We start from the raw sequence: 44,410 nt of genomic DNA, 5'->3' as shown, positions 1-44,410 counted from the left end.
ACCACCGACTGAACCGGCAGGAGTTTCATAAGGGCCGCCACGACCACCACCCAGCCGATCGTTGATCAGCAATCCGGAGCGGGCGTAGCCGTTGAAGCTGAACCCATCAGTGAGGTGTCCGCTGCTGCCCTGCTTTTCCATGCTTTGCTGACGGGCTTCGAGTTTTGCCAGCCGGGTGTCCAAAGCAGGCGCCGAAATGGCTGCAGCAGTAGACGCTGCAGGCTGCAAGGCGGGAGTGGCAAGTTTGATCTGTTGCAATTCTCTGGCAAGTGCCTGGGTTTGCTGTTCGGCTGCGGCGGCGCGTTTTTCCGCTGCGCTGGCACGGGCTTCAAACGCAGCCATGCGTTGTTCCAGAGTCGCGGCCTGAGAGGTTGCCGCCGAGGTGCCAAGCACACCTGCGAGTAGCCAGCTTGATGCTTTCTGCATGTGGATTTCCTGTTTTGTTTTTATTGTTTTTGTTCCCGCGACGGACCCTTTTTTCGTGAATGATGAATTGTCAAAATCGACGAAAAAAAGGATGCCTCATCGCAAATACGCTGCTACATTTGGCGATGTTAACGTTAACTTTTCTAAAAACAAAAATAAAGAGGGCTTTATGAAACAGCTCAAATCTCTCCTTCCAGCAGCACTGCTCACCCTCTGTGCCGGGCTTCCATCCCTCTCGAGCGCAGCCGATCTGACGATCTCGTGTGGTGCGGTGGGTGCGGAGTTACAACTCTGCAAGGAGGCTGTCGAGGCGTGGTCAAAACAGACCGGTAACAACGTCGAGGTGGTTTCCACGCCTAATTCGGCGACCGAGAGGTTGTCGTTCTACCAACAGATCCTCAGCGCGCAGTCCGCCGACATCGACATCATTCAAATCGATATGGTGTGGCCAGGGATGCTGGCCAAACATCTGATGGATCTGCGCGAGGTGCTTCCAGCCAACGCAACCCATGGCTACTTCCAGGCACAGGTGGATAACGCCACGGTGAACGGACGGCTGGTGACGATGCCGTGGTTTACCGACTCGGGTCTGCTGTATTACCGCAAAGACTTGCTCGAGAAGTACAACCAGCAGGTTCCCCAGACCTGGGAGGAAATGACCGCTACCGCGAGGGATATTCAACAGGCCGAACGCACTGCCGGGAACCCCAATGCGTGGGGTTACATCTTTCAAGGGCGCGCCTACGAGGGCCTGACGTGCAATGCGCTGGAGTGGATCAGCAGCCAACCGGAAGGCGGACTGGTCAATCCACGAGGCGACATCGTGGTCAACAGTCAGGCCTCAAGAACGGCTTTGACCCTGGCGAAAAGCTGGGTGGGAGACATCTCCCCACGGGGCGTACTCAATTACACCGAGGAAGAAGGCCGTGGCGTATTCCAGTCGGGAAATGCGCTGTTCATGCGTAACTGGCCGTATGTCTGGGCCCTGGTGCAAAGCCAGGACAGTGCCGTAAAAGACAAGGTCGGGGTCGCTCCCCTGCCCCGCGGCGGCGAGACCGGCACCCATGCATCCACTCTCGGTGGCTGGGGTCTGGCGGTATCGCGTTACAGCGCCCATCCAAAACTTGCGGCAGAACTGGTGAACTACCTGACCAGTGCCCAAGAGCAAAAACGTCGTTCTTTGATAGGCGCCTATAACCCGGTTATCGAGTCGCTGTATCAAGATCCCGAACTGCTCGCGGCAATGCCTTATTACGCTCAGCTGCACAGCATTCTCAACGCTGGGGTGATGCGCCCCGCCTCAATCACTGCCGATCGCTATCCACGGGTCTCCAATGCGTTCTTCGATCGAGTGCATGGCGTGCTGGCGGGCGAGTTGCCTGTCGATCAGGCGCTGGCCGAACTGGAAAGCGAACTCACGCGCATCAAGCGCCGGAACTGGTAAGCCAAAGGAAGGAAATCACCATGTCTGTCTCTGCTACCCATGCCCCCTGTGACGAGCTCCTGCTCACCAGGGAAACGCCCGTACAACGTCGCCGCGTGCGCGCTGCCTGGCTGTTTCTGACGCCGATGCTGCTGTGTTTGGCCCTGGTGGCGGCCTGGCCGCTACTGCGGACATTCTGGTTCAGCCTGACCGACGCCAACCTGGCGGACACCGGTGGCGGAACCTTCATTGGCTTGAGCAATTATCTGTTCCACAACGGCACCAGTTGGTCGGGCATCCTGGTCGATCCGCAATGGTGGAACGCGGTGCGCAACACCTTGCATTTCACCGTGGTGTCGGTGGGACTTGAAGTCGTACTGGGACTGCTGGTGGCGTTGCTGCTGAACATCAGGTTCACCGGCCGTTCCTTGGTGCGTGCGTTGATTCTGGTTCCCTGGGCGATTCCGACCATTGTCTCGGCAAAGATCTGGTCATGGATGCTTAACGACCAGTTCGGCATCATCAATCACCTGATGCTGAGCCTCGGCCTGATTGATTCGCCCCTGGCCTGGACGGCCGATGCGGATCTGTCGATGTGGGCGGTGATCATCGTCGATGTCTGGAAGACCGTCCCGTTTGTCACGCTGCTGATGCTGGCGGCCTTGCAGATGTTACCTAGCGATTGCTACGAGGCCGCCCGGGTCGATGGCATTCACCCGTTGAAGGTGTTCTGGCGTGTCACGCTTCCCCTGCTGATGCCCGCATTGCTGGTGGCGGCGATCTTCCGCATCCTCGACTCGCTGCGGGTATTCGACGTTATCTATGTGCTGACCTCGAACTCATCGAGCACCATGAGTATGTCGGTGTATGCCCGCCAGCATCTGGTGGAGTTTCAGGACGTTGGCTACGGCAGCGCGGCCTCGACCCTGCTGTTTCTGGTGGTTGCGGTCATCGCCATGCTTTATCTCTACCTCGGACGCCGTCAATTGGAGGTCCGGTCATGAGTCCGCGTCTACTGAAAAAAGCGCTGTTGCGCCTCGGGTTCTGGTGTCTGATCGGGGTGTTGCTGCTGTATGCGGTCTTCCCTTTCTACTACGCCATCGTGACTTCGCTGAAGCCGTCCAGCGCCTTGTTCGAGGTGAGCTACTGGATCGATAACCCCGACTTCTCCAATTATGCGGCGGTACTCCATCAAGCCTCATTCCTGCGGGCAATCGGTAATTCGCTGGTGGTTGCTCTGTGCGTGGTGACGCTGGCGCTGTTCCTCAGCCTGACCGCCGCCTATGCCTTGGGCCGGGTGAAGTTTCGTGGGCGTGGCACGGTGTTGATGATGGTCCTTGGTGTGTCGATGTTTCCCCAGGTTGCGGTGCTATCGGGGCTGTTCGAGGTGATCCGCGCGCTGGGCCTGTACAACACGTCCTGGGCGTTGATCCTGAGCTACACGATTTTCACTCTGCCCTTCACCGTCTGGGTGCTGACCACGTTCATGGGGCAACTGCCGCATGAACTGGAAGAAGCGGCAATCATGGATGGCGCGTCGCCTTGGGTCACGCTGACCCGCGTGCTGTTGCCGCTGCTCTGGCCCGCACTGGTCACCACTGGCTTGTTGGCCTTCATCGCCGCGTGGAACGAGTTCCTGTTTGCCCTGACCTTCACCCTCACCGACACGCAACGCACGGTGCCGGTCGCCATCGCCTTGATTTCCGGCGGGAGTCCTCATGAGCTGCCTTGGGGGCTGTTGATGGCCGCATCGGTGGTGGTCACCGTCCCACTGGTGATTCTGGTGCTGATCTTCCAGCGCCGAATCGTTTCCGGCCTCACTGCCGGCGCGTTAAAGGGTTGATGCCCGACAACTACAAGGAACAGCATCGTGATCAAGTTGAAGCTAGACAACGTGAACAAACAATTGGGCGGCGCGCGGATTCTTCGTGACGTCAACCTGGAAATCGCGGCGGGTGAGTTTGTGGTGTTCGTCGGCCCTTCGGGCTGCGGAAAGTCGACCCTGCTACGCCTGATCGCCGGGCTGGATTCGATCTGCGGCGGCGACCTGCTGATCGACGGGCGTCGGGTCAACGACCTGGAGCCGCGCGAGCGTGGCGTCGGCATGGTGTTTCAGTCTTATGCGCTGTACCCGCACATGAGCGTCTACGACAACATCAGTTTTGGTCTCAAACTGGCCAAGACTGAAAAGAGCAGTCTGCGCGAGCGTGTGCTGAAAACTGCGCAAATCCTGCAGTTGGACAAACTGCTGCAACGCAAGCCAAAAGAATTGTCTGGAGGGCAGCGTCAGCGTGTGGCCATGGGCAGAGCCATGGCGCGGGAACCGGACATTTTGTTGTTCGATGAGCCGCTTTCCAACCTGGATGCGTCCTTGCGCGTGCAGATGCGCAACGAAATTGCCCGGCTGCATGCCCGACTGGGCTCGACCATGATCTACGTCACCCACGATCAGGTTGAAGCAATGACCCTGGCCGACAAAATTGTCGTGCTCAACGGTGGTCGCGTAGAACAGTTCGGTTCACCACGCGAACTCTATGAACGTCCGGCCAGTCGCTTTGTCGCCGGATTTCTCGGTTCGCCCAGGATGAATTTTCTGCCGGCTCGCCTGCAGGCCCCAGGCGAAACCAGCCTGGTCGATACCCTCGTATGGGGTATCACATCCCTGCCCTACGACAGCTCGAAGCTGGCGGCAGATACGCAGCTGACCCTGGGGATTCGCCCGGAGCACGTGTCGCTCAAGGCGGCGGATGGAACCGCCGGCGTGGTCGTGACCGCCGTCGAATACCTGGGCAGCGAAACCTATGTGCACCTCGAGACAGGTCAGGACGAGTCACTGATCTGTCGTTGCGAGGTCAGCGCCGGATGGCAGGTAGGCGATCGGGTCGAGCTGCAACTGGAGATCGGCAATCTGCACCTGTTCGACGCCGACGGCACGGCCTTGAGGCGCCACCCACAAACTATTGAAGCCCCATCAGACGGCGTCCCTTTGCGCTCGGCACGAGCAGGCGCCCTATGACTGTGTCTTTGAATTCCATGAGCGTTCCAATGTCTTGCGCCCTTGACCTTGCGCAGCATGCGCTGAGTGACGGCCTGTCTCGCGTGATCCACGATTATCGACCCGGTTATCATATTGCCCCTCCAGCGGGCTGGATGAACGACCCTAACGGGGTGGTGTACTTTCGTGGCGAATATCACGTGTTCTATCAACATTACCCCTTCGAAGCAAAATGGGGCCCGATGTATTGGGGGCACGCCAAGAGTGCCGATCTGGTCCATTGGCAACATCTGCCCATTGCATTGGCGCCCGGCGACGATTTCGACCGCGACGGTTGTTTTTCCGGTAGCGCGGTGGTGTGTGGCGATACCCTGGCGCTGATCTACACCGGGCACACCTGGCTGGGGGACGTGGGTGACGAGCGCTCGATCCGTCAAGTCCAGTGCCTGGCCACCAGCACCGACGGCATCCGGTTCGTCAAGCATGGCGCCGTTATCGAAGCCGCGCCACAAGACACGATCATGCACTTTCGTGACCCCAAGGTATGGCAGGAGGACGACTGCTGGTACCTGATTGCCGGCGCACGTCTGGGCGATGTGCCGTTGCTCCCGCTGTACCGTTCCACGGATCTGCACACCTGGGAATTCCTCGACTATGTGTCCAGCGGCAGCGAGGGCGATGGCTATATGTGGGAGTGCCCGGATCTGTTCCGACTGAACGGGCGCGATGTGCTGCTCTACTCCCCTCAGGGCATGCAACCCGAGGGTTACGAACGGCTGAACAAGTACCAGACCGGTTATCGAGTGGGCCGACTCGACAGCGAATGGCACTTCACGGGCGGGCCTTTTATCGAGCTGGATAACGGTCATGATTTCTATGCCGCGCAAACGCTAGTGGCCGCTGACGGTCGGCGCCTTGTGTGGGCGTGGCTCGACATGTGGGAAAGCCCGATGCCGAGCCAGGCCCATCACTGGTGCGGCATGCTCGGTTTACCGCGCGAACTTGAACTGCACGCTGATCGCCTTTGCGTGTATCCGGCACGGGAACTCACCGCTCTGCGCAAAGCACCATTGCCAGGCACGCCCTGGTGGGATGAATCCGGAACCCGGTGGGTACCGGAAGTGAATGGCGACATGCTCGAAATCCATGTGCATCTGGATCTGCTCGGCTGCAACGGGCACTTGGGAATCGCCTTGCGCTGCAGTGACGATGACCATGAGGAAACTCTGCTCTACTACGATGCGTCGCTGCATCGACTGGTGCTTGACCGCAGCCGCTCGGGTGCGCAAGTCACCGGTCAGCGCAGCGTGGCGATAGACCCTACACAAGAGCGACTGGAACTGCGTGTTTTCCTCGATCGCTCGTCCATCGAGGTGTTCGACGAAAACGGGCACTTCACCCTCAGCAGTCGCCTTTATCCGCGGCCCGACAGTCTGGGCGTGAAGCTCCTTGCCAGCGGGAGTGGCGGGCGTGTCTCCATTCCCAAGGCATGGCCTCTCGACTCTGGATGGCTATGAGCGGCGGATGGCTATGAGTAGCGTCATTCGAGTCGCGAGAAGCGCGGGCCATGTGTCATGATTCTGCGTCAACCTGACAGGTTTCGCCTCGCATGACTTCAGTGAAAGACGTTGCACAGCTGGCCGGCGTGTCCCTGATGACCGTTTCTCGAGCGCTCAACAATCCGGAAAAATTGAGTCCCGAAACCCTTCAGCGGGTGCGCCGCGCCATTGATGAACTGCAATTCGTACCGAGCCTGTCGGCGCGCAGAATGCGCGGCGACAATCTCCAGTCCCGAACCATCGGGGTGTTCGCGTTGGACACCGCGACCACACCGTTCGCGGTCGAGCTGCTGCTGTCCATCGAACAGACCGCACAGCAAGCCGGCTGGAATGTCTTTATCCTCAACCTGTTGAGCAACCCGCCCACCGACCAGAACATCGACCTGATGTTGTCGCACCGTCCCGACGGGTTGATCTTCAGCGCCATGGGGTTTCGCCAGGTGTGCATTCCCGAGCGTTTGAAGAGCAAACCCCTGGTACTCGCCAATTGCCTGGCAGATGACAGTCACCTGGTGAGTTATGTGCCAGACGACGAAACAGGGCAGTATCGAGCCGTACATCACGCTTTGAGCCAAGGCTATCGGCGCCCTCTGTGTATCAATCTGCCAAAACAGAGTCTGGCCTGGGGTCTGCGACAAAAAGGCCTGCAGCGTGCCTGTCAGGCATTCGGTCTGGCGCCTGATGCACTCCTGCAATACGACCTTTCCGTTCATGACGCCTATGGTGAAACCGCAGCCATCCTCGACCGGCACATCATCGAAGGTCGCCCCCAATTCGACATTCTGATCTGTGGCAACGACCGCATTGCCTTTTGTGCCTATCAGCTGTTGTTCGGCCGTGGCCTGAAAATTCCCGACGATGTCGCCGTGCTAGGCTACGACAACATGATCGGTATCGCCGAGCTGTTCATCCCACCGCTGACCACGGTGCAACTGCCATACTATGAGATCGGTCGCAAGGCTGCCCGGCACCTGATCGAGACCCTTGAGGTATCGGGAACCCAGCCAGTTGATTGTCCATTGGTGGTCAGGTCATCACTCTAAGAATGAGTTAATTCGGTGATAGCACACCCGCTTGCTTTTGATTTGCCAGCTTGTCGCGCACTAGGGGTGTTGCGCCGTCACCAGGACGCGGGCAGCTTCGATGGCTAGGTTTGATTGGAGTTACTTAGGCAGTCAGTAGCAGCACATGCTTCACAGCACGGTTCCGTCCAGCTGCCTTGGCGTTATACAGCGCCTGATCTGCCGCCTCGACTAACTCTTGCAACTGATCCAATTCCGAACCAGCAGCAGCGGCAATCCCGATACTCACACTCACTCGTCTCAATGGGCTGGTTTTGTGGGGGATATTCTCTTCTTTCAACCGGTCGAGTATAAGTTGCGCCACTACCGCCGCACCATCACCGTCGGTATTGGGCATGATGATCCCCATCTCTTCTCCGCCATAACGCGCTACCAGATCCGACGGCCGCCGTACGCACTCATCCAGGACTTTACCAACCGTCTGCAGACAAGCGTCGCCGGCAACATGCCCAACGGAATCGTTGAACAACTTGAAATAGTCGATATCAATCATCAGCAATGCCAACGACGTCCCATCTCGTTGAGCTCGCCGTGCCTCTATAGTCAGGGCCTCATCGAAGCAGCGTCGATTCGCCAAACCGGTCAGCGCGTCCTTCATCGCCAACAACTCCAGTTGCCGATTCGATGAGAGCAATTGCTGCTGAGTGCCTCTCAGTTCCACCTCCACCGTAGTCCGCCGGCGGATATCCAGGATCAAAAACCAACCAATGAGGCCGGTGAGTCCCAGCAGACCAGTCACCACCACTGCTGATAGCAGTGCTTCCATTCGCCACGCAGCGAGCGCTTCGCGTTTGCCAAGCGCGACGGTAGTTATCAGCGGCAGCGTTTCACTCTTGCGGAAGGCGTAAAGCCGCTCCATCCCATCTAGGCTGGAGGTAAACGAAGCGGTGCCGACCGATTGTTCCACAAGATATTTTGCATAGATCGGCGACTTCAAAAAATTGCGTCCCATGTCCTGCTCGCGGAAGGGATAACGCACCAGCAATGTACCATCGGTATGGGACAACCCAATGGCCCCCTCCTGCCCCAAGTCGAGCTTTCCAAACAGCCGCAGGAAGTTTTCTATCCCCAGAGTTACCGCCACCACCCCGGCAAACTCTCCCCGATCATCATTGAAACGGCGGCTGACGGTGATCACCCATTCCTGGTTAGACCGGCTACGAATGGGCGGCCCGATGAAGGGCTCCGGGGAAGGGTCGTCGCGATGATGAATAAAATAGGCACGGTCACTAGCGCTGGCTGCGGCCGGAATCTGCCGGTTGGAGGACATCAGCCAGCGTCCCTGATTATCGTAGATGGTGATACCACTCAGTTGGGGCATCAGCGGCCGCTGTCGGTTGACCAGCGCACTTAGCCGCTGGATCTGCACGGGGCCACTGCCCTCGGTTTCCAGACGCTCGACGAGCCCGAGCAAGAGCAGCGAACTTTGCCGGACAATGCCTTCGGAATAGGTCGCGAGCGCCTGGGTAAGGTTCAACCCGTGGACATCTACCTCCTCCAGCGCTCGATCTCGAGAACCCATCACCTTCCAAATGGTCAGTGATGCCAGGGAACAGCCGATAATCAACAGCAAGAGCACAACGAGGTGGGTATCACGCTTCACATCAGTACCTTTTGGAAAGTCCGGTTTCCCGTTCTGGCTGTTATTGAACTGGGGCAATAACAGCAGGCGCATGTCCTGTGCATGCATAAGGATACAAGTAGTCCAGCAGGGGCGCAGCAACAGAATGTAGCGTATTGGGCCACCTGCTCTCAGGCCGCTCAGAACTCTGGAAGGCTCAGTGCAGTTAGCGACTGGCAGGCCAGCAGCCATGTATGCAGTGGCCGGTTTAACGAATCGAGCATCGGAAGGCATTACTGCTCTCCTCAACAAAAAAGGCACCTGACGAGAATATCGCAGGTGCCTTTTTGGGGATTAGAACGGACATAAGAAACAACGCGGAGGCTGATAGCTCAACAATAGGTTTCATAAACTGTAACTTTCTGTTGACTCAACAGCCGCCTTTTTTCGCCCCACGGTCAAAGCCCAAACACTTCGGATGAAGACGCAGGGCCCTTCTACACTCATCTCTCACACGTCTAAAACACTCACCAAAAGAACCCACATGACCACCCTCAAAGACCGCTTGAACCAAGGCAAGGATGCTCGCAAGAACTGCTCCCGCAGTTCGCAGGCGGCCATGGGAAAAATAAATCGCGACCCGTTGCCGCTGATCAAAATGTCCAGTGAAGGCCGCATCAAGTCACTGGTCGAGTTGCGCTACGGCCGCATGCTGGTCTCGCCGTTCACCTTCTATCGCGGCAACGCCCTGCTGCAAGCCCACGACTTGGCCGCAACATCCAGCATGGGTCTGGTATCGCCCATCTGCGGTGACAGTCACCTGATGAACTTCGGTGGTTTTGCAACGCCGGAACGCAATCTGCTGTTCAGCGTCAACGATTTCGACGAAGCCCACCCCGGCCCTTGGGAATGGGACTTGAAACGGCTGGTGGCCAGTTTCGTGGTGGCAGCGCGCGACCTGCGTCATGGCGACACGGTCGAAGAAACGGTCTGCCGCCAAGTGGTCGGCGCCTACCAGCAGACCATGCTCGAATGCGCCGAACAAAGCGCCATGGAAACCTGGTACGAGTCCATCAGTTACCGCGATCTGCGGCAGCAGGCGAGCAAAGCGACTCTGGAACATGTAGAACGTGCCATCGAAAAAGCCGAACGGCGTACCCATGCTGAACTGCTGCCGAAAATCAGTGAACGTGACGCAAATGGCCGACTGATCATTCGCGATGACCTGCCGGAAATTTTCCATTTACACGAAAACACCACGCTGCTGGATGCCGACGACGACTGGCTGCGTCTGTCGAACTGGCGTGCGCTTTACGACGCGTTCATGCGCGACTATCCCGGCACGCTGCAAGCCGACCGTCGTGAGCTGTTGTCGCGTTTTCATGCCCACGACATGGCGTTCAAAGTGGTCGGTGTGGGCAGCGTCGGGACTCGTTGCCTGGTGGCCCTGCTGACTGACGATCAGGAGTTCCCGCTGTTCCTGCAGTTCAAGGAGGCGCGTCGTTCGGTGCTTGCCGATTATGTGAAGACTAAATCGCGAGTTAGGCACAACGGTCAGCGCGTGGTCGATGGGCAACGGTTGATGCAATCGGCCAGTGACCTGTTCCTCGGCTGGACCACCGGCCCCAGCGGTCGACACTTCTATGTGCGCCAGTTGCGCGACATGAAAGTCTCGGCTGAACTCGAGACGTTCGACGCGGACACCTTCGCCGCCTACGGACGCATTTGTGGTCGCGCGTTGGCCCGGGCCCACGCCAAATCATCCGGGAACGCCGCACACATCAGCGGCTACATCGGCAAAAGCGATGCGCTGGCCGACGCGCTGTTCAAGTATGCGCAAAGCTACACCGCGCAGAATGAGCGCGACTTCGAACAATTCCAGCAGGCCTGCCGCAAGGGCCGTTTGCGGGCGCGCTCGGAAGCGGACTTTGCGGCGGATCATTTGCCGTAGGCGTGTCTCAGGGTGTGAAGCGGCGGGCACTCATCGACATGAATTTTTCTTCACCCCACGACCTTCCACCAACGGGTACATTGCGCTCGCTCATTCAAGAAACTACGGTTTGCCCGCCCTCCCGCGGGCTTTTTTTTGCCTGCTGTCTTGTTGTGTTTCCCCGCTGGCCACGCAATGCTTGCGCGACGATCCCCGTGAACCGGAGCGCCCTATGCCGCTGCTATCCCTACCCTGCAAGCGCTTGACGCTGGCGGTGCTCGACCCTGAACAGGCGGCGCTGGAAAGCGACTTCTACCGGCGCAACCTGAGGCATCTCGCCCGGTGGTCGCCGATTCGCCCCGTCGATTATCACAGCCCTGAACGCATCCGCCCGCGCCTTGAGGTGCAAGCCAGCGCTTTCCAGGCCGGTCTGGCGGTGCATTTCGCGCTGCTGGATCCGGACAACGGCCAGATGATCGGCGCCTGTAACTTCAGCGGCATCACTCGCGGGGCGTTTCAGGCCTGCTATCTCGGTTACCACATCGACGAATCTCATCAGGGCCAGGGCTTGATGCAGGAAGCACTCGAAGCGGGAATCGGCTACATGTTCGATGAGCAGAAACTGCACCGGATCATGGCCAATTACATCCCTGGCAATGAACGCAGTGCGCGGCTGCTGGAGCGCCTGGGATTTGAACGTGAAGGCTACGCCAAGGCCTACCTGAGTATCGCCGGGCGCTGGCAGGATCATGTGTTGACGGCGTTGATCAATGATCGCTTTGAAGCACCGGAGCAGCGCTGGTCCCGACGCCTCTCGTAATACTTCGCCTGCTTGGCCCCGCCCTTGAAAGGGCTGAAGGTTATGCGGGGCGGCCGTCAGGCTTACTGTTTTGTAAATCAATGAGCGGCTCACCGATGGGGTGCGCAGCCTGTTGGAGCACCGGTTGCTCCAGCCGCGCTCGTCCATAGAACGCCAACGCTGTCAGCAAACACGCCAGCCATACGAAGATCCCGGCCCAGAAGGTGTGGGACATGTAGTGCCAGCCTTGCAGAACCCGCGTCGTACCGTAGACGAAACCGAGCAGCAGCGAGCCGTACATCACCGCTTTGGAATAGCGCCAGCGGTAACGACGCGCCACGAAGTACAACGCCAGCATGGTGAAACCGCCCGAGGCATGGCCGCCCGGCCAGCAGCGACCGGGCCCAGCGACTTTCAGCAGATCAAAATTCTGGTACCACTCCTTGTGCTCGATCTTCCCCGCGTACTGGGTCGTTTCGACCGGGCAGTACACGCTGGTATGGCCTTTGAGGTAGTGGATCACCCCGGTGCTGATGGAGAACGCGAACACCACGTAGAGGAAGTCCCGGCGGTGCTTGCTGGCGAACCGAAGCACCGGCGCGACTTTGATTTTTTCCAGGAATGCGATGATTTTCGAATGTTTCTCGGCCTTCAGACGCGGCCACAGAAACGACAGCAAGGCGCCGACGATCGCTAACTCTCCGGTCCAGTTCGGGATGATCCGTGCCCATTTATGGGTGATCTTTTCGAACAGATGGACATGATCCAGCGGAAACGTCTGCGTGACCGGGTCATAAAAAAGATCATTGAACGCGATGTCGATTTTGGTCAGGTCGAACAGCAGGAAAACCACGACCGCACAGGCCAGCGGAATGCCGAAGTTCACCCAGTAAAAGCGGTAGCGGGAAGAAGTCAACATCGTGTGTCCTGATCCAGAAAGTGAAGTCATTCGGCGGTCACCGAGTGCCAGTCCGAGGCTTCGATGACACCGAGCATCCGTGGTGCCTGAGGTATTTCGGCCGAGATAAACAAAGAAGCGCCGTAGCCGAGGGTAGCGGTCGGCAATTTGAGGTCTTTCTCAAGTTGTGACATGCATTCGCTGTGGGTCACCAGAATCAGGTTTCGCCCGGCCACCTTGTGCGCCAGAGCGTCGCGCAGCATGGTGCCCTTGCAATTGATCAACCATTCTTCACCGACCCCGACCTTGTTGAACATGTAGCCAGCGGTCTGCGCTGTACGGAGGACGGGGCTGTTGTAGATGTCGGCCTTGTTCAGCCCCAGTTGTTCGAACTGCGCACCGACCTCCACCGCGACGCTGCGAGAGCGTTCGGTAATGCCATCGTTACCGATCAGACAGGGGGCGCTGGAATGATCGCAGCGTTCAACGTGACGCACCAGCACGATCACGTTGCCCTTGGCCCAATCGGCCTTCAACGCCCGGGCGCCGACCACATTGCCGTGGGCCAGGTCCGGTACAGCGGCAGGATGCAACAGCCAGACCGTCAGCGCAATCACCAACAGCGCCGAGGTGAGCACGACAGCCGCATTGCGATAGCGGGCAAAACGGCTCAGATCAATCGAGCGTTTTATCCCGAACAGTCTCAGTCTCAATTCCACATCAAACCGCCTCGCCGGCACGCATCACTGTCATTCGATGCGGCGAGAGTAAAGAGGCTGGCGTCGGCAGCCGGTGAAACTCATGTGAAAAAAAGCTTAAGACCTGCACAAAAGCCTTGTTACACATCGGTCCCGCAAAAACCATTCAGCTCTCGTAATTGCTGCCGATACAGTCCTGCTACACACCTTGCTGGCTACCAAAAACAACAATCTTCCAGCCAACCGACGATCTAGAAGTACAACGTTCCTGGAGGACTTTTGATGAATAGCTGGTTCGGCAATATCAGCGTGAACATGAAGCTGGGCCTGGGGTTTGGCCTGGTCCTGGCCCTGACCTGCGTCCTCGCCCTGACCGGCTGGACGAGCCTGGGCGGGTTGATTGACCGCAGCAACTGGATGAGCGACATCACCCAGCTCAATGCCGGCCTGACCAAGCTGCGAGTGGTTCGCCTGCAATACATGCTGACCAATGGCGACGAAACTGCCGCACAGAACGTTCAGACCACGCTCGAGGCGTTCTCCGCTCAGCAACAAGCGCTGCTGGTGAAATTCAAGAGCCCGGAAAACCTCAAGCTGCTCAAAGAGCAAGGCGCCGTCATCGACGCCTACAAGACGTCCCTGAACAAAATGCGCAGCGCGTACCGCACCGGTAACAGCGCGCGCGACACCATGGGCGCCAATGCCGAGACCGCGAACACGCTGATCAACGCCATCAACACCCGCGTGCAGCAAATGCCTCTGAGCGACCAGCGCTTCGAACAATTCCAGGCCATCACGGCGGCCAAGGAAGCCTTCTTGCTGGCCCGCTACGAAGTGCGCGGCTACACCGCAACCACCAACGCCGAGACCGAGCAAAAAGCCGTCGGCCAACTGGACGTGGCGATCGCCAGCCTGAAACCCCTCAATGTGCATTTCGCCGACACTCAGCAAGACGCCCTGCGTCAGCTGGAAACCGCACTGACCAACTACCGCAGCGCCTTGCAGGCTTATAAAGCGGCGAACAGCGATGCGGTGCAGGCACGCAAGGAAATGACCGACCAGGGCGCCGCCATCGTGACCCTGAGTGATCAGCTGTATCAGATCCAGCTCGACCGCCGTGACATCGAAAGCGCCCAGGCTCGCACGCTGCAGCTGATCAGCACCTTGCTGGCGTTGCTGGTGGGCATCATTGCTGCCGTGATCATCACCCGTCAGATTACCGGCCCGCTGCGCGACACCTTGGCCGTGGTTGAGCGCATCGCCAGCGGCGACCTGTCCCAGGACGTCAAAGTGACTCGCCGCGACGAACTCGGTGTGTTGCAACAAGGCATCGCTCGCATGGGCGTGACCCTGCGCGACTTGATCAGCGGCATCCGCGACGGCGTCACCCAGATCGCCAGCGCTGCTGAAGAACTGTCCGCCGTGACCGAGCAAACCAGCGCCGGCGTGAACAGCCAGAAGATCGAAACCGATCAAGTGGCCACCGCCATGCACGAGATGACGGCCACCGTGCAGGAAGTCGCGCGCAACGCCGAAGAAGCCTCCCAGGCAGCGGCCGCTGCTGACGGCGAAGCCCGTGAAGGCGACAAAGTTGTCAACGAAGCCATCGCCCAGATCGAACGCTTGGCCACTGAAGTGGCGCGTTCCACCGAAGCCATGAGCGTGCTGCAACAGGAAAGCGACAAGATCGGCAGCGTCATGGACGTCATCAAGGCCGTGGCCGAACAGACCAACCTGCTGGCGCTCAACGCCGCTATCGAAGCCGCCCGAGCCGGTGAAGCCGGTCGAGGCTTTGCCGTGGTTGCCGACGAAGTCCGTGGCCTGGCTCAGCGCACTCAGAAGTCCACCGAAGAAATCGAAGGCCTGGTGGCCGGTCTGCAGAATGGTACTCAACAAGTGTCGGCGGTGATGAACAACAGCCGCGCCCTGACCGACAGCAGCGTCGCGCTGACTCGCAAGGCTGGCGTGTCACTGGAAAACATCACCCGCACGGTGTCCAACATCCAGTCGATGAACCAGCAGATCGCCGCCGCTGCCGAGCAGCAAAGCGCCGTGGCCGAAGAGATCAGCCGCAGCATCATCAACGTGCGCGACGTGTCCGAACAGACCGCCGCCGCCAGCGACGAAACCGCTGCGTCCAGTGTTGAACTGGCGCGGTTGGGCAATCAGTTGCAGATGATGGTCAGCCACTTCCGGGTGTAATCACACCTGATCGTTCCCACGCTCCCGCGTGGGAACGATCATCAAGCGCTCAGGCCTGCCATGGATTGATCACCTCTACGCCTGGAAACTCAAAATCCCGGACATTACGGGTCGCAATAGGAGCTCCGTGGCTTCGGCAGATTGCGGCAATCTGCGCATCGGCCATCGACGCCGTCCGACCATTAGCTTCACAGCCAGCAACCAGCGTCGCGTACTCCACGGCGGCGTGAGCATCAAAAGGCAAAATCCTTCCGGCAAAGTCCTCTTCGAACATCGCCATCGCATGAGCTTCAAGTTTCTGTTTGCGCTTACCAAACGGGAGTCGGGCAATGCCATGGAGAATCTCTGCCACGGTGATAGCACTAATTGCCAATTCCATCGCCGGTTGCGCATCAACCCAGGCAAGTACTTGAGTGTCAGGCTCGACCCGCATGAACTCTGAAAGAACATTGGTATCGAGCACTATCATTCGGAGAAATCCACCGCTGTCGCTTTCTCGTGACGCGAAGGAAGATCGAGCTCAACCCCACCACTGGCGCTGAACCTGTTGCGGATACGGCTTCCAAGCCCTCCTGCGCGATCAATGGTAGCCAGGGCTCTGCCGAGTATCAGGCGAGCCTCTTCTTCCATCGAATGCCCATTGTGGGCCGCTGCGATGCGCAGCTGCTCCTTAATCTGATCGTCCAGGTTTCGAATCGTAATGCTGGCCATGATGCCTCCTGCAATCAATGAAATCATTGATTTAGGCTAACACACCTTGCTCCATCGAAACTCGCAGAGCTGCCGAACGGCTTTACACACAGATCGCATTGGTAAACACCAACCGATTCCCGAACGGGTCGGTCACGGTCATGTCCTGGCTGCCCCACGGCATGGCCTGGATCTGTGGACGGGCGAACGGATATTCCTTGGCCAACAGTTGCTGCTGGAATACCTCGAGTTCATCAGTCTCAATCCGCAATGCCGATCCCGGTGTGCTGTCGCCGTGATGTTCGGACAGATGCAGCACGCACTCACCACGGGAGACTTGCAGGTACAACGGAAAGTTGGGCTCGAAACGATGCTGCCAGTCGATCTTGAATCCCAGAAAGTCGACGTAGAACTCCACGGCCTTGATTTCATCGAAAATCCGCAGGATCGGGGTGGTTTTGCCGAAGCTCATGGCGTTGCTCCCAGACTGATAAGGCCCAAAGTGTAGCCGGGCGAGATGTCAGCGCTTCGGCTTGGCGATGGCTTTCTTTAGTCTCAATGTGCCATCACTGTGACGCAGCACTCGGAATGTTCACTGGAATCCGTCACGCAAGTCCCCTTGCCGTGCCAGAAACCGCCCTTCCCTTCTTCCATTTGCCTGACCTTCGCTGTAACTCAAGACACCGTTGACCCACACCCCATCAATCCCTTCCGCGGCCTGTTGCGGGTCATTGAAATCCGCCACATCGCGAATCGTTTCAGGATTGAACAACACCAGATCCGCCCAATGTCCTTCACGGATTTCGCCACGTTCCTTCAAGCCAAATCGCGCCGCCGACAATCCGGTCATCTTGTGTACGGCGGTGTGCAGCGGAAACAGCCCTACATCGCGACTGAAATGTCCGAGCACGCGTGGGAATGCGCCCCACAAGCGTGGATGCGGAAACGGGTCTTCCGGCAATCCGTCAGAGCCGACCATCGACAGCGGATGTGCGAGGATTCTTCTTACATCGGCTTCGTCCATTCCGTAGTACACCGCGCCGGCCGGTTGCAGGCGTCGGGCGGCATCCAGTAGCGGCACGCTCCACTCGGCGGCGATGTCCATCAGGTCACGGCCGCCCACTTCAGGGTGAGGCGTGGACCAGGTGATGGTGATGCGATGAGCGTCGGTGACTTGCTTGAGGTCCAGCGTCGATGAACTCGCCGCGTAGGGATAACAGTCGCAGCCCACCGGGTGAGTTTTCGCCGCGTGTTCGAGGGACGCCAACAGTTGCGGACTGCGTCCCCAGTTACCGGCGCCGGCGCATTTGAGGTGGGAAATGATCACAGGGGATTTTGCATGACGGCCGATCTGGAATGCTTCGTCCATGGCCTCCAGCACCGGCTCGAATTCGCTGCGTAAATGCGTGGTGTAAACCGCGCCGAAGGCAGTCAGCTCTTCTGTCAGTTGCATCACTTCATCGGTGGAAGCCGAGAACGCGTTGGCATAGGCAAGCCCCGTGGACAGGCCCAACGCACCGGCCTCAAGGCTCTCGCGCAGTTGCTCGCGCATCGCGCTGATTTCGTCCGGCGTGGCAGTGCGAAACAGATCGTCGAGGTGATTGCTGCGCAGCGCCGTATGGCCGACCAGTGCAGCCACGTTCAGCGTAGTGTTCGCCGCTTCGACGGCTGCACGGTAGTCGCTGAACCTCGGATAAACAAACGCGGCGGCGGTGCCGAGCAGGTTCATCGGGTCGGGCGGATCGCCACGCAAACTCACTGGCGAAGCGCTGATCCCGCAGTTGCCGACAATCACCGTGGTCACGCCCTGGCTGAGTTTGGGCAGCATCTGCGGCTGGCGGATCACCACGGTGTCGTCGTGGGTGTGCACGTCGATGAAACCTGGCGCCAACACGCGGCCGGCGGCGTCGATTTCTTCGGTGGCGCTGGCATCGTGCAAGTCGCCGATACGCTCGATGCGGCCGTTCAGAATCGCCACGTCGGCGGGATAACCTGGGGCGTTGCTGCCGTCGATGATCAGGGCGTTGCGAATCAGCGTGTCGTACATCATGTCAGTCTCCCAGCGGCAAGTGATCGTCGCCGCCGCGGTAATCGTCGAGGGCGAGTTTGATCCGCCGCAGACGCTCTTGATTGTCTTCAGGATTGGCCAGCCCCAGCTCGGTGGCAAGCACGTCGATGGCCAGCAACATGCCGTAGCGCGCCGCCGTGGGTTTGTAGATGAACGAGGTCTCGACGCCTTGCAGCGGCAGCAGCACATCAGCCAATTGCGCCAGCGGCGAGTCGGCCCGGGTGATGGCGAGAATTCGTGCGCCGTAGCTGCGCGCCAACTCGACGGCCTCGAGCAGTTCGGGGGTGATGCCGGTCAGCGAACAGGCAATGACGGCGCGTTCCGCATCGAGGCTGGCGGCGGTAACGCGCATCATCACCGGGTCGTGGCACACCGCAATCGGGTAACCGAATCGCACCAGCCGCACCTGTAGTTCATCACTGCACAAGGTCGAGCAACCGCCCATGCCGAAGGCGTGAATCATCCGCGCCTTGCCCAGCAGTTTCACCGCGTCGGCGAAACGCGATTCGTCGAACGCCGACAGATGCTGGCGCAAGGTCGACTCGATATCGCCAACGATCTGCCCATAAAACGCTGACTGCTCGGGCGCAATCGCAGGGTCGAGAAAACGGCTGCCGACACCGCTGGCTTGAGCCAGTTGCAGGCGCAGATCGCGTAAGTCGCGGCAGCCGACCGTACGAGCAAAACGCGAGAGCGTGGCGGTGCTGACTTCCGCTCTCAGCGCCAGTTCATCGAGACTGGCGGCGGAGGCAAATCCTACGTCGTCGAGCATCAGCCGAGCGATGCGTCCTTCGCCCGCGCTGAAGGAATCCTGACGGGCGCGGATCTGGTAGAGGATGTCCATGGCAGGTGGCTCCGGCTAAAGCAGATAAGAAAGACCCACGGTCAGGCCGAAGGCGACGACCGAGATAATGGTCTCGAGTACCGTCCAGGTCTTGAAGGTCTGGGCGACGGTCATGTTGAAGTATTCCTTGATCAACCAGAAACCGCCGTCATTGACGTGGGAAAAGATAACCGACCCCGCGCCCGTCGCCAGCACCAACAGCTCTGGATGGGGATAACCCAGACCAATGGCCACCGGCGCGACGATGCCCGACGCGGTGGTCATGGCCACCGTGGCAGAACCGGTGGCGATGCGCATCAGCGCAGCGAACAGCCAACCCATCAACAGCGGCGACAGGTGGAATACCTGGGCCAGGCTGACGATCTGGTCGGTGACACCAGCGTCCACCAGAATCCGGTTCAAGCCACCGCCCGCGCCCACCAGCAAAGTGATGCTGGCGGTCGGTGCCAGGCATTCGTTGGTGAATTTGAGGATCGATTCACGGTTGAAGCCTTGGGCCAGGCCAAGCGTCCAGAAGCTCAGCAAGGTCGCCAGCAGCAAGGCGATTACCGAATTGCCGATGAACAACAGGAACTGGTTGAAACCGCTGCCCGGCGTGGAAATCAGATTGGCCCAGCCACCGACCAGCATCAGCACCACTGGCAACAGAATGGTCGCCATGGTGATGCCGAAACCCGGCAGGCTGTCACGCGGTTCACGCTCGAGGAACTGACGCTCCAGCGGGTTATCTTCCGGCAGTTGAATGCGCGGCACGATGAACTTGGCGTAGAGGGGGCCGGCGATGATCGCAGTCGGGATCCCGATCAGGATCGCGTAGAGCAAGGTCTGCCCCACCGAGGCCTGATAAGCCTGCACCGCCAGCATCGCCGCCGGATGCGGCGGCACCAGGGCGTGGACCACCGAGAGCCCGGCGACCATCGGCAAACCGACCATCAGAATCGAAACGCCCACGCGCCGCGCCACGGTGAAAGCGATCGGCACCAGCAGTACAAAACCGACCTCGAAGAACAGTGGCAGTCCGACAAGAAAAGCGATGCAAACCATCGCCCAGTGGGCATTTTTCTCACCGAAGCTGTCGATCAACGTTCGCGCCATCTGCTCGGCACCGCCGGACTCGGCCATCATTTTGCCGAGCATCGTGCCCAGTGCGACCACCAGCGCGATATGGCCCAGCGTCTTGCCGACACCCGCCTCGTACGCCCCCACCACGCCCGATGGTGGCATCCCGGCCAACAGCGCCAGGCCTATGGACACAAGGGTGATGACAATGAACGGATTGAGCCGGTAACGGGCAATCAGAACGATCAGCGCGATGATGGCGATGGCGGCGTAAACCAGCAGCCAATAGCCGAAGGACGGTGTCATGCGGTACTCCTCGAAAGGGTCACGTCGAATGGGTTGTGAAACTCATAAAACATTTCGAGGTGTTATTTTCAAACGAGGTGAAAGTAATTTTCGTGGAGGGATAAGGGTTGTCGCGCAGAGGTATGGGCGGTCGACGGATATGAAAGTTGGATAGTGGAACTTTCATCGCCCCACGCTGATCGTTCCCACGCGTGGGAACGATCAGTTGTCAGTCTCAGTCGTGGTTCACGCGGGCGCGTTTGAGCAGTTTCTTGCAGCGTTCGGACAAGTGCAGCACCCGCAGGTGCTTGCCGGCCTTGGTGTAGCGCTCGCGTAAGGTCTTGAGCGCGGCGATGGCCGAGTAGTCGACGAAGCTCATGTGGCGACAGTCGATCGTCACCACGGACGGGTCATTGGCAGGATCGAATTGGTTTAGAAAAGGCGCAGTCGAGGCGAAGAACAGCGTGCCATGCAGAAGGTAAAGCTTACTGCCATCGGCTTCGAGGTGACTGTCGGCATAAAGCTCGCGGGCCTGTTGCCAGGCAAAGTTGAGCGCCGCAATGATGATCCCGCAGAGCACGGCGGTGGCCAGATCGGTGAACACCGTAATGACCGTTACCGCGATGATCACCAACACGTCGTTCAGCGGCACCTTGTTCACCACCCGCAACGAAGCCCAGGCAAACGTCTGCTGCGACACCACGAACATCACCCCGACCAATGTGGCCAGCGGGATGCGCTCGATCAGCGGCGAGAGGAAGAGGATGAACAGCAAGATCATCAGCCCGGCCACCACACCGGACAGCCGACCGCGACCACCGGAACTGAGGTTGATCACGGTCTGGCCGATCATGGCGCAGCCGCCCATCCCGCCGAATACACCAGAGACCATGTTGGCAGCGCCCAGCGCCACGCATTCGCGATCCGGGAAGCCACGGCTTTCAGTGATTTCATCGGTGAGGTTCAGGGTCAGCAGGGTTTCCAGCACGCCGACCAACGCCATCAATATCGCGTAAGGGGCGATGATGCGCAGGGTTTCCAGGGTCCAGGGGATGTCTGGCAGCGCAAACGTCGGCAAACCGCCGGCAATGTGTGCCATGTCGCCCAAGGTGCGGGTCGGCAAACCGAGCAGATAAACCGCCAAACCAACGCCCAGAATCGCCACCAACGCCGGCGGCACGGCACGCGTCAGACGCGGCAGCAGGTAGACGATGGCCATCGTCACGGCAACCAGCCCCGCCATCAGGTATAGCGGCGTGCCGCTGAGCCAGACGCCATCGCTCTTGAAGTGTTCCAGCTGCGCCAGGGCAATGATGATCGCCAGGCCGTTGACGAAGCCGAGCATCACCGGGTGCGGCACCATGCGCACCAGCTTGCCAAGCTTCAGCAACCCGAACGCCAGCATGATCAATCCACCCAGCAGCACGGTGGCCAGCAAGTACTGCACGCCGTGTTGCACCACCAAAGCAACGATCACCACGGCCATCGACCCCGCGGCGCCGGACACCATGCCCGGCCGGCCGCCGAAAAGCGCGGTCAGGGTGCAAATGATGAACGCGCCGTAAAGCCCCATCAATGGATTGAGGTGCGCAACCAGCGCGAAGGCGATGCATTCGGGTAGAAGAGCGAAAGACGTGGTGAGCCCGGCCAGGGTATCGGCGCGCAGACGTTTGGGTTTCATGGCTGACCTAAAATACAGGCGGGAAAAGAGGGAGCGGATGTTACGGAATTGAGGGCGGCACGGCCAGTTATTGGGCTGCTGAAAACGCCTTCGCGAGCAAGCCCGCTCCCACATTTGATCTCCACTCGACACAGATTTTGTGTACGACGAAGATCCACTGTGGGAGCGGGCTTGCTCGCGAAGGCAGCGACTCGGTTTAAAGCGAACTCACACCATCTCGTTACGAATCCATTCAATCACCGATGTCCGCTTCGGCGCCCAGCCCAGCAATTCGCGCGCATGTTTACCGCGAACCCGGCTGTTGGAGCCCAGGCCATAGTTGGCCATTTCATAGCCCCACTCGGCTTCTGCATCTTTCAGCGGCCAGTCCTGCGGCTCACCCAGATTCAGCGCCTGGGCAATCGCAGTGGTCATGTCGATGAACGACGCTTCACCGCTTTCGACGAAGTAGAAGGTGCCCGGTACGTTGTTGGTCAGCGCCAGCAGGTACAGGGAAACCACGTCTTCGATGTGCACGTTGGACCAGATGTTCTGGCCGGTACCGACATGCCGGACCACCCCACTTTTACGCGCCTGTTTCAGCAAACGCGGCAACTGCACGCTGTCGCGATTGACGCCCAGGCTATGGCCGTAGATCAGGGTGTTGCAGATCACTGCCGAGTTCACCCCGTCCTTTGCTGCGGCGAGGATCAGGTTGTCGATGACCACGCGAGCAGCCTTGTCGACAGTCGGTGCCGGCAGGTTGTCTTCGTAATAGATAACGTCGCTGGATTTGCCGCCCGACGCATCGCCAACAATGCTTGAGCCGCTGGTGTGCAGGAACACTTTGTTGGAACCGCGAAGTGCATCGAGCAACGCTTCTACCGCGCCGCGATGGTCGCTGCTGGCGGCGTTGATCACGGCGTCGGCAGCGCGGGCCTGTTCGGCCAGTAGTGCGCTGTCGTCAAGCGTGCCGATTACCGGGGTGATGCCCAGTTCGTGCAATTCATTAGCTTGTTCGGTGCTGCGCACCAGACCGGTGACGTTGTGGCCGGCACGGACCAGACCCGTAGCGATGGAGCCACCGATAAAACCGGCTGCGCCGGTGACGAATACGTTCATGGAGAAACTCCCTGCGTTAATAAGTGATGCATCCAGTATCGAGGACCGATGCCTGTGGAAACAGACAGCGTTGCCCAATTCACTCTTGCGCAGGGGTCACGAATCAGCCCTTGAAATCCGCGTTCGCATAAGCCGCCAATTTGCCCTGGATGAAGTCCAGGAAGCATTGAATCCGTAGGGCGAGTTGCGAGTTTCGGTAGTACACGGCATTGATCGGCTGGCGATACCCGCTGTTGAAATCCGCCAGCAGCACCTGCAAACGTCCGGCGCGGATGTCATCAATCGTCATGAAGTGCGACAGGCAGGCAATGCCTTGGCCTTCCAGCGCCAAGTGCCTGATTGTCTCGCCGCTGGAGGCGCTGATCGACGCCTGAATCGGCCAGCGATCACCGTGAACGTAACGCAGCGGCCATTGGTTGAGGCCTTCGTTCTGGGTAAAGCCCAGCAGCGTGTGCCTGGACAAATCCGCCACTTCAGCCGGTACACCGTGTTTTTCAAGATAGGCCGGGCTGGCGACGATGTGCAGTGGACTGCAACCCAGAGATCGAGCGTGCAAGGTCGAGTCGGCGAGCGTACCGATACGGATGGCGATGTCGGTGCTTTGTTCGAGCAAATCGATGATCAGGTCGTTGCTGTTGAGTTCCAGCTGGATGTCCGGGTAGAGGCGGCGGAACTCGTCGATATACGGCACGATGGCGTGCAGCATGAACGGCGATGCGGCGTTGATCCGTAGACGCCCGGACGGGGTTTGCTGACGTGAGGTCAGGCGTTCTTCGAGTTCGTCCATCTGATCGAGAATCAGCTTGGCGTGCTCGAAGAAGTACTTGCCCTCTTCGGTCAGGTCCATGCGCCGCGTGGTGCGGTTGATCAGCGTGGTATCGAGTTTCGCCTCCAGCCGCGACAGCGTACGGCTGACCGCCGAAGGCGTTTGCCCGACCTGTTCGGCCGCAGCGGAAATCGATCCGCACTCAATCACGCAGACGAAAATCTGCAACTCATCGGATCTGGCTTTCACGGGGGCCCCTCATTCAAAACTGGCTTGATAGTAGCTGGATGCGGGGCAAAAGGAACCTTACGCCGGCAGGCCGAACACCTCGGTCAAATGCTGCTCATAGCGCGCCACATCGGCTTCGACATTCGGGCGTTTCATCACATCGACGGCCAGGAACGTCGGCAAACCGGTCATGCCGAGGAACTCGTTGGCCTTGTGGAACGGGAAGTACACCGCGTCAACGCCCTTGGCTTCGAAGAAGTCGGTCGGATCGTCGAAGGCTTGCTGCGGCGCGTTCCAGGTCAGGGACAACATGTATTGCTTGCCCTGCAACAGACCACCGCTGCCGTACTTTTGCGACGCGTCGGAGCGCGTGCGGCCGTCACTGGCGTAGAGGCTACCGTGGCCTTCGGTGAAGACTTCATCGATGTACTTCTTGACGGTCCAGGGCGCGCCCATCCACCAGCCGGGCATCTGATAAATGATCACGTCGGCCCAGAGGAATTTGGCAACTTCTTCGGCGACGTCGTAACCCTCGTCGATGAAGGTGGCTTTCACGTCCACACCGCCGCGATCCAGCACGCTCAGCGCAGCTTCATGCAGGGTGGCGTTGTAGCGGCCATCGGAGTGGGCAAATTTTTTTCCGCCATTGAGCAACAGGACTTTTTTCATGGGAAGTCTCGGAAGGTTGGAATTCGATGGCGGCAGCGTAGCGATCTGCCTCGCGCGGAATAAGCGCTGAATTCACAAAATTCATTTGACCAATACGCACGAATCGACACGCGATTATTGCCATAAACTTGCGCCGATTCTGAACTTGAGAAGATTTCTGATGAGTGAAATGCAAGGCTTCATCCTGCACGCCAAGACCCGCCCGGAAAAATCCGACGCCTTCGAAGCGTTTTTCAGCGCTTATGTGCAAGCGAGCCGCGCCGAGCCGGGTTGCATCGAGTACCACATGCTGCGCGACAAACAGGACTCGACGCTGTTTATCTTCTACGAGATCTGGCAGTCCCAGGCCCACCTGGACGTGCACTCGAACCTGCCACACATGAAGCAGTTCCTCGAGCAGCGCGATGAGTACCTGGAACGGGATTTCGATATCCGCGCCATCGACATGCTCAGCCCGCCGTCCGCTACCCGCTGATCAGCAAGTGGCCACCGAGTACGCCGAGGCCGATGAAGAACACACGCTTGAACAGCGTGGCGCTGATCCGCTGGCGCAGCCATTGCCCCAGCAACATGCCGAGCACCGCCGGGATCAGCGCCAGCAACGACGCACTTAACTCGCCACCGCCCAGTGCGTCGCGCCATAACAGGCCGGCGGCCAAGGCCAGGGTCGAGACGGTGAACGACAGACCCAGCGCCTGCACCAGTTCATCCTTGCTCAAGCCCAAGGCTTGCAGATAAGGCACGGCGGGAATCACGAAGACGCCGGTGGCCGAGGTGATGACGCCAGTCAACAGGCCGCAAAGTGGACCGAGCCAGCGCTCGGTGTGACGGCCAACACGCAAGGTCGGCAGAAACAATCCGCTCAACGCATAGAGCAACAGCGCAGCGCCCAATCCCCGCACGACCCAATGACCACCGGCCATGCCGATCCACAACGTGCCGGCCCCGGTGCCGATGAAGATCGCCAGCAGCATCGGCCACAACCGTTTGATCAACCCCCGCAGATGCCCGCCAAATGCCAGTTGCCAGACGTTGGTGAGCGTCGCAGGGATGATCAGCAGCGCGGCAGCCTGCGTCGGCGCCATAGCCAGACCGAGCAATCCCATCGCGATGGTCGGCAGTCCGAGGCCGATCACACCCTTGATCATGCCGGCCAGCAGAAAGGTCGCGATAACCATCAATGAAAGGGCCAGACCGAGGTTTTGATAGAACGTGACGAGAGTATTCATGGCGCTATCGTGAGCCCGGATTGGCAGCTTGAAAATCTGCCATATACTGAGGCAGCCTCTTGTTTTGATAGAGGCTCGATCTTCGGGACACAACATGCACTTCGACCTGACCGACCTGCGCCTCTACCTGAACATCCTCGACAGCGGCAACATCACCGCCGGCGCCGCTCGCAGTCATCTGTCCCTGGCGGCGGCGAGTGCGCGCATCCGCGCCATGGAGGCTTCGTTGGGGATCGTGTTTCTGGAGCGCGGTCGTCGCGGCGTTACGCCCACACCTGCGGGCAAGGCCCTGGCGCAACACGCCCGCGTCCTGCTGCAACAGGCTGAATGCATGCAGCAGGATCTGGCCGAATACGCCAAGGGAGTCAAAGGTCAGGTGCGACTGTTGTGCAATACCACAGCTATCACCGAGTACCTGCCTGAGTTGCTTGCAGACTTTCTTCGTGACCACCCCAACCTCGACATCGATCTGCAAGAACTTCCCAGTGCGCGCATTACCCACGCCTTGCGCCAAGGTGCGGCAGACTTGGGCATCGTCTCTGACGCCGTCGACACCGATGACCTGCAGACCCGCCCGTTTCGCGACGATCCGCTGGTGCTGATCATGCCCCGCGATCATCCCTTGGCACACGCAGGTGTCGTGAGTTTCAGCGACACTTTGCACCACGACTATGTCGGTCTCAACGCCAGCAGCGCGTTGGGGGTGTACCTGGAAGAACAGGCGCTGCACACCGGGTCACGCCTGCAAATCCGCATCCGCGCCGACGGTTTCGAAGGTGTGATGCGCATGGTCGCCCGGGGGGCCGGGCTGGCGATCGTGCCCCTCGCGGCGGTTGAGCGCTGGCGTGGTGAACAATTCTTCAAGCGTCTCGCCCTGCAAGAACCTTGGGCAACACGCAAACTCCTGCTCTGTGCGCGGGACTTTGAGGCGTTGCCCGGTTATGCGAAGGCCTTGCTGCATGCCTTGACTCTCCCCTGAGGGGCAGACTTTACCCTTGAGTTTTCATCTTCAAGGACAGAGACGATGGGCAAGCGAATTCTGGTGATTCTGGGTCATCCGGCGAGCAACAGTTTCTGCGGCGCACTCGCCGAACGTTACGCACAGTCGGCGGCGCGTGCCGGGCATGAGGTGCGCCAGTTGTTTCTGGGCGCAATGGACTTTGACCCGGTGCTGCGCGAAGGTTATCAACAGGTCCAACCACTGGAAGCCGACTTGCGCCGCGCCCAGGCGGACATTGTGTGGGCCGAGCACCTGACGCTGGTGTATCCGATCTGGTGGGGCGGAATTCCGGCGTTGCTCAAGGGCTTTTTCGATCGGGTGTTCCTGCCAGGTTTCGCTTTCAAATACCGCGAAGGCAAAGCCTTTCCCGAGAAACTCCTGCACGGTCGCAGCGCCCATTTGCTGGTGACCATGGACACGCCACCCTGGTATTACCGCTGGATCTATCGCATGCCTGGACTGCATCAGGTACGCAAAACCACGCTCGCGTTCTGCGGCATCGAGCCACAACGCACGCTCACGTTCGGCCCGATTCTCGGTTCCAGCGCTGACCAGCGTGAAACCTGGTTGCTGCAGGCCCAGGCTATCGCCAGCCGTTGAGTCTGCCGATAATGCACCGGGCTTTACCACGGCGAATAGGGACTTTTCATGTACATCGGCCAAGCCGCGCAACGCTCCGGAACCACGATCAAGAGCATCCGCCATTACGAGTCGATCGGCCTGCTGCCTGCCGCTCAGCGGTTGGGAAAATACCGCGTCTACGACCAGCAAAGCGTTGACCTGCTGATCTTCATCAAGTGCGCGCAGCAGCTGGGTTTCAGGCTCAAGGAATTACAGTCGATCTTCGCCGGACATCAAGGGCCGCAAATGCCGTGGGAACTGGCCCATCAGGTCATCGCCGCCAAGAAGCAGGAAATCGGCGAACGGATCGCTGCGCTGTCGCAGCAGCATTCGCAATTGGTCGAGTTCGAAGCCAGCCTCGAACAGAGCCGGTTCGATTGCCCGCTGAACAGTCTTTGAGGGTTATGCGCGTTTCTGGACAGCTCAATGTCGAGCACAGACAACTGACCGATGGACGGGCGCTATAGGGTGCGACTTCAGTTCTCTAGTCCACTGCCCCGGAGTCCACATGACCGCACCTATTACCGTTCTTCGCGATACCCACCCACTGCCGGTGCTCGACGCCTGCAAATGGGAAAAACTCGAAGGCGACCCGCACACCGTCAACCTCAACGCCTACACCAGCGAAGACGGCAGCAAGATCATGGGCACCTGGATCTGCACGCCGGGCAAGTGGTATGTGGAATACGTGAAGTGGGAATACTGCGATTTCCGCGAGGGGTACTGCATCATCACCCCAGAAGGAAAGGAGCCGATCCATCTGCGCGCCGGTGATATTTTCGTCATCGAGCCGGGCATGAAAGGCACGTGGGAAGTGGTTGAAACCGTGCGCAAGTATTTCGTGTTTGCCTGATGCAAAAAAACCGGGAGATCACCCGACGTGATTTCCCGGTAAATGTTCGTATGAAATATGCCTCACCTGAGGCTAAGGGCTTTTGTGGCGAGGGAGCTTGCTCCCGCTCGGCGGCGAAGCCGTCGTAAATCAGCAAATGCGTTCATTCTGAAGCACCGTACTCGCCGGTTTGGGTTCGCTTCGCGAACCAGCGGGACGGTGCGGCGTTCCGACAAGCTCCCTCGCCACAGATCTCAAGTGAATCTATTGAGGTTTGCGATAGCTATTGATGATCGCCGAGAAGTCCTTGCCACCTTCCCCACGCTGGCTCATCGCCTGATACAACTGCTGAGCCACCGCGCCGAGCACCACCGGTTGGTGCGCCTGGCGTGCCGCCTCAGTAGCCAGCCCCAGATCCTTGAGCATCAGTTCGGCACCGAAACCGCCGGTATAACCGCGCGAGGCCGGCGCCGTTTCGACGATGCCCGGCCACGGGTTGTACATTTCTGAACTCCAGCAACGACCGGTGGAACTGTTGATGATTCCCGCCAACACCGTCGTGTCGATGCCCAGCGCATCACCCAGCGCCATGGCTTCGCTGACACCAACCATGGAGATCGCCAGCAGTAGGTTGTTGCAGATCTTGGCGATTTGCCCGGTGCCGACTTCGCCGCAATGGACGATGTTGCGGCCCATCTGCGCCAGCACTGGTTGCAGGGTGGCGAACAGCTCAGGGGTAGCGCCGACCATAAACGTCAGGGTCCCGGCTGCCGCACCGCCAGTACCGCCCGACACAGGCGCATCCGCCATGGCCACACCTTGCTTGGCCGCCGTCGCGGCGACATCACGCGCCGTTTGCGGATCGATGGTGCTGCAATCGACTGCCGGCACGCCCTTGGCGATACCCGCCAGCACGCCGTCTTCACCCAGCCACACGCTGCGCACATGCACAGCGGCGGGCAGCATGGTGATCACCAGCTCTGCGCCTTGAGCCGCTTCACGTGCCGAAGCGCTGATGCTGCCGCCCAGTTGCTCGAGCTCTGCCAGAACGGTTTTGTTCAGGTCAACCAGCCGCAGTGCATGGCCAGCCTTGATCAGGTTGCGCGCCATTGGCGCGCCCATGTTGCCGAGACCGATAAAAGCGATTTTCATGTCCGGCTCCTTAACGCAAGTTAATGGTGGTGTTCACACCGTCGTTGACGCTGTTGTCATCGAACCAGCGACTGGTGACAGTCTTGGTCTGAGTGTAGAACTGCACCACTTGCTTGCCATACGGACCGAGGTCGCCGAGTTTGGACCCGCGCGAACCGGTGAAGCTGAAGAACGGAACCGGCACCGGAATCGGAATGTTGATGCCGACCTGGCCAACATCGATTTCAGTCTGGAATTTACGTGCCGCCGCACCGCTTTGGGTGAACAGGCCAGTGCCGTTGCCGAACGGGTTGGCGTTGACCAGTGCGATGGCCTCATCGAGGGTATCGACTTCCAGCACTACCAGCACCGGACCGAAGATTTCCTGGGTGTAGATCTGCATCTCTGGGGTTACGCCGGAGAACAGGGTCGGGCCGACAAAGTTGCCCTTCTCGAAGCCGGGAACTGTAATCTCACGACCGTCCAGCTCCAGCTTGGCGCCTTCCTTGATGCCGCTCTCGATCAAATCCAGAATCCGCGCCTTGGCCTTTTTGGAAATCACTGGACCAACATCAGTGCCCGGCTCACTGCCGGCATTCACTTTGAGTTTCTGCGCCAGCGCCTTCAGATCAGGCAGCCATTGTTTGGCCGCGCCCACCAGCACCACGACGGATGTGGCCATGCAGCGCTGCCCGGCCGCACCGAAACCGGCACCGACCAGCGCATTGAGCGCTTGTTCGCGGTTAGCATCCGCCAGCACAACGGCGTGGTTCTTCGCGCCCATCATCGATTGCACGCGCTTGCCGTGTTTGCCGGCCAGGTCGTAGACGTGAGTGCCGACGGCGGTCGAACCGACGAAGGAAACAGCCTTGATGTCCTTGTGGGTGCAGAGCGCATCCACCACGTCTTTACCGCCATGAACGACGTTGAGCACGCCGGCCGGAACACCGGCCTCGATCGCCAGTTCCACCAGCAGCATGGTCGACATCGGGTCCTGTTCGGACGGCTTGAGCACGAAGGTGTTGCCGCAGGCGATGGCCATCGGGAACATCCACAGCGGAATCATCGCCGGGAAGTTGAACGGGGTGATGCCGGCGCAAACGCCGATTGGCTGACGCAGGGTGTAGGTATCGACGCCGCCAGCAACGTTCTCGGCGAACTCGCCCATTTGCAGGCTGCCGATGGAGCAGGCGTGTTCGACGACTTCCAGGCCGCGGAAGATATCGCCTTCAGCGTCGGCGATGGTTTTGCCTTGTTCGTTGCTGAGCACCACGGCGATGCGCTTGGAGTGTTCGCGAATCAACGCCTGGAGCTTGAGCATGATGCGCATCCGCGCGCCGATCGGCGTCAGCTTCCAGGTCTGGAAGGCGCGATGGGCGGCGCTGATCGCGGCATCGACTTCCTGCGCGGTCGCGAACGGCACTTTCGCCAGCACTTGCTGGGTCGCCGGGTTGACGATGTCGTGCCACTCGGTGGTCTGGGACTCGACCCACTCGCCGTCGATCAACAGCTTTACCGTTTGGACAGTGGTTTCGTTTGGCGTGAGCGATGCGTTCATGTTGGGTCTCCGGGACGTTGTTCTTATTTAGAGAGCTATCTGGGGAGCCAAGGCGAGAATGTCGCCTTGAGATGAGGCGTGTGTCGCGAATTGGTTGTCGGACTGTTTTTGGAGTATAGATGTGCAAACTTCTAATAAGAACGCACATAAAAGCCGGTCCATCATGCAAAAAAACATCACGTCTCTAGGCTCGTTGAACTGGGACGACCTCAAGTTTTTCCTTGAAGTCGCCCGCACCCGCAAGGCCAGCACCGCGGCGAAGCGCCTGGCGGTCGACTACACCACAGTGTCGCGGCGCATCAGTTCGCTGGAAGCGGCATTGGGCACTTTGCTGTTCGAGAAATCCCGGACCAGCGGTTTTGTCCTGACCGCCGAAGGCCAGCGGTTGCTGGGTTACGCCGAGTCGATCGAAAGCACGCTGCACATGGCCTGCGAGCAGGTTTCGGGCTCTGGCGTGGCGTTGTCCGGGCATGTGCGCATGGGCTGCACCGAAGGCTTCGGCAGCTTTTTCATCACCCCGCAGCTGAGCCATTTCGTCGATGCCTACCCGGCGATCTCGGTGGACATCCTGCCGCTGCCGCACTTCATCAGCCTGTCCAAGCGCGAGGCGGACATCGTCATCGCCCTGGAGCGCCCGGAGCATGGTCCGTACGTCTGCTGCAAACTCTGCGACTACAAATTACAGCTCTACGCGACTCAGGATTATCTCGACAAGCACCCACCGATCCGCCGCCCGGCTGACTTGGGTAAACATTCATTCATTAGTTATGTCGACGATCTGGCGTTCAGCTCGGAGCTGTTGTACCTGGCAAATGTGTTGCCTGGCGCCAGTGCCAACCTGCGAAGCACCAGTGTGATTGCGCAATTCGTGGCCGCACAGCAAGGGCGGTCACTGGCGATTCTGCCGTGCTTCCTGGCGGCCCAGGATCCGCGATTGCTGCCGGTGTTGCCGGAAGAGATCAACATCACTCGACAGTTCTGGATGTACTGCCGCGAGGATTTGCGCAAGCTCAAGCGGATCACCCTGTTGTGGGATTACATCCGTGCGGTCACTGAGCAGAATCAGGGTCTGTTGATGGGCGAAAGTCGGGAGACCCTGTTCGCCGATTAGTCGGAGCTCACCACGATCGACACCCGGCGGTTCTCGGTACGACCGGCCGGCGTGTCGTTGGAGGCAACTGGCTCACTGCTGCCGAGACCGCGCAGTTGGATGTTTTGTTCTTTCATCCCGACAGCGGTCAGCACCTTGCCGACGCTTTTTGCGCGGCGCAGTGAGAGCTGTTCGTTGTAAGACTCTTTGCCCGAGGCATCGGTGTGACCATCGACCCGCACTCGCTCAATTCCAACGCCAAGTAACGCCTTGCCGATACGCTCGACGATGTCGGTGCTGGCAGGGTTGAGGCTGTCGTCGTCACTGCCAAACAGCACTTTGCCGGACAGGCCAAAGGCCCAGCCCTCATCGGTCAATTCGAAACCTTGCTGTTTAAGCACAGCGATCTGTACCGGAGTCAGGCCTTTTTGCGGTGCTGTCTGGCAACCGGTCAATGCCAGCAAGGCCATCAATACGGTGAACGTGAAAAATCGCAGGGAACGCCGGGTCAGTGAGAACACAAAAATTAGCTCCTGGTTTGAACATCGGCGACAGGGTGCTCCGACCCGGCCGTGTGCTGTGCGCCTCGGGAAAGGCGCTTGGCTTGGTACATGGCCGCGTCGGCGGCGTCAAGCAACACGCCCGGTGTGGCTCCATGGTCGGGGTACACGGCGATGCCGATGCTGAGTGAAGTCAACACCTGGGTATTGCCCGGCAAGGGGATCGGTACTTCCATGCTGGCGATGATTTTGTCGGCAATCCACTCGGCGTCCTCGATCTTATGCAGCGGCGTCAGCATGACGGCAAATTCGTCACCACCCAAACGCGCCACAAGATCATCTTCACGCAACTGCGCACGAACCCGTTTGGCCACGGCCACCAGCACCGCATCGCCAGCGGCATGACCAAAGCCATCATTGATTTCCTTGAACCGGTCGCTGTCGAGAAACAGCACCGCCACTTGCTCGTTGAGCTTGTTGGCATTACGCAGCGCTCGAATCAGCCGGCCTTCGAAAAACGCTCGATTCGGCAACCCGGTGAGGCTGTCATGGCTGGCCTGGTGGGCCAGGGTTTCGTTTTCGCTTTGCAGGTGGGTCTGCCAGGATTCGAGCTCATCGAGCAAGGCATTGAAGTCATTACCCAGGTTGTCGAGTTCGGCGATGGCGGCGGGTGGTACACGCTGATCGAAGGCTCGCTCACTGCGTGCGGCGTGAGCCACGAACGCCAGGCTGCGCAACGGGCCGGTGATTGCGCGGAGTTGTCGGCGCGCCAGATAGAGCGCCACCCAGGCACTGACGGCGGTACACAAGACGATGCCGACCAGACCGCTGAGCAAAAACCGTAACAGGCTGCCCCCGTGGCCGGTGAGCTGGATGCTGCCGATTTCCCGACCTTGATGAACGATTGGCATGCTGATCGGTTTTTCCAGAAAGGCCTTGGCAATCTGCATTTCGAGATCAGAGAACAAGCCCGTTTCCGGCCGCTCCCAGCGAGCCAGCAACGTGCCTTGCTCGTCCAGCACTTGGGCATCGGCCACTCCTTCGGTGGACGCAATCAACGCCAACGCTTCGGTAGCGGCAGACTTGTCGTTGAACACCACCGCCGCTTCCACGGTGTAATTGATCGAGCGCGCAATCAGGTGCAAGTTATGGTCGGCATAGACCCGCAACGCCAGTACGCCGAGCAACGTCAGCGAGATGCTGGCCATGGCCACGCCCACGAGTGCAACGATCAAATGTCCGCGCCCGATGACCGAGCGCAAGGTTGGGCGGCTACCCGACTTGAATAGACTCATGGCGCCGCCGGCTTGCGGCGGGACAGTTGCAGCACACTGGGGTGAATACGCACGCCACTTCGGGCGACGGAATCCAGGTTGACCTCAAAGGACACTTGCTCATCGCTGACCCGTAGGCAAAACAGACTGCCGACGGTGCATGGGTCGTCGCCTTCGCTGATGCTCAGCACCGGATGCCCTGTCAGCGAAGCGAATAGCTGGCTGCGTTCATCACTGGTCAGTTTGCCGATGTACACCGCGTCGCACTCACCAACAATGGACGGGTTGTCAGCCAGCAGTCTGCGCACGGTAACAGGCCGACCGGTGGCCTGAGTCGTGCCTTTGACCAGATCGTCGGTGTATTCGGTGGGGCCCACTATGCACAAGCGCAGTTGTGCTGGTTCAACAGGCCAACGGGCATAACTGAGGATTCCGAGTACTACCTGCGTGACGGATTTTGCGCGTTGGTCGGCCATGCTCACAGGCGTTTCCGACTGAGCGAAAACGACGCTGGTGAACAAACAGAGAAGGCCGGCGAACAGCACTTGTTTGCACCCGATAACGCGCTGTGTCGTCCAGACAGCGACCTTCATGCAGGGATTCTCTTCGATCGTAGCGAAATGATGCCGCAACGATAGCACAGCGTTCAAACACCAGCGAGGCCGTGCCCTACGGCACTTCGGGACAGTTTCCATCGTCTGGCGCCGTCCCTTTCAACCCCTTGGTTCAACACCCTCATCCAATTCCAGCATCAAGCCACTCAAGCGCTTGACCTTGCGCCTCACTGCCTCTTCGAATACGCCGGGACGCGGCTCGATCAGGGTGAACCAGTTTTTGGCCCGGGTAATTCCGGTGTAGATCAACTCCTTGGTGAGCACAGGGTTCAGGGCATCCGGCAGAATCAACGCCGTATGGGCAAATTCCGAGCCCTGGGATTTGTGCACCGTCATCGCGTACACGGTTTCCACATCATTGAGCCGGCTCGGCAGTACAAACCGTACGCCGCCCTGACCATCATTACGCGGGAACGCCACACGCAGCACCTGCTTCCCAACCTCTGGCCCCTCACGTTCCGGTAGTTTGAGGGCAATGCCGATGTCGCCGTTCATCAAACCCAGACCATAGTCATTGCGGGTCATCAGCACTGGTCGACCTTCGTACCACTGCTGGTCGCTGTCGATCAGCCGAGTCTTGAGCAGCGCGGCGGTCACGCGCTGATTCAACCCCTCCACGCCCCACGGCCCTTTGCGTACGGCGCACAACAACTGGAAGGCGTCGAAGGCTTGCAGTACCTGGCGAGCCCAATCGGTCCAGCAGGGATCATCAAGTGTGCTGTCGAGCGACGGTCGCAGGCTGCGCAAGAGACTCAGGTAATGGCGATAACCCTGCGGTCCATCACCATGCCCCTCAAGCAGCAAGCGTTCCAGCGCCCGGTCCTGCTCCCCCTTGAGGGACAGGGAAAACACGTCGTCATGGCTTCGAGCCGCCAACAACTTGCGGGCTTCCTCGGGTTGCTGCTGGTTGACCCAACGAGCCAGTTGGCCGATGCCGCTGCCCTCGCCGAACCGGCGTGAATGACGCAGCATCACAACTTGCTGGGCCAGGGGATGAGTCCCTTGGGTGTCTTCCTGCAAACCGCTGGCATCCAGGCTTTCACCACTGACAGCTTCCAGCCACCGGCGAGTCTGTGGACTGTACCAACCGGCCTCGGCGTCGCGGCACAGGTCGCCCAGCACGGCGCCGGCCTCCACCGATGCCAGTTGATCCTTGTCACCGAGCAGCACCAGACGGGCATGGACCGGCAACGCATCAAGCAGGTTGGCCATCATTTCCAGATCGATCATCGAGGCTTCGTCCACCACCAATACATCCAGCGGCAAGCGATTACCGGCGTGCTGACGGAAGTGTCGAGTACCGGGGCGACTGCCGAGCAGACGGTGCACGGTGGTAACGTCTGAGGGGATCTTCACTCGTACGGTTTCATCGACTTCCAGAGTCCTGACCTGCTGACTGATGGACTCCGTCAGTCGGGCCGCAGCCTTGCCGGTGGGTGCCGCGAGGCGAATGCGCAACGGCTTGCCGGCCTCCACTGCTGGCGCCTGGAGCAACGCCAGCAAACGCACAACCGTCGTCGTCTTGCCGGTCCCCGGGCCACCGGTAACGATGCTGAATGCGCTGCGGGTGGCGAGGGCACAGGCGAGCTTTTGCCAGTCAATCACTTCACCGGGCTTGGCTGGGCCGAACAAGCTGGTGAGGCGTTGGGACAAATCATCCGGCGTGGTTTCGTGTTCCACCAGGCGTTGGCGCAGCGAGGTGTCGATACGCCGTTCGTATGCCCAGTAACGACGCAAGTACAGGCGTTTGCCCGACAATACCAATGGCCGATGCTGCGCTGCCTCGCGACCATCGACCGCCAAAGCGACCAGACTGCTGGAGGTCAGGACCTTGCACCAATGGGCACCGTCCAGCGCTTCAAGCAGTTGCGACGGCAGCAACATCGCACCACTTTGCACATCACCTTCCGGTGGCAGCGACAGGGCGAAGTCCGGTTCCTTGAGCGTCTCGAACACATCCAGGCACACATGACCGTGGCCCAGTTGATGACTGGCCAACGCAGCGGCCAGCAGCACCAGCGGATCATCGCCGGGAGCGAGCTCATGAAGAAAAGCGACGAAGGCTTTGTCCAGCGCTCGCAGCCAGCCGCGCTCAACCCAGCGTGTCAGTAACAGCAGCAAGTCATCGGCGCGACTCAACGGCGCCAGATCCGCCAGGCTTTCAGCTGTCAACGAAGTGGGCAGCAAATCAGCGAAGGTGCGACTCATAGCAAAACTCCCTGTTCCCAGGCGGGTTCGGCCTTGGGTTCTGGCTTGCCCTGGAACAGCCGGTCCAGACGTTCGATCAGCTCTCTTGGAGGACGGGCGAAATACACGCCCTGGCTGGAAGCGCGTGTACCGCGCAGGAACAGGTACAGCGCACCACCGACATGCCGGTCGTAATCGTAATCGGCAAGTCGCGCCTTGAGCTGGCGGTGCAGGGCTAACAGGTACAGCACGTATTGCAGGTCGTAACGGTTGTCGAGAATCGACTGCTCCATGGCCTGCTCGGTATAGGCCGCGTCATCGACGCCCAGCCAGTTGGATTTGTAGTCGGCGACGTAGTAGCGGCCGTCGTGCTCGAACGTCAGGTCGATGAAGCCTTTGAACATGCCATTGAGCAACACCGGCTCGGCAGCCACCCGGGCCACGCCGTTGTGGGTGTATTGACGCACCAGTTCATCGAGCTTGAGCACATCGACCTTATGACTGGCGAACCAGAACTCCATCTCGACCCGGTATTGGGTGAGCCGCTCGAACACCACGGGGGCCTGCCCGCCGCCGATATGCAGCGGGGACGTAAGCAGATGCTGCAGCCAGTCGCTCAGGGCGGTGATCCAGCCCTCCCAACCACGGCGGTTGCAACGACGGGCAATGGCATCTTCCACAGTTTTCGGCGTGGCGACAAAGCCCTCATCACCGGCCCATTCGAGCAAACCATGGAGAAAGGTGCCGGGGTTCGGCCCACGAGGGAATCGATGGATATCAGCACCACCGGCCACCACTTCTCGTGGTGCTTGCGGATCGAGGCGTTCGTCGTCGAAGAGCTTTTGCGCCTGCGGGCTCTCCGGCGCTTCATCAGTGCCCACGCTCATGCTGTCGCCAATGCGCAGGGCACTGTAGGAAGCAATCCACCAGTTTTCGCTGGCCTTGCGTTTGGGTATCAGCGGAGCAAGCAACGTCGCATCGTTGTGCGGCGGATGGTAGTGCTCGACGGTCACTTCAGGCATTTCACCGTAGCTCAGCGCAGGACAGTCCTGCTGCAGGTCTTGCAGCCAACGCTTCAAGCCCGCCGACTCGGCCAATGGTGCTCCGCCGCCCAGCAGATAACCCAATGCTGAAAGATGCAGCACCGAGCTGTTGTTATTGCCGCGCTTGAGATCAGTCACTCCGAGCCAGCAGGCGTGTTGCGCCCGGGTCAGGGCTACGTAAAGCAAGCGCAAATCTTCGGCAAGACGCTCATCATCCGCCTGAACTATCAACTCGGCCGTCGGCTTCAAGGTCACCTGAGCCTTGCCGCTTTCATCGTGGTAATGCAGCGGCAGGCGGCTGCCATCCACCGGCTTCACCGAGCAAATGAATGGCAGGAATACCAAGGGATATTCAAGTCCCTTGGACTTGTGAATGGTCACGACTTTGACCAGTTGTTCGTCACTCTCCAGACGCAGGATCTGTTCTTCGCCGGCCTGACCGGACAACGCCAGATGCTCGGACAAATGACGGATCAGCGCTTGCTCACCATCGAGTTCGGCGGCCGCCTGTTGCAGCAATTCGGACAAGTGCAGCAAATTGGTCAGCACCCGCTCGCCGTCACTGCGCATGATCAATGTCTGAGGCAGCTGGAAGTCATGCAGCAAGCGCCGCAGCATGGGCAACACGCCCTGCTTGCGCCAGAGCTCGCGGTAGCGGCGGAACTGCATAACCCGCGCTTCCCAGGCCAGTTCGTCCTGATTCAGCCGCTCCAGTTCAGCCAGTGACAGGTTCAGCGTGATGCAGGCCAATGCGGCCCGCAGTGGACGCTCGACATCCGGCTCGGCGCAGGCCTTGAGCCAGGTCAGCAGATCGTGGGCCTCCTGGGCGGCGAACACCGAGTCCTTGTCCGACAGATAGACACTGCGCACGCCACGGGCGGAGAGTTCGCCGCGCACAGCCTGGGCTTCTTTACCGTCGCGGACCAGGATCGCGATATCCGCTGGCAGCAGCCCTCTGAAGTCCTTGCCGTCCTGTATGAAACCCGCGCGACCTTGTTGCCCGCCGTTGAGCAAAGTGGTGATTTCACTGGCGCAGGCGGCGGCGAGTTGTTGTCGGTACACCGCGCCGGACAATGGCTGCTCGGCGGACAAATGCCAGATGTTGAGAGCGGGCACAATCTGAGTGTCGATGTGTAAAATTTCTTTGCGTCCCTGGGATTCGACGGGCAAAAACGGTACCGGGTTCTCACCGTTCTTTTCACGAAACAGGAACGCGCCTCGCCCGGTCTCACGAGACTCGGCACGCTCGAACACATGGTTTACCGCACTGACCATGCCATGGCTGGAACGGAAATTCGTTCCCAGGGTATGCAATCGGCCAGCGGTGGCCTGGCGGGCGCGCAAGTAGGTGTAGATGTCGGCACCGCGGAACGCGTAGATCGCTTGCTTGGGGTCGCCGATCAGGAACAGACCGCATTCGGGATTGTTGTCTTCGATGCGATAGATGCTCTCGAAGATCCGGTACTGCACCGGGTCGGTGTCCTGGAACTCATCGATCAGCGCCACCGGAAACTGCTCGCGAATCAGGGTCGCCAGCCGCTCACCGCCATCGGACTGCAATGCTGCATCGAGGCGCAGCAGCATGTCATCGAAGCCCATCTCCGCACGACGACGCTTTTCTTCCTCGAACCGAGTACCGACCCACTGGGCGGCGTGTTGCAGCACGGCGGCATCAGGTGTCGGCAATCCATCGAGACTGGCCTTGAGGCCGGGCATGGCATCCAGTCCCGGATGACTGGGTGCTTCGCCCTTCCAGGCTTCAGCCATACCCTCGGGTGTCAGGCGCGTGAAGCCGGTGCCGATATCCAGTTGCTCAAGGGATTCGTCTTCAACCCAGGCCCTGATCTTCTCAAACCAGGGTTCGAAATAGCGCGCCTGCATCTTGCGACCGTCGACGCTCTTGCTCGCAACACCCTGGTGACAGATGGCAAGCAACTCGTCCGCCCACTGGCGCCAGGGCATCTTGAGTTCGAGCAAGGCTACCCGCCGCTCTTGCAGACATTCCGTGATCAGCTCGGCAGGCTCTTTACCTTCAACACTGTCTCGCTCACTGGCGAACAAACCACGTACTCGCGGCAGTAAAGCCGCCGGACCGCCCCAATTTCCGCGCACCCAGTTCAGCGCATCGCCTTGCATCGGGTAGCAAAACAGGCGCCAGTAATCACGCAGGACTTCGCCCAGCAAATCGCTGTGATCGGTTTCCAGGGTTTGTGTAAACAGGCTGCCACTGTCGAACGCGTGCTCGCGCAACATGCGCTGGCACCAACTGTGGATAGTTGAAACTGCCGCTTCGTCCATCCACTGCGCGGCGATGTCCAGGCGGTTCGCACACCCGGCCCATTGCTCAGGAAGGTACTCCTCACGAAGCTCCGCGATAAGGCTATCGGGCGCCGGTGTTTCATCACGGAAAAACCGTGCAGCTTCAGCAAGACGTGTGCGGATACGTTCGCGCAGTTCTTTGGTCGCGGCATCGGTGAACGTCACAACGAGGATTTGCGGCGGCAACAATTCACGTCCGAAGCCGCTCGACTCCGCGCCGTGGCCAAGGACAAGGCGCAGATAAAGCGCGGAAATGGTGAAGGTCTTGCCGGTCCCGGCGCTCGCTTCGATCAATTGGCTACCGCGCAGGGGAAATGCCAAGGCCAGAGGTTTGGTGGTCATCAGCGCGTCTCCTCGCTGTTCAATGAACGCCAAGGCGCTTCAAGCAGCGGCCGGTACAATGCGTTGCACCAATCCGGGAACGTTTCGTCTGCGACAAGCGTGTCGAAGTCGGCGAACTGCCGTGCGAGTGCCGGGCTTTCTCGACGCTCGCCGTCGGTGGTCAGGCCATCGCCTTCATAGGCCTTGCGGGCCGCGGCCTGGGCTTTGACCGGATCAGTTTGACCAAGCCAAGCGAAGCCGGTCTTCACCGCAATCGGCAGCGGTTGACGCATGCCCGTTTGCCAAGCCATTAACAGGTCGCCCAGAATCCGCAAGGCTGCACCCTCCTCCATCGGACCGAGTAGCAGACTGTCGTCGCTGGCCACCAACGCGGTGGTCATCGCCATACCACTGGCGCAGGCAACCAGATGATTGACCCAAGGCCGTATCAGCCGATGCCATTTGCGAGATTTGATTGAGCCGATGCTGTTGGGGATTGTCGTGACTGATAGCAAACCACCGTCCGCACGCTGATGCAGGCCGCTGAGCCAACCTTCCAGGCGCAGCCCCTGCAACTCCAGATTCACTGGCAGAGCGTTGGTGAGCGGCGTTGGCCATAACGCCAATAGCTGCTGATAACGCTGCAACAGATCCGGTAACGGTTCGATCAACTCTCGCTGAAGGCATTCGCCGAATCCGGCCATGGGCAGAAGCCCACTGTTTTGAAGGCGTTTTGCCTGCGCTTCCAGTATCTGATCGGTGCTATCCAGATGTCCCAGTGCCGCTTCGAGCAAGCTGTCGCTGAGGCTGTAACGTTGCAACGCATCGAGTACAAATGGCTCTTCATCAGCCAAGGGCACTTCAGCCGCTTCGAAGTACACCTTCAGTCGCTGACTGAAGAAATGTCGCACAGGATTACGCAGGAAGTCCTGCAGTTGACCGAGGCTCAGCGGCTCCTCCTGAACGTAGGGATCAAGGACCTCGATATCAGTCGACGGCTCACTGGTTTGATGCAGCACCTGCCATTCATTCGCGTAGCTAAACAAATCATCGCCTTCATGGAAGTAGCGGGCGCTGAACGGTTGCAGTGGATGTTCCTGAGTGATGGCCTCAAGCAGATCTTCGTCGACATCATGCAGTCGCCAACCGCTGGCCAGATGATCTCGCAATTGGCCAATCAGTACCGACGCAGGGCGTTCACTGTTATCGCGAATGCTGCGACCGACCCAGCTGATATAGAGTTGGTCACGTGCCGACAACAGGGCTTCCAACAGCAGATAGCGGTCATCTTCACGTCGGGAGCGATCGCCAGGGCGGTAATCACTGCCCATGAGGTCGAAGTCCAGTGGCGGTTGGGCACGCGGGTAGTCCCCGTCATTCATGCCCAGCAGGCAGACCAGTTTGAACGGGATCGCGCGCATGGGCATCAAGGTGCAGAAGTTAACCGCACCAGCCAGGAAACGCTGGGACAGACGGCCTTGATCGAGGCCGGCGAGCCAGGCTTCACGGACCACGGTCAACGGCAGCTCATCATGCAAGCCGACTGACTCGCACGTCTCAAGCCAGGTTTCACGCAGCTCTTCGAGTTGGGCCAACACGTAGTCGTCATGCTCGTTACTGGCCAGGAAAAACAACTGAACCAGTGCGTGCAATCGAAAGCCCCATTGTTTGGGAGCTGCGGGCTGAGTGAGTTCCTGGTGGGCAATCGCCAATGCGTCCAGCAGCGCGACCAAAGGCCCAATGAGCGCGGCATCCAGACCACCGATCTCGTCGTAGGGTTCGATACCCTCGCAGGCACTGGCACTGCCCACGGCATAACCGAGCAGCATCCGTCGCAGGCCGAAACGCCAACTGTTTTGTTCCAGCTCCTGCGGCAGACCGAGACCCGCGCGCTGCTCGGCATTCATGCCCCAGCGGATGCCTGCGCCTTCGATCCAACGGTGCAGGGTCGGCAGATCACGTTCCTCTACACCGAAGCGAGCGCGTAGTGCAGGAACATCCAGCAGATCGAGGATCTCGCTCACAGGGAAACGGCTGTCGGGCAGTTTGAGTAGATGCTCGATAGCAATCAGTAACGGGTCACGGCCACGTTGGCCTTGATCGGCGAGCGTGAAGGGAATGAAACGCGGATCGTGGCGTTCAAGCTGAGCAAATACCGCACGGATATGCGGTGCGTAGCTGTCGATGTCCGGGACCATCACGATCACATCGCGAGGCCTTAAATCCGGATCAGCACTGAAGCGTGCGAGCAACTGGTCGTGGAGGATCTCCACTTCACGCTGGGCACTATGGGCAATGTGAAAACGGATCGATTCGTCGTTTGCCGGATCGACAGCCGGCCAGCGTTCGCGAGTCTCGTTCAAGGGACGCAACTCAAGAATGTCGTCCTGTAATTGATTGAGCATGTTCTGTGGCTGGCTGTCGCTGAACAGGTCGATACGGCCATCGCGGAATGCGGAGCGGTAGCTGTTGGGATCGTCGTAGCTGTCGAGCAGATTGATGTAGTCCCGCCCCTGCTTGCCCCATGCCGCCAGTAGTGGATGGGCATGCTGGTGAAGGGTTTGCGGGTCGAGCACAACCGGCATTCCGCTCTTGCGAGCCTGACGCTTGTATTGATGCCGCAACAGGTCTTTATCGGCGACGATGTCTGCCCAATGGTGACGACACGGGTTGTGTACGCAAAGCAGAACCTGGCTGAACCGGGCCAGCCCCGCCAGTGCTTCCAGCGCTTGAGCGGGCAGTGAAGAGATCCCGAAAACGATCACCCGTGAAGGCAATCCGCTGGGAGCTACGTCGAGGTTGTTGATGCGTTCGATAAACCGTTGATGGACGCCGGCTCGGCTTTGCGCCATGCCTTGTTCACCCACATCCAGCAGCAGCGCACGCCACAACTCTGCCTGCCAGCAGTTAGCCGGGGTCAGAGGTTTGGACTCGCCTCTACCATTTCGTAATTGATGGCGACCTTCTGCCCAGTCTTCAAGCCAGTCGGCACGGTACACCTGATATTGGTCGAACAGATCCGCCAATCGCTCCGCCAATTGATAGCGTTTACGTAAGTCTGTGTCATTCGTAAGGAAGCGCTGCAGGGGTTCGAAGTGCGGTTGGTTGATCAACTGCGGAAGCAGACGCATCAGACGCCAGGTCAAGGGAGCTTTATCGAGCAGGGATTTGACCGGGATTTCGTCACGTCCAAGCACCATGCGATAGAGCTGCCACATGAAGCTACCCGGTAACTGCACATCGATGGCTGCTGCGATTCCGCAGCCGCCCATGTCATCGTCTTCAGGGTCTTCTGCCAGTGCCAGCTTCAGCCATTGGGCGATGCCGTTGCTCTGAACCAGGGCAATTTCATTTTCCAAGGGAGCCAACGGGTAACGCCGCATCCAGCTGACTACCAGGCTGCGCAACTCGTCCAGGCGGTTGCCGTGAACCACCATAAAACCAGCACTGAGGGACGTCGCGTCCGGCATAAAGGCTTCCTTGGAAAAATACAAAAGCTAGGGCCGAACCTTAGCATTGTCGGGAGACTGTGACAGCCGGGAGCCGTCCGGTATTGCTGTGAGAACTTTCTTGCGGACAAAACAAAACCCCTACCTGCATACGCAGATAGGGGTTTCGGAATTTAATCTTGACGATGACCTACTCTCACATGGGGAAACCCCACACTACCATCGGCGATGCATCGTTTCACTGCTGAGTTCGGGATGGGATCAGGTGGTTCCAATGC

37 protein-coding genes, 1 rRNA gene and 2 pseudogenes are annotated in these 44,410 nt (G+C 59.4%); 16 read left to right on the top strand and 24 right to left on the bottom strand.

The annotated features are described in order from the left end of the window. A pseudogene (locus KGB23_RS26245) lies at positions 1-426 on the bottom strand (porin); the annotation flags it as partial. A gap of 169 nt (positions 427-595) precedes the next feature. Between KGB23_RS26245 and KGB23_RS26240 the strand changes: the two are divergent. From KGB23_RS26240 to KGB23_RS26215, 6 genes are all read left to right on the top strand, one after another. Then, positions 596-1,870: an ABC transporter substrate-binding protein gene (locus KGB23_RS26240; protein WP_223433142.1), complete on the top strand. Its 1,275-nt coding sequence runs from the start codon at positions 596-598 to the stop codon at positions 1,868-1,870. 20 nt (positions 1,871-1,890) lie between these two features. Continuing rightward, entirely contained in the window at positions 1,891-2,853 is a 963-nt protein-coding gene (locus KGB23_RS26235) for a carbohydrate ABC transporter permease (RefSeq protein ID WP_223433140.1), read from the top strand. Then, entirely contained in the window at positions 2,850-3,692 is an 843-nt protein-coding gene (locus KGB23_RS26230; RefSeq protein WP_150658701.1) for a carbohydrate ABC transporter permease, read from the top strand. The genes KGB23_RS26235 and KGB23_RS26230 overlap by 4 nt, the downstream gene beginning before the upstream one ends. 27 nt (positions 3,693-3,719) lie before the next feature. Next, the gene (locus KGB23_RS26225) at positions 3,720-4,865 is read left to right on the top strand and encodes an ABC transporter ATP-binding protein (protein ID WP_223433139.1); all 1,146 of its coding nucleotides are present in this window, start codon (positions 3,720-3,722) and stop codon (positions 4,863-4,865) included. Further along, positions 4,862-6,361, top strand: a complete 1,500-nt coding sequence (locus KGB23_RS26220; RefSeq protein ID WP_223433138.1) for a glycoside hydrolase family 32 protein — start codon at positions 4,862-4,864, stop codon at positions 6,359-6,361. Before KGB23_RS26225 ends, KGB23_RS26220 begins: the two co-directional genes overlap by 4 nt. Positions 6,362-6,453: 92 nt before the next feature. Then, positions 6,454-7,446: a LacI family DNA-binding transcriptional regulator gene (locus KGB23_RS26215; protein ID WP_223433137.1), complete on the top strand. Its 993-nt coding sequence runs from the start codon at positions 6,454-6,456 to the stop codon at positions 7,444-7,446. Between the two features lie 124 nt (positions 7,447-7,570). Here KGB23_RS26215 and KGB23_RS26210 read toward each other — a convergent pair whose 3' ends face one another. Beyond that, positions 7,571-9,088 (bottom strand): diguanylate cyclase, encoded by a 1,518-nt coding sequence (locus KGB23_RS26210; RefSeq protein WP_223433141.1) that lies wholly within the window; start codon positions 9,086-9,088, stop codon positions 7,571-7,573. A 502-nt stretch (positions 9,089-9,590) separates the two neighbouring features. Between KGB23_RS26210 and KGB23_RS26205 the strand changes: the two genes are divergently transcribed. Together KGB23_RS26205 and rimJ are read left to right on the top strand one after the other, a co-directional pair. Next, on the top strand, positions 9,591-10,997 hold the full coding sequence (locus KGB23_RS26205; protein WP_223433136.1) for a DUF2252 domain-containing protein: 1,407 nt from the start codon (positions 9,591-9,593) through the stop codon (positions 10,995-10,997). A 211-nt stretch (positions 10,998-11,208) separates the two neighbouring features. Further along, on the top strand, positions 11,209-11,796 hold the full coding sequence (gene rimJ / locus KGB23_RS26200; protein WP_223433135.1) for a ribosomal protein S5-alanine N-acetyltransferase: 588 nt from the start codon (positions 11,209-11,211) through the stop codon (positions 11,794-11,796). A 40-nt stretch (positions 11,797-11,836) separates the two neighbouring features. Here the strand turns inward: rimJ and KGB23_RS26195 are convergent, their stop codons facing one another. Both KGB23_RS26195 and KGB23_RS26190 read right to left on the bottom strand, forming a co-directional pair. Next, complete coding sequence (locus KGB23_RS26195) at positions 11,837-12,694, bottom strand: phosphatase PAP2 family protein (protein WP_150658695.1); 858 nt, start codon at positions 12,692-12,694, stop codon at positions 11,837-11,839. Between the two features lie 26 nt (positions 12,695-12,720). Next, complete coding sequence (locus KGB23_RS26190; RefSeq protein ID WP_223433134.1) at positions 12,721-13,392, bottom strand: histidine phosphatase family protein; 672 nt, start codon at positions 13,390-13,392, stop codon at positions 12,721-12,723. Between the two features lie 261 nt (positions 13,393-13,653). Here KGB23_RS26190 and KGB23_RS30525 point away from each other — a divergent pair. Then, a pseudogene (locus tag KGB23_RS30525) lies at positions 13,654-14,667 on the top strand (methyl-accepting chemotaxis protein); the annotation flags it as partial. Positions 14,668-14,709: 42 nt separating this feature from the next. After that, the gene (locus KGB23_RS30520; RefSeq protein ID WP_411741511.1) at positions 14,710-15,573 is read left to right on the top strand and encodes a methyl-accepting chemotaxis protein; all 864 of its coding nucleotides are present in this window, start codon (positions 14,710-14,712) and stop codon (positions 15,571-15,573) included. A 49-nt stretch (positions 15,574-15,622) separates the two neighbouring features. Here the strand turns inward: KGB23_RS30520 and KGB23_RS26180 are convergent, their stop codons facing one another. The 10 genes from KGB23_RS26180 to KGB23_RS26135 form a co-directional block, all read right to left on the bottom strand. Next, positions 15,623-16,042, bottom strand: a complete 420-nt coding sequence (locus KGB23_RS26180; protein ID WP_223433133.1) for a type II toxin-antitoxin system VapC family toxin — start codon at positions 16,040-16,042, stop codon at positions 15,623-15,625. Further along, on the bottom strand, positions 16,039-16,284 hold the full coding sequence (locus KGB23_RS26175; RefSeq protein WP_223433132.1) for a FitA-like ribbon-helix-helix domain-containing protein: 246 nt from the start codon (positions 16,282-16,284) through the stop codon (positions 16,039-16,041). Before KGB23_RS26175 ends, KGB23_RS26180 begins: the two co-directional genes overlap by 4 nt. Positions 16,285-16,366: 82 nt before the next feature. Continuing rightward, the gene (locus tag KGB23_RS26170) at positions 16,367-16,735 is read right to left on the bottom strand and encodes a glyoxalase superfamily protein (protein ID WP_150658690.1); all 369 of its coding nucleotides are present in this window, start codon (positions 16,733-16,735) and stop codon (positions 16,367-16,369) included. A gap of 120 nt (positions 16,736-16,855) precedes the next feature. Next, positions 16,856-18,313, bottom strand: a complete 1,458-nt coding sequence (locus tag KGB23_RS26165; RefSeq protein ID WP_223433131.1) for an N-acyl-D-amino-acid deacylase family protein — start codon at positions 18,311-18,313, stop codon at positions 16,856-16,858. A gap of 1 nt (position 18,314) precedes the next feature. Next, positions 18,315-19,175: a MurR/RpiR family transcriptional regulator gene (locus KGB23_RS26160; RefSeq protein ID WP_223433130.1), complete on the bottom strand. Its 861-nt coding sequence runs from the start codon at positions 19,173-19,175 to the stop codon at positions 18,315-18,317. 15 nt (positions 19,176-19,190) lie between these two features. Next, positions 19,191-20,540, bottom strand: a complete 1,350-nt coding sequence (locus KGB23_RS26155) for a gluconate:H+ symporter (protein ID WP_095129544.1) — start codon at positions 20,538-20,540, stop codon at positions 19,191-19,193. Positions 20,541-20,754: 214 nt separating this feature from the next. Then, positions 20,755-22,200, bottom strand: a complete 1,446-nt coding sequence (locus KGB23_RS26150) for a SulP family inorganic anion transporter (RefSeq protein ID WP_223433129.1) — start codon at positions 22,198-22,200, stop codon at positions 20,755-20,757. Positions 22,201-22,407: 207 nt separating this feature from the next. After that, positions 22,408-23,301, bottom strand: a complete 894-nt coding sequence (locus KGB23_RS26145; protein WP_223433128.1) for an NAD-dependent epimerase/dehydratase family protein — start codon at positions 23,299-23,301, stop codon at positions 22,408-22,410. Between the two features lie 103 nt (positions 23,302-23,404). Next, positions 23,405-24,316, bottom strand: coding sequence for a LysR substrate-binding domain-containing protein (locus tag KGB23_RS26140; RefSeq protein WP_223433127.1), 912 nt, complete (start codon positions 24,314-24,316; stop codon positions 23,405-23,407). A gap of 57 nt (positions 24,317-24,373) precedes the next feature. Next, positions 24,374-24,964 (bottom strand): NAD(P)H-dependent oxidoreductase, encoded by a 591-nt coding sequence (locus tag KGB23_RS26135; protein ID WP_223433126.1) that lies wholly within the window; start codon positions 24,962-24,964, stop codon positions 24,374-24,376. Between the two features lie 160 nt (positions 24,965-25,124). Between KGB23_RS26135 and KGB23_RS26130 the strand changes: the two genes are divergently transcribed. After that, positions 25,125-25,439, top strand: a complete 315-nt coding sequence (locus KGB23_RS26130) for a putative quinol monooxygenase (protein WP_223433125.1) — start codon at positions 25,125-25,127, stop codon at positions 25,437-25,439. On the opposite strand, the gene KGB23_RS26125 is transcribed toward KGB23_RS26130, so the two are convergent. After that, complete coding sequence (locus KGB23_RS26125) at positions 25,429-26,193, bottom strand: sulfite exporter TauE/SafE family protein (RefSeq protein ID WP_223433124.1); 765 nt, start codon at positions 26,191-26,193, stop codon at positions 25,429-25,431. The genes KGB23_RS26130 and KGB23_RS26125 overlap by 11 nt on opposite strands. A 94-nt stretch (positions 26,194-26,287) precedes the next feature. On the opposite strand from KGB23_RS26125, the gene KGB23_RS26120 reads away from it, so the two are divergent. From KGB23_RS26120 to KGB23_RS26105, 4 genes are all read left to right on the top strand, one after another. After that, positions 26,288-27,172: a LysR substrate-binding domain-containing protein gene (locus KGB23_RS26120; RefSeq protein WP_223433123.1), complete on the top strand. Its 885-nt coding sequence runs from the start codon at positions 26,288-26,290 to the stop codon at positions 27,170-27,172. Between the two features lie 45 nt (positions 27,173-27,217). Continuing rightward, positions 27,218-27,793 carry an NAD(P)H-dependent oxidoreductase gene (locus KGB23_RS26115; RefSeq protein WP_223433122.1) on the top strand — a complete coding sequence of 192 codons (576 nt, stop codon included), beginning with the start codon at positions 27,218-27,220 and terminating at the stop codon, positions 27,791-27,793. A gap of 48 nt (positions 27,794-27,841) precedes the next feature. Then, positions 27,842-28,213: a MerR family transcriptional regulator gene (locus KGB23_RS26110; RefSeq protein WP_223433121.1), complete on the top strand. Its 372-nt coding sequence runs from the start codon at positions 27,842-27,844 to the stop codon at positions 28,211-28,213. Positions 28,214-28,322: 109 nt separating this feature from the next. Beyond that, positions 28,323-28,667 carry a cupin domain-containing protein gene (locus KGB23_RS26105; protein ID WP_007946320.1) on the top strand — a complete coding sequence of 115 codons (345 nt, stop codon included), beginning with the start codon at positions 28,323-28,325 and terminating at the stop codon, positions 28,665-28,667. 243 nt (positions 28,668-28,910) lie between these two features. Here the strand turns inward: KGB23_RS26105 and mmsB are convergent, their stop codons facing one another. Together mmsB and KGB23_RS26095 are read right to left on the bottom strand one after the other, a co-directional pair. Continuing rightward, positions 28,911-29,798 carry a 3-hydroxyisobutyrate dehydrogenase gene (mmsB, locus tag KGB23_RS26100; protein ID WP_223433120.1) on the bottom strand — a complete coding sequence of 296 codons (888 nt, stop codon included), beginning with the start codon at positions 29,796-29,798 and terminating at the stop codon, positions 28,911-28,913. Positions 29,799-29,808: 10 nt separating this feature from the next. After that, complete coding sequence (locus KGB23_RS26095) at positions 29,809-31,335, bottom strand: CoA-acylating methylmalonate-semialdehyde dehydrogenase (RefSeq protein WP_223433119.1); 1,527 nt, start codon at positions 31,333-31,335, stop codon at positions 29,809-29,811. Between the two features lie 163 nt (positions 31,336-31,498). Here KGB23_RS26095 and KGB23_RS26090 point away from each other — a divergent pair, with 163 nt between their 5' ends. Next, positions 31,499-32,446 carry a LysR family transcriptional regulator gene (locus KGB23_RS26090; protein ID WP_150658678.1) on the top strand — a complete coding sequence of 316 codons (948 nt, stop codon included), beginning with the start codon at positions 31,499-31,501 and terminating at the stop codon, positions 32,444-32,446. Here the strand turns inward: KGB23_RS26090 and KGB23_RS26085 are convergent. From KGB23_RS26085 to rrf, 7 genes are all read right to left on the bottom strand, one after another. Next, positions 32,443-32,946 (bottom strand): OmpA family protein, encoded by a 504-nt coding sequence (locus tag KGB23_RS26085; RefSeq protein WP_223433118.1) that lies wholly within the window; start codon positions 32,944-32,946, stop codon positions 32,443-32,445. The genes KGB23_RS26090 and KGB23_RS26085 overlap by 4 nt on opposite strands. A 5-nt stretch (positions 32,947-32,951) precedes the next feature. Beyond that, complete coding sequence (locus KGB23_RS26080) at positions 32,952-34,220, bottom strand: diguanylate cyclase domain-containing protein (RefSeq protein ID WP_223433117.1); 1,269 nt, start codon at positions 34,218-34,220, stop codon at positions 32,952-32,954. Next, on the bottom strand, positions 34,217-34,792 hold the full coding sequence (locus tag KGB23_RS26075) for a YfiR family protein (protein WP_223433116.1): 576 nt from the start codon (positions 34,790-34,792) through the stop codon (positions 34,217-34,219). The genes KGB23_RS26080 and KGB23_RS26075 overlap by 4 nt, the downstream gene beginning before the upstream one ends. 120 nt (positions 34,793-34,912) lie before the next feature. Further along, positions 34,913-37,021 (bottom strand): exodeoxyribonuclease V subunit alpha, encoded by a 2,109-nt coding sequence (recD, locus tag KGB23_RS26070; protein WP_223433115.1) that lies wholly within the window; start codon positions 37,019-37,021, stop codon positions 34,913-34,915. Next, positions 37,018-40,704, bottom strand: a complete 3,687-nt coding sequence (gene recB, locus KGB23_RS26065; protein WP_223433114.1) for an exodeoxyribonuclease V subunit beta — start codon at positions 40,702-40,704, stop codon at positions 37,018-37,020. The genes recD and recB overlap by 4 nt, the downstream gene beginning before the upstream one ends. Beyond that, positions 40,704-44,153, bottom strand: a complete 3,450-nt coding sequence (recC, locus tag KGB23_RS26060) for an exodeoxyribonuclease V subunit gamma (protein ID WP_223433113.1) — start codon at positions 44,151-44,153, stop codon at positions 40,704-40,706. Before recC ends, recB begins: the two co-directional genes overlap by 1 nt. Positions 44,154-44,309: 156 nt before the next feature. Then, a 5S ribosomal RNA gene (gene rrf / locus KGB23_RS26055) occupies positions 44,310-44,410 on the bottom strand; the annotation flags it as partial.

This window comes from Pseudomonas sp. GL-B-26, from assembly GCF_019947405.1.
GTDB lineage: Bacteria > Pseudomonadota > Gammaproteobacteria > Pseudomonadales > Pseudomonadaceae > Aquipseudomonas.
The sequence above is the reverse complement of the archived record's forward strand: the minus strand, read 5'-3'. Positions and strand labels throughout refer to the sequence as shown.

Coding starts and splice junctions, on each gene's coding strand:
- KGB23_RS26240 (WP_223433142.1), top strand. CDS start 596: ATGAAACAGCTCAAATCTCTCCTTCCAGCAGCACTGCTCACCCTCTGT.
- KGB23_RS26235 (WP_223433140.1), top strand. CDS start 1,891: ATGTCTGTCTCTGCTACCCATGCCCCCTGTGACGAGCTCCTGCTCACC.
- KGB23_RS26230 (WP_150658701.1), top strand. CDS start 2,850: ATGAGTCCGCGTCTACTGAAAAAAGCGCTGTTGCGCCTCGGGTTCTGG.
- KGB23_RS26220 (WP_223433138.1), top strand. CDS start 4,862: ATGACTGTGTCTTTGAATTCCATGAGCGTTCCAATGTCTTGCGCCCTT.
- KGB23_RS26215 (WP_223433137.1), top strand. CDS start 6,454: ATGACTTCAGTGAAAGACGTTGCACAGCTGGCCGGCGTGTCCCTGATG.
- KGB23_RS26205 (WP_223433136.1), top strand. CDS start 9,591: ATGACCACCCTCAAAGACCGCTTGAACCAAGGCAAGGATGCTCGCAAG.
- rimJ (WP_223433135.1), top strand. CDS start 11,209: ATGCCGCTGCTATCCCTACCCTGCAAGCGCTTGACGCTGGCGGTGCTC.
- KGB23_RS26195 (WP_150658695.1), bottom strand. CDS start 12,694: ATGTTGACTTCTTCCCGCTACCGCTTTTACTGGGTGAACTTCGGCATT.
- KGB23_RS30520 (WP_411741511.1), top strand. CDS start 14,710: ATGGGCGTGACCCTGCGCGACTTGATCAGCGGCATCCGCGACGGCGTC.
- KGB23_RS26180 (WP_223433133.1), bottom strand. CDS start 16,042: ATGATAGTGCTCGATACCAATGTTCTTTCAGAGTTCATGCGGGTCGAG.
- KGB23_RS26175 (WP_223433132.1), bottom strand. CDS start 16,284: ATGGCCAGCATTACGATTCGAAACCTGGACGATCAGATTAAGGAGCAG.
- KGB23_RS26170 (WP_150658690.1), bottom strand. CDS start 16,735: ATGAGCTTCGGCAAAACCACCCCGATCCTGCGGATTTTCGATGAAATC.
- KGB23_RS26165 (WP_223433131.1), bottom strand. CDS start 18,313: ATGATGTACGACACGCTGATTCGCAACGCCCTGATCATCGACGGCAGC.
- KGB23_RS26160 (WP_223433130.1), bottom strand. CDS start 19,175: ATGGACATCCTCTACCAGATCCGCGCCCGTCAGGATTCCTTCAGCGCG.
- KGB23_RS26155 (WP_095129544.1), bottom strand. CDS start 20,540: ATGACACCGTCCTTCGGCTATTGGCTGCTGGTTTACGCCGCCATCGCC.
- KGB23_RS26150 (WP_223433129.1), bottom strand. CDS start 22,200: ATGAAACCCAAACGTCTGCGCGCCGATACCCTGGCCGGGCTCACCACG.
- KGB23_RS26145 (WP_223433128.1), bottom strand. CDS start 23,301: ATGAACGTATTCGTCACCGGCGCAGCCGGTTTTATCGGTGGCTCCATC.
- KGB23_RS26135 (WP_223433126.1), bottom strand. CDS start 24,964: ATGAAAAAAGTCCTGTTGCTCAATGGCGGAAAAAAATTTGCCCACTCC.
- KGB23_RS26130 (WP_223433125.1), top strand. CDS start 25,125: ATGAGTGAAATGCAAGGCTTCATCCTGCACGCCAAGACCCGCCCGGAA.
- KGB23_RS26125 (WP_223433124.1), bottom strand. CDS start 26,193: ATGAATACTCTCGTCACGTTCTATCAAAACCTCGGTCTGGCCCTTTCA.
- KGB23_RS26120 (WP_223433123.1), top strand. CDS start 26,288: ATGCACTTCGACCTGACCGACCTGCGCCTCTACCTGAACATCCTCGAC.
- KGB23_RS26115 (WP_223433122.1), top strand. CDS start 27,218: ATGGGCAAGCGAATTCTGGTGATTCTGGGTCATCCGGCGAGCAACAGT.
- KGB23_RS26110 (WP_223433121.1), top strand. CDS start 27,842: ATGTACATCGGCCAAGCCGCGCAACGCTCCGGAACCACGATCAAGAGC.
- KGB23_RS26105 (WP_007946320.1), top strand. CDS start 28,323: ATGACCGCACCTATTACCGTTCTTCGCGATACCCACCCACTGCCGGTG.
- mmsB (WP_223433120.1), bottom strand. CDS start 29,798: ATGAAAATCGCTTTTATCGGTCTCGGCAACATGGGCGCGCCAATGGCG.
- KGB23_RS26095 (WP_223433119.1), bottom strand. CDS start 31,335: ATGAACGCATCGCTCACGCCAAACGAAACCACTGTCCAAACGGTAAAG.
- KGB23_RS26090 (WP_150658678.1), top strand. CDS start 31,499: ATGCAAAAAAACATCACGTCTCTAGGCTCGTTGAACTGGGACGACCTC.
- KGB23_RS26080 (WP_223433117.1), bottom strand. CDS start 34,220: ATGAGTCTATTCAAGTCGGGTAGCCGCCCAACCTTGCGCTCGGTCATC.
- KGB23_RS26075 (WP_223433116.1), bottom strand. CDS start 34,792: ATGAAGGTCGCTGTCTGGACGACACAGCGCGTTATCGGGTGCAAACAA.
- recD (WP_223433115.1), bottom strand. CDS start 37,021: ATGAGTCGCACCTTCGCTGATTTGCTGCCCACTTCGTTGACAGCTGAA.
- recB (WP_223433114.1), bottom strand. CDS start 40,704: ATGACCACCAAACCTCTGGCCTTGGCATTTCCCCTGCGCGGTAGCCAA.
- recC (WP_223433113.1), bottom strand. CDS start 44,153: ATGCCGGACGCGACGTCCCTCAGTGCTGGTTTTATGGTGGTTCACGGC.